At 72.9% G+C, this 57,349-nt stretch carries 43 protein-coding genes and 6 tRNA genes (1 of these 49 only partly in view); 23 read left to right on the top strand and 26 right to left on the bottom strand.

All coding sequences use genetic code 11. The features are described from left to right. From BUE44_RS06765 to BUE44_RS06755, 3 genes are all read left to right on the top strand, one after another. Positions 1–632 carry the 3' end of a M48 family metalloprotease gene (locus BUE44_RS06765; protein WP_073494851.1) on the top strand. It extends 1,144 nt beyond the left edge of the window, so 632 of the gene's 1,776 nt are visible here — the last part of the coding sequence; the start codon falls outside the window, past its left edge; its stop codon occupies positions 630–632. Between the two features lie 428 nt (positions 633–1,060). Further along, positions 1,061–2,548, top strand: a complete 1,488-nt coding sequence (locus tag BUE44_RS06760; RefSeq protein ID WP_073494849.1) for a N,N-dimethylformamidase beta subunit family domain-containing protein — start codon at positions 1,061–1,063, stop codon at positions 2,546–2,548. A 197-nt stretch (positions 2,549–2,745) separates the two neighbouring features. After that, positions 2,746–3,648 carry a phosphoribosylaminoimidazolesuccinocarboxamide synthase gene (locus BUE44_RS06755; protein ID WP_073494847.1) on the top strand — a complete coding sequence of 301 codons (903 nt, stop codon included), beginning with the start codon at positions 2,746–2,748 and terminating at the stop codon, positions 3,646–3,648. 57 nt (positions 3,649–3,705) lie between these two features. Here BUE44_RS06755 and BUE44_RS06750 read toward each other — a convergent pair. The 4 genes from BUE44_RS06750 to BUE44_RS06735 form a co-directional block, all read right to left on the bottom strand. Continuing rightward, positions 3,706–3,781 (bottom strand) — tRNA-Gly (locus tag BUE44_RS06750). A gap of 141 nt (positions 3,782–3,922) precedes the next feature. Next, a tRNA-Gly gene (locus tag BUE44_RS06745) sits at positions 3,923–3,998 on the bottom strand. Positions 3,999–4,055: 57 nt separating this feature from the next. Continuing rightward, positions 4,056–4,127, bottom strand: a tRNA-Gly gene (locus tag BUE44_RS06740). 178 nt (positions 4,128–4,305) lie between these two features. After that, positions 4,306–4,623: a histone-like nucleoid-structuring protein Lsr2 gene (locus BUE44_RS06735; protein WP_073494845.1), complete on the bottom strand. Its 318-nt coding sequence runs from the start codon at positions 4,621–4,623 to the stop codon at positions 4,306–4,308. Between the two features lie 439 nt (positions 4,624–5,062). Here BUE44_RS06735 and purS point away from each other — a divergent pair, with 439 nt between their 5' ends. The 3 genes from purS to purL are packed head-to-tail and all read left to right on the top strand — an operon-like array spanning position 5,063 to position 8,231. Next, entirely contained in the window at positions 5,063–5,308 is a 246-nt protein-coding gene (gene purS / locus BUE44_RS06730; RefSeq protein ID WP_031516589.1) for a phosphoribosylformylglycinamidine synthase subunit PurS, read from the top strand. Next, on the top strand, positions 5,305–5,985 hold the full coding sequence (purQ, locus tag BUE44_RS06725) for a phosphoribosylformylglycinamidine synthase subunit PurQ (protein WP_073494843.1): 681 nt from the start codon (positions 5,305–5,307) through the stop codon (positions 5,983–5,985). The genes purS and purQ overlap by 4 nt, the downstream gene beginning before the upstream one ends. Further along, complete coding sequence (gene purL / locus BUE44_RS06720) at positions 5,982–8,231, top strand: phosphoribosylformylglycinamidine synthase subunit PurL (RefSeq protein ID WP_073494841.1); 2,250 nt, start codon at positions 5,982–5,984, stop codon at positions 8,229–8,231. Before purQ ends, purL begins: the two co-directional genes overlap by 4 nt. Before the next feature lie 52 nt (positions 8,232–8,283). Here the strand turns inward: purL and BUE44_RS06715 are convergent, their stop codons facing one another. Then, complete coding sequence (locus BUE44_RS06715) at positions 8,284–9,087, bottom strand: phosphotransferase (RefSeq protein ID WP_073494839.1); 804 nt, start codon at positions 9,085–9,087, stop codon at positions 8,284–8,286. An 88-nt stretch (positions 9,088–9,175) separates the two neighbouring features. After that, a complete protein-coding gene (locus tag BUE44_RS06710) occupies positions 9,176–9,949 on the bottom strand; it encodes an SDR family oxidoreductase (protein ID WP_073494837.1) in 774 nt (257 codons plus the stop codon). 86 nt (positions 9,950–10,035) lie between these two features. Between BUE44_RS06710 and BUE44_RS06705 the strand changes: the two genes are divergently transcribed. Both BUE44_RS06705 and BUE44_RS06700 read left to right on the top strand, forming a co-directional pair. Beyond that, positions 10,036–10,851: a helix-turn-helix domain-containing protein gene (locus BUE44_RS06705; RefSeq protein WP_073494835.1), complete on the top strand. Its 816-nt coding sequence runs from the start codon at positions 10,036–10,038 to the stop codon at positions 10,849–10,851. Between the two features lie 61 nt (positions 10,852–10,912). Further along, positions 10,913–11,344, top strand: a complete 432-nt coding sequence (locus BUE44_RS06700; protein WP_073494833.1) for a GNAT family N-acetyltransferase — start codon at positions 10,913–10,915, stop codon at positions 11,342–11,344. Positions 11,345–11,387: 43 nt separating this feature from the next. On the opposite strand, the gene BUE44_RS06695 is transcribed toward BUE44_RS06700, so the two are convergent. After that, complete coding sequence (locus BUE44_RS06695) at positions 11,388–11,873, bottom strand: hypothetical protein (RefSeq protein WP_073494831.1); 486 nt, start codon at positions 11,871–11,873, stop codon at positions 11,388–11,390. A gap of 291 nt (positions 11,874–12,164) precedes the next feature. Between BUE44_RS06695 and BUE44_RS06690 the strand changes: the two genes are divergently transcribed. From BUE44_RS06690 to BUE44_RS06665, 6 genes are all read left to right on the top strand, one after another. Beyond that, the gene (locus BUE44_RS06690; protein WP_073495390.1) at positions 12,165–12,671 is read left to right on the top strand and encodes a DinB family protein; all 507 of its coding nucleotides are present in this window, start codon (positions 12,165–12,167) and stop codon (positions 12,669–12,671) included. A gap of 165 nt (positions 12,672–12,836) precedes the next feature. Next, on the top strand, positions 12,837–13,448 hold the full coding sequence (locus tag BUE44_RS06685; protein ID WP_079189539.1) for a Uma2 family endonuclease: 612 nt from the start codon (positions 12,837–12,839) through the stop codon (positions 13,446–13,448). Between the two features lie 54 nt (positions 13,449–13,502). Continuing rightward, positions 13,503–14,024, top strand: a complete 522-nt coding sequence (locus tag BUE44_RS06680) for a GNAT family N-acetyltransferase (RefSeq protein ID WP_073494829.1) — start codon at positions 13,503–13,505, stop codon at positions 14,022–14,024. A gap of 112 nt (positions 14,025–14,136) precedes the next feature. Continuing rightward, a complete protein-coding gene (locus BUE44_RS06675; RefSeq protein ID WP_073494827.1) occupies positions 14,137–14,883 on the top strand; it encodes a D-Ala-D-Ala carboxypeptidase family metallohydrolase in 747 nt (248 codons plus the stop codon). Between the two features lie 616 nt (positions 14,884–15,499). Further along, a complete protein-coding gene (locus tag BUE44_RS06670; RefSeq protein ID WP_235001938.1) occupies positions 15,500–16,777 on the top strand; it encodes an MFS transporter in 1,278 nt (425 codons plus the stop codon). Between the two features lie 125 nt (positions 16,778–16,902). Next, entirely contained in the window at positions 16,903–17,106 is a 204-nt protein-coding gene (locus tag BUE44_RS06665) for a DUF4177 domain-containing protein (RefSeq protein WP_073494825.1), read from the top strand. A 42-nt stretch (positions 17,107–17,148) separates the two neighbouring features. On the opposite strand, the gene BUE44_RS06660 is transcribed toward BUE44_RS06665, so the two are convergent. Together BUE44_RS06660 and BUE44_RS06655 are read right to left on the bottom strand one after the other, a co-directional pair. Further along, positions 17,149–17,469, bottom strand: coding sequence for a hypothetical protein (locus BUE44_RS06660; RefSeq protein ID WP_107415639.1), 321 nt, complete (start codon positions 17,467–17,469; stop codon positions 17,149–17,151). A gap of 76 nt (positions 17,470–17,545) precedes the next feature. Beyond that, on the bottom strand, positions 17,546–18,982 hold the full coding sequence (locus BUE44_RS06655) for an MFS transporter (protein ID WP_073494822.1): 1,437 nt from the start codon (positions 18,980–18,982) through the stop codon (positions 17,546–17,548). A 174-nt stretch (positions 18,983–19,156) separates the two neighbouring features. On the opposite strand from BUE44_RS06655, the gene BUE44_RS06650 reads away from it, so the two are divergent. The 4 genes from BUE44_RS06650 (at position 19,157) to purM (ending at position 24,160) form a co-directional block, all read left to right on the top strand. Further along, positions 19,157–20,137, top strand: a complete 981-nt coding sequence (locus BUE44_RS06650) for a sigma-70 family RNA polymerase sigma factor (RefSeq protein WP_073494820.1) — start codon at positions 19,157–19,159, stop codon at positions 20,135–20,137. A 48-nt stretch (positions 20,138–20,185) separates the two neighbouring features. Further along, a complete protein-coding gene (locus tag BUE44_RS06645; RefSeq protein ID WP_073494818.1) occupies positions 20,186–20,992 on the top strand; it encodes a sterol carrier family protein in 807 nt (268 codons plus the stop codon). 525 nt (positions 20,993–21,517) lie between these two features. Further along, a complete protein-coding gene (gene purF / locus BUE44_RS06640) occupies positions 21,518–23,035 on the top strand; it encodes an amidophosphoribosyltransferase (RefSeq protein ID WP_073494816.1) in 1,518 nt (505 codons plus the stop codon). Positions 23,036–23,083: 48 nt separating this feature from the next. Next, on the top strand, positions 23,084–24,160 hold the full coding sequence (gene purM / locus BUE44_RS06635; RefSeq protein ID WP_073494814.1) for a phosphoribosylformylglycinamidine cyclo-ligase: 1,077 nt from the start codon (positions 23,084–23,086) through the stop codon (positions 24,158–24,160). Between the two features lie 144 nt (positions 24,161–24,304). On the opposite strand, the gene BUE44_RS06630 is transcribed toward purM, so the two are convergent. Both BUE44_RS06630 and BUE44_RS06625 read right to left on the bottom strand, forming a co-directional pair. Then, positions 24,305–24,574, bottom strand: a complete 270-nt coding sequence (locus tag BUE44_RS06630) for a DUF3073 domain-containing protein (RefSeq protein ID WP_073494812.1) — start codon at positions 24,572–24,574, stop codon at positions 24,305–24,307. 257 nt (positions 24,575–24,831) lie between these two features. Beyond that, positions 24,832–25,950, bottom strand: coding sequence for a Leu/Phe/Val dehydrogenase (locus tag BUE44_RS06625; protein WP_200804355.1), 1,119 nt, complete (start codon positions 25,948–25,950; stop codon positions 24,832–24,834). Between the two features lie 185 nt (positions 25,951–26,135). Here BUE44_RS06625 and BUE44_RS06620 point away from each other — a divergent pair, with 185 nt between their 5' ends. Then, the gene (locus BUE44_RS06620) at positions 26,136–26,984 is read left to right on the top strand and encodes a hypothetical protein (RefSeq protein ID WP_073494809.1); all 849 of its coding nucleotides are present in this window, start codon (positions 26,136–26,138) and stop codon (positions 26,982–26,984) included. A gap of 418 nt (positions 26,985–27,402) precedes the next feature. Then, a complete protein-coding gene (bldC, locus tag BUE44_RS06615) occupies positions 27,403–27,609 on the top strand; it encodes a developmental transcriptional regulator BldC (RefSeq protein ID WP_003949541.1) in 207 nt (68 codons plus the stop codon). Positions 27,610–28,356: 747 nt separating this feature from the next. On the opposite strand, the gene BUE44_RS06610 is transcribed toward bldC, so the two are convergent. Beyond that, positions 28,357–28,431: transfer RNA gene (locus BUE44_RS06610), tRNA-Asp, on the bottom strand. An 82-nt stretch (positions 28,432–28,513) separates the two neighbouring features. Then, positions 28,514–32,500, bottom strand: a complete 3,987-nt coding sequence (hrpA, locus tag BUE44_RS06605; protein WP_073494807.1) for an ATP-dependent RNA helicase HrpA — start codon at positions 32,498–32,500, stop codon at positions 28,514–28,516. A gap of 374 nt (positions 32,501–32,874) precedes the next feature. Between hrpA and BUE44_RS06600 the strand changes: the two genes are divergently transcribed. After that, positions 32,875–33,894: a hypothetical protein gene (locus BUE44_RS06600; protein ID WP_073494805.1), complete on the top strand. Its 1,020-nt coding sequence runs from the start codon at positions 32,875–32,877 to the stop codon at positions 33,892–33,894. Between the two features lie 44 nt (positions 33,895–33,938). Here BUE44_RS06600 and BUE44_RS06595 read toward each other — a convergent pair. From BUE44_RS06595 to BUE44_RS06580, 4 genes are all read right to left on the bottom strand, one after another. After that, positions 33,939–34,012 (bottom strand) — tRNA-Phe (locus tag BUE44_RS06595). Between the two features lie 4 nt (positions 34,013–34,016). Further along, positions 34,017–34,091, bottom strand: a tRNA-Asp gene (locus BUE44_RS06590). Between the two features lie 510 nt (positions 34,092–34,601). Next, entirely contained in the window at positions 34,602–35,477 is an 876-nt protein-coding gene (locus BUE44_RS06585; protein ID WP_073494803.1) for an LLM class flavin-dependent oxidoreductase, read from the bottom strand. Positions 35,478–35,600: 123 nt separating this feature from the next. Then, positions 35,601–37,262 carry a penicillin-binding transpeptidase domain-containing protein gene (locus tag BUE44_RS06580; protein WP_073494801.1) on the bottom strand — a complete coding sequence of 554 codons (1,662 nt, stop codon included), beginning with the start codon at positions 37,260–37,262 and terminating at the stop codon, positions 35,601–35,603. A 186-nt stretch (positions 37,263–37,448) separates the two neighbouring features. Between BUE44_RS06580 and BUE44_RS06575 the strand changes: the two genes are divergently transcribed. Continuing rightward, on the top strand, positions 37,449–41,333 hold the full coding sequence (locus tag BUE44_RS06575) for an nSTAND1 domain-containing NTPase (RefSeq protein WP_073494799.1): 3,885 nt from the start codon (positions 37,449–37,451) through the stop codon (positions 41,331–41,333). 25 nt (positions 41,334–41,358) lie between these two features. Here the strand turns inward: BUE44_RS06575 and BUE44_RS06570 are convergent, their stop codons facing one another. The 6 genes from BUE44_RS06570 to BUE44_RS06545 all read right to left on the bottom strand — a co-directional run bounded on the left by BUE44_RS06570 (position 41,359) and on the right by BUE44_RS06545 (position 50,345). After that, positions 41,359–43,395 (bottom strand): beta-galactosidase, encoded by a 2,037-nt coding sequence (locus BUE44_RS06570; protein ID WP_073494797.1) that lies wholly within the window; start codon positions 43,393–43,395, stop codon positions 41,359–41,361. Next, positions 43,392–45,434, bottom strand: coding sequence for a glycoside hydrolase family 31 protein (locus tag BUE44_RS06565; RefSeq protein ID WP_073494795.1), 2,043 nt, complete (start codon positions 45,432–45,434; stop codon positions 43,392–43,394). The genes BUE44_RS06570 and BUE44_RS06565 overlap by 4 nt, the downstream gene beginning before the upstream one ends. Before the next feature lie 93 nt (positions 45,435–45,527). Further along, entirely contained in the window at positions 45,528–46,538 is a 1,011-nt protein-coding gene (locus BUE44_RS06560) for a LacI family DNA-binding transcriptional regulator (RefSeq protein ID WP_073494793.1), read from the bottom strand. A 102-nt stretch (positions 46,539–46,640) separates the two neighbouring features. After that, positions 46,641–47,591: a carbohydrate ABC transporter permease gene (locus BUE44_RS06555; protein WP_073494791.1), complete on the bottom strand. Its 951-nt coding sequence runs from the start codon at positions 47,589–47,591 to the stop codon at positions 46,641–46,643. Next, positions 47,588–48,616, bottom strand: coding sequence for an ABC transporter permease (locus BUE44_RS06550; RefSeq protein WP_079189536.1), 1,029 nt, complete (start codon positions 48,614–48,616; stop codon positions 47,588–47,590). Before BUE44_RS06550 ends, BUE44_RS06555 begins: the two co-directional genes overlap by 4 nt. Positions 48,617–48,647: 31 nt before the next feature. Then, a complete protein-coding gene (locus tag BUE44_RS06545; protein WP_073494789.1) occupies positions 48,648–50,345 on the bottom strand; it encodes an ABC transporter substrate-binding protein in 1,698 nt (565 codons plus the stop codon). Between the two features lie 477 nt (positions 50,346–50,822). Here BUE44_RS06545 and BUE44_RS06540 point away from each other — a divergent pair, with 477 nt between their 5' ends. Then, on the top strand, positions 50,823–53,744 hold the full coding sequence (locus BUE44_RS06540; protein WP_235001937.1) for a glycoside hydrolase family 3 protein: 2,922 nt from the start codon (positions 50,823–50,825) through the stop codon (positions 53,742–53,744). Between the two features lie 144 nt (positions 53,745–53,888). Here BUE44_RS06540 and BUE44_RS06535 read toward each other — a convergent pair whose 3' ends face one another. From BUE44_RS06535 to BUE44_RS06525, 3 genes are all read right to left on the bottom strand, one after another. Further along, positions 53,889–56,183 carry a glycoside hydrolase family 95 protein gene (locus BUE44_RS06535; protein ID WP_073494787.1) on the bottom strand — a complete coding sequence of 765 codons (2,295 nt, stop codon included), beginning with the start codon at positions 56,181–56,183 and terminating at the stop codon, positions 53,889–53,891. A gap of 116 nt (positions 56,184–56,299) precedes the next feature. Next, on the bottom strand, positions 56,300–56,500 hold the full coding sequence (locus BUE44_RS06530) for a hypothetical protein (protein ID WP_073494785.1): 201 nt from the start codon (positions 56,498–56,500) through the stop codon (positions 56,300–56,302). After that, positions 56,497–57,240 (bottom strand): hypothetical protein, encoded by a 744-nt coding sequence (locus BUE44_RS06525; protein WP_073494783.1) that lies wholly within the window; start codon positions 57,238–57,240, stop codon positions 56,497–56,499. The genes BUE44_RS06530 and BUE44_RS06525 overlap by 4 nt, the downstream gene beginning before the upstream one ends. Positions 57,241–57,349 lie beyond the last annotated feature (109 nt).

The following is a 57,349-nucleotide window of genomic DNA, read 5'->3' as shown; positions in this document are numbered from 1 at the left end:
GGCCTGGGGCCCGCGCCCGGGCCGCCGCGGTGGCGGACGACGGTGGGCCGTCGCTGCCCGACCTGTCCGACCTGCCCGACGCCGAGGCCGCGCCGGCGCTGGGCTCGCGGGGGCGCGGGCTGGTGCTCGGCGGGCGCACGGTCCGCCGCACGGCGGTCGACCGAGGCGGGGTCCCGGCGCTGCGGGACGAACCGGGGCGGGCCACGCTGGCCCGGGTGATCGACCGGCTCGCGGCCGGCGGAAGCGAGGAGTTGGCGGCGCGGATCGGGACGCTGGTCGCGCAGGACGAGGCGCCGCCCTCCGGCCCGGGAGCCTGGGTCGAGCCCGCCCCTGGCGGCGGGTCGGCCGCGGACATCCCGACGCCGGTGTATCAACTCCTTCCGCCCCGGACGGGACGCGAGCTGCTCGCCGACCACGTCACCGCGATGGTCTGCTGTGCGGCCGTCGACACGGCCGGCGCCGGGGCCGGGCTCGACTGGCTCGACGGCCCCGCCCTCGTCGTGGACGGCGCCCGCCGAAGTGACCTCTGCTGGCCCGTCCTCCGACTCGTCGAGAACGGGGACGCGGCGCCCTTGCGGGCGTGGCTGTCGGCGATCGGCGTCCGCCCCGAGGCCACGGTCCGCCTGGCCTGAACCGGTCCCCCTGCGGGGGGCTTTGCGGATTTCACGGTGCCAACTCCGTGCCGGGTGCTGCCGCGGATTCCACGGTGCCGCTGCGCCGTGGCTCGGCGCTCCGTTCTCGCCCCCAGGAGCGGGCCGTGGGGGGTGCCCCCACGCCCCCTCAGGGGGTGCCCCTTGGGGGCGTTCCCTGGCTGCGGGTTCTCCTCCGGAGCGTTGCCGGGGGTGCCCCCGGGGGCCGGGTCGGTCTGGGGCTGATCGCGTCACCCGGCGGCCGGGGGGAGTGGGGTGGCTGGAAAGGGCGGGGGCCGCGCAGCGAATCGGTGCATATTTTCACCACGAACCGTGACGGTGGGGCCGCAATCTGTGATGTGCTTGCTTCGTACCGCACTATTGCCCCGCCGTGCGCGGCGGGTGGGGCGGTGGGATGGAGGGGATGGGTGATGGCGGCGGATCAGATCAGGCGGTGGGAGTCCGGGGCGCTCGCGCACGGGGTGTCGGATCCGTTCGGGCAGGGGCCGTTGCCGTGGCTGCGCGGGGAGCCGGAGTATCTGGGGGACGACGGGCAGGTCGTGCCCTGGTACGTGGACCTGGCCGCCAGCAGCGGGGAGACGCCGCGGCGGTCGCATCTGCCGGGGCCGCGGACGGCGGACGACGTGCGGCGGCAGATCAAGGGGTTCGCGTCGGCGGGGGCGGTGTCGCCGGGGGAGCCGATCGACTTCCGGATCACCGTGGACCCGCCGCAGGAGTTCACCGTCGACGTCTACCGCATCGGGCACTACGGCGGTGACGGCGCGTCGCAGGTCAGTGCGAGTCCGCGGCTGTCGGGGATCGCGCAGCCGGCGCCGCTGGCGGCGGGAAGGACGATTTCCTGCCATCACTGGTGGCAGTCCTGGCGGTTGCAGATCCCGCCGCACTGGCGCACCGGCGCCTACGTCGCCGTGCTGACCACCGTCGACGGCTACCGCAGCCATGTGCCGTTCACCGTGCGGGACCCGGCGGCCCGCGCCGACCTGCTCCTGCTGCTGCCCGACGTGACCTGGCAGGCGTACAACCTGTATCCCGAGGACGGCAGGACCGGCGCCAGCCTCTATCACGCGTGGGACGAGGCGGGCCGGCTGCTCGGCGAGGAGGAGGCGGCCGGGACGGTGTCCTTCGACCGGCCCTACGCCGGTGCGGGGCTGCCGCTGCACATCGGGCACGCCTACGACTTCGTGCGGTTCGCCGAGCGCTACGGCTACGACCTGGCGTACGCCGACGCCCGCGACCTGCACGCAGGCCGGGTCGATCCGTCGCTCTACCGCGGCCTGGTCTTCCCCGGGCACGACGAATACTGGTCGGCGCCGATGCGCAGGGCCGCCGAGGGCGCCCGCGACATGGGCACGTCGCTGGTCTTCCTGTCGGCCAACACCATGTACTGGCAGGTCGAGCTGGCGTCCTCGCCGGCCGGCGACCCCGACCGGCTGCTGAGCTGCCGCAAGCCGCGCGGCGACACGCGGGGCCGCGGCAGCCTGTGGCGCGACCTCGGCGAGCCGGAGCAGCTGGTGCTCGGCGTGCAGTACGCGGGCCGGGTCCCCCAGCCGTCGCCGCTGGTGGTGCGCAATGCCGGGCACTGGCTGTGGGAGGCGACGGGCGCGGCCGAGGGCGACAGGGTGGAGGGCCTGGTGGCGGGGGAGGCGGACCGTTACTTCCCGCGCACCGCACTGCCCGAGTCCACCGAGCGCATCCTGCTCGCGCACTCGCCGTACGAGGCGGCGGACGGCCGCCGCTGCCACCAGGAGACCTCGCTGTACCGCTCGCCCAGCGGCGCTTACGTCTTCGCGTCCGGCACCTTCGCGTGGTCGCCCGCGCTGGACCGGCCCGGCCATGTGGACGCGCGCATCCAGCGCGCGACGGCCAATCTGCTGGACCGTATCTGCAAGCACGGCTGACCGGCACCCGCCAGGACGGGCCGGGACGGGACGGGGCGGGCCGGAAAAGGCTGCGACGGCCCACGACGGCCCGGACCAGGCCGCCACCGGCCAGGACGCCCCGGAATCCGGCCGGGACCCGCCGTGCCCCGCGCGCGCCGCAGCCTCCCCGGTGCGCGAGAATCAGGGGCTGAACCACCGATTGGGGAGGACGACCGATGCCCGGATTCGTCGACAAGCCGGAGCCGGTGCAGGTGCCCGGACTGGAGCATCTGCATACCGGGAAGGTGCGCGAGCTGTACCGCAACGCCGCCGGCGACCTGGTGATGGTGGCCAGCGACCGCACCTCGGCGTACGACTGGGTGCTGCCCACCGACATCCCCGACAAGGGCCGGGTGCTCACCCAGCTGTCGCTGTGGTGGTTCGAGCAGTTCGCCGACCTGGTGCCGAACCATGTCCTGTCGACCGAGGTGCCCGAGGGCGCCCCCGCGGACTGGGCGGGCCGGACGATGGTGTGCAAGCCGCTGCGGATGGTGCCGGTGGAGTGCGTGGCCCGCGGCTATCTGACCGGCTCAGGCCTGCTCGAATACAACGAGCACCGCACCGTCTGCGGCCTCGCGCTGCCGGAAGGCCTGGTCGACGGCTCGGAGCTGCCGGCGCCGATCTTCACCCCTGCGACGAAGGCCGACGTCGGCGAGCACGACGAGAACGTGCCGTACGAGGAGGTGGCCCGCCAGGTCGGCGCCGAGACCGCGGCCCTGCTGCGGCAGACGACGCTGGCGGTCTACGGCAGGGGGCGGGACATCGCCAGGGACCGCGGGCTGATCCTGGCGGACACGAAATTCGAGTTCGGGCACGACGAGCAGGGCGCGCTGGTCATCGCCGACGAGGTGCTGACGCCCGACTCGTCCCGCTACTGGCCGGCCGACGAGTGGGAGCCGGGGCACCCGCAGCCGTCGTTCGACAAGCAGTTCATCCGCGACTGGCTCACCTCGGAGGCCTCCGGCTGGGACCGCTCGGGCGACACGCCGCCGCCCGAGCTTCCCGCCGAGATCGTCGAGCAGTCCCGGGCGCGCTACGTCGAGGCGTACGAGCGGCTGACCGGCACCCCCTGGTCGTAGCGCCGGCGGCGGGAGCACGAAGGCCCCGGTTCGGGTGAACCGGGGCCTTCGCCTGACTGGAGCGGACGACGAGATTCGAACTCGCGACCCTCACCTTGGCAAGGTGATGCTCTACCAACTGAGCCACGTCCGCAGGTCGTGCACATACTGTACCCGATCGGCTCAGCGGCCAGGAAACGGGTATCCCGAGCGGGGCCGCCGCCGGGCAGATCCGCCGGTCGGGCGACCGTACGACGAAGGCCCCGGTTCGGGTGAACCGGGGCCTTCATCTGACTGGAGCGGACGACGAGATTCGAACTCGCGACCCTCACCTTGGCAAGGTGATGCTCTACCAACTGAGCCACGTCCGCAGGTCGTGCAGACCACTCTACCCGATGCGCACAAGGCGCTTTCGCGTAGGCGATCGGAGCGGGCGACAGGAATTGCACACTGCGCCTCCCCCCTGGAAGGGGGGCGCTCTACTACTGAGCTACACCCGCATGACATCCGCTGACCTGGCCTTTCGGTCCTGCCCTCGGCGTGCTCCACACACTAGCGGACGGATGGGGGTGGCTGTCCAGTCGACTCCCGCCCGCCGTGTCGCGCCGTGCGCGCCGGGTGCGGCGGGGCGCGGCCGGCCCGGCGGAGGGCCGGCCGCACATCTCAACTGCCCCGTACTCAACCCGCCTTGTTGAACGCCTCGTAGACCTTCTTCGGAATACGGCCGCGAGCGGGCACCTCGAATCCGTTGGACTGCGCCCAGGCCCGCACGGTCGCCGGGGTGGGTGCGATCGGGGTGCGCTTGTAGGCGCGGCCCGAAAGGGTGCGGCGACGGCCGGCTTCGACGTAGGGCGCCAGCTCGAGACGCAGTTTGTCCGCGTTCTCCGACGAGAGGTCGATCTCGTACCACTGCCCGTCGACGCCGAATGCGATCGTTTCCGCGGCCTCGCCGCCGTCGAGATCATCGGCGAGGGTGACCAGTACGCGTTGCGCCATGGGGTTCGGTCCTTTCGTGCGCCGTCGGTCTGCCCGCGCGACGACCGGCCGGTGTCGCCGGGGCCGGTGACCGGGCCGTGCCGCCGGGCCGGTGCGGCCCGGTGCGGTACGGGCCGGCCCGGCTGTGGTGTCGCGGGCACGCCGACGCGCAGGTGTCGACAAATGTGCATTCAGGGCGGTGCTTGTGCGGTGTCACCGAGGTGTCACGGAATGGGATGGCAGATGTTACTGATAATTCCCGGCCGTACGTCATCCCAAGCCTGTACGCCATCGGGACCCTATGATTTTCCGCCGGGTTTCCCCAGGTATTTCGACAGCCGATACATAAACGTGATGCATGATCGGACGCTGATCGGACCTGAACACCATATCTACTCGCGTAGAATTTCACACCGGGTAGGCTGGGGGCACCTCACGCACCACACCACCGGGAGTGCCAGTGGCACGCGTCGTAGTCGACGTCATGCTCAAGCCGGAGATCCTCGACCCCCAGGGCCAGGCGGTACAGCGAGCGCTGCCGCGCCTCGGGTTCGCCGGGATCTCCGACGTCCGCCAGGGAAAGCGCTTTGAACTCGAGGTCGAGGGGCCGGTCGACGACGCCGCCCTCGCCCGCATTCGGGAGATGGCGGAAACCTTTCTCGCCAACACCGTGATCGAAGACTTCGACGTAAAGGTCGAGTCGTGACTGCCCGCATTGGCGTCGTCACATTTCCCGGCACGCTGGACGACCGCGACACGCAGCGGGCGATCAGCATCGCGGGCGCCGAAGCCGTACCGCTGTGGCACCGTGACAACGATCTCAAGCAGGTCGACGCGGTCGTTCTGCCGGGCGGCTTCTCCTACGGCGACTATCTGCGGGCCGGTGCGATCTCCCGCTTCTCGCCGGTGATGGGCACGGTTATCGAACAGGCGCACGCGGGAATGCCGGTGCTCGGCATCTGCAACGGATTCCAGGTGCTGTGCGAAGCGCATCTGCTGCCGGGCGCGATGCTCAGGAACACCGGGCTCCACTTCGTCTGCCGCGACCAGAAGCTCCGGGTCGAGACCGCGGACACCGCCTGGACCTCGGATTACGTCCCCGGCCAGGAGATCTCCATCCCGCTGAAGAACATCGACGGCCGCTACACCGCCGACGAGCGCACCCTGGACGAGCTGGAGGCCGAGGGCCGCGTCGCCTTCCGCTACAGCGACGTGAACCCCAACGGGTCGCTGCGCGACATCGCCGGCATCACCAACGCGGCGGGCAACGTCGTCGGCCTGATGCCGCACCCCGAGCACGCCGTGGAGCCGCTGGTCGGCACCGGGCGCACCGACGGCCTGGCGTTCTTCACCTCGGTCATCAAGAAGTTGGTCAACGCATGAGCCTGGACACGGTCAAGCACTCCGCCGAGACCCCCGACTCGGCGCAGCCCTGGAAGGAACTCGGCCTCAAGGAGGACGAGTACGCGCGGATCAGGGAGATCCTGGGCCGCCGCCCCACCGGCGCCGAGCTGGCGATGTACTCGGTCATGTGGTCCGAGCACTGCTCGTACAAGTCGAGCAAGGTGCACCTCAAGCAGTTCGGCGACAAGGCACCGCAGACCGACGCGCTGCTGGTCGGCATCGGTGAGAACGCCGGTGTGGTGGACGTCGGGCAGGGCTACGCGGTCACCTTCAAGATCGAGTCGCACAACCACCCCTCGTACATCGAGCCCTACCAGGGCGCGGCCACCGGTGTCGGCGGCATCGTGCGCGACATCCTGGCGATGGGCGCCCGGCCGGTCGCGGTCATGGACCCGCTGCGCTTCGGCGCCGCCGACCACCCCGACACCAAGCGCGTGCTGCCCGGCGTCGTCGCCGGCGTCGGCGGCTACGGAAACTGCCTGGGCCTGCCCAACATCGGCGGCGAGGTCGTCTTCGACCCCTGCTACCAGGGCAACCCGCTGGTCAACGCGCTGTGCGTGGGCGTGATGAAGCACGAGGACATCCACCTCGCCAAGGCGTCGGGCGCCGGCAACAAGGTGATCCTCTACGGCGCCAGGACCGGCGGCGACGGCATCGGCGGCGTCTCGGTGCTGGCCAGCGAGACCTTCGACTCGACCGGCCCCTCGCGGCGGCCCGCCGTCCAGGTCGGCGACCCCTTCCAGGAGAAGCTGCTCATCGAGTGCACCCTGGAGATCTTCCGCGAGCAGCTCGTCGCGGGCATCCAGGACCTCGGCGGCGCGGGCCTGTCCTGCGCCACCTCCGAGCTGGCCTCGGCCGGCTCCGGCGGCATGCGCGTCGAGCTGGACACCGTGCCGCTGCGCGACGCGACGCTCTCGCCCGAGGAGATCCTCATGAGCGAGTCGCAGGAGCGGATGTGCGCGATCGTCGAGCCCGACAAGGTCGAGCGCTTCCTGGAGATCTGCGAGAAGTGGGACGTCATCGCCACCGTCATCGGTGAGGTCACCGAGGGCACCCGGCTGGAGATCTACTGGCACGGCGAGCAGATCGTGGACGTGCCGCCGCGGTCCGTCGCCCACGAGGGCCCCACCTACCACCGCCCCTACGCCCGTCCCGACTGGCAGGACGCGCTCCAGGCCGACGACGCCGGCAAGCTGGCGCGGCCGGTGACCGGCGAGGAGCTGCGCGAGCAGGTGCTCGCGCTGGTCGGTTCGCCCAACCAGGCGTCCAAGGCGTGGGTCACCGACCAGTACGACCGCTTCGTGCAGGGCAACACGGTGCTGGCGCAGCCCGAGGACTCCGGCGTCGTCCGCATCGACGCCGACACCGACCTGGGCGTCGCCATCGCCACCGACGGCAACGGGCGCTACACCAAGCTCGACCCCTACGCGGGCGCGCAGCTCGCGCTGGCCGAGGCGTACCGCAACGTCGCCGCGACCGGCGCCAAGCCGCTGGCCGTCTCGGACTGCCTGAACTTCGGGTCGCCCGAGGACCCGGCGGTGATGTGGCAGTTCGCCGAGGCCACCCGCGGCCTCGCCGACGGCTGCCTCGCGCTCGGTACGCCTGTGACCGGCGGCAACGTCTCGCTCTACAACCAGACCGGCGACGCGGCCATCCACCCGACCCCGGTGGTCGCCGTGCTCGGCGTGATCGACGACGTCAACCGTCGTACGCCGATGGCCTTCGCCGAGCAGGGCCAGCTCATCCTGCTGCTCGGTGAGACCCGCGAGGAATTCGGCGGCTCCGCCTGGTCGCAGGTCGTCCACGACCACCTCGGCGGGCTGCCGCCGGCGGTGGACCTGGAGCGCGAGAAGCTGCTCGCGGAGATCCTCATCTCCGGCTCGCGCGACGGCATGATCGACGCCGCGCACGACCTGTCCGACGGCGGCCTGATCCAGGCGGTGACCGAGTCCTGCCTGCGCGGCGGCCACGGTGCCCGGCTGGTCGTCCCCGACGGCCTCGACGCCTTCACCTTCCTCTTCTCCGAGTCCGCGGGCCGCGCCGTCGTCGCCGTCCCGCGCTCCGAGGAGCTGCGCTTCACCGACATGTGCGGTGCGCGCGGTCTGCCGGTCACCCGGATCGGCGTGATCGACGGTGACGCGGTGGAGGTCCAGGGCGAGTTCGCGATCCCGCTGGCCGAGCTGGGCGCGGTGCACGAGGCCACGATCCCGGCGCTGCTGGCCTGACGTCCTGCGGTACGCGGCGGCGCCCTGCCATGGGCGCCGCCGCGTTTCGTGCTCAGTCGCGCAGCGCCGCCGCGTAGGCATCCCGGTGCGTGACCAGCCAGGCCTGCATGCGGTCCCAGCGCGTCCAGCCGCCGTGCCGGGCCACCGCCTCGGTATACGCCGGGTCGCCGTCCGCGAACCGGCGTTCGACGAAGGCCCGTCCCGCCGCGGTGGCCTGCTCGATCACCGCGGGCAGTTCGCGCCGCTCGGCCGGCGTCAGCCCGTAGGCGTCGGCCAGCAGCCGCAGCCGCCGCAGCTGGTCCAGGCCGGCCGGATAGTGGACGGCGGCCGACTCGGGATCGAGCGTCGGCACCCAGTAGCGGGCCGTCATCGCCACGTCCCACAGCGGACGGCCGGGCGCGGCCAGGTCGAAGTCGATCAGCGCGACGGCCTGCCCGTCGCGGAAGACGACGTTCTTCGGGCACACGTCGTTGTGGCACAGCACCGGCCCGCCCGCCGGGTCGGCCAGCACCCGGTCCCAGTCGGCGGCAGGGTCGAAGCCGACGCCCGCCGCCGCGTCGTGCAACCGCCGCAGCAGCCGGCCCACCGAGCGCAGCGCGCCGTCCGCCACCACCCATCCCGGGAAGGGCGGCAGTGCCACGTCCCCCTCGACGTACGTCAGTTGCTCCCGCCCGCCGTCCAAGCCGACCCCGACCGGCGCCCCGTCGAACCCCCGCTCGCGCAGCCCGGCCAGATACGCGTGCACGCCCGCCGCGTTGCGCGACGCCGGGCGGTCCACCACCGCGCCCCGCCGGAAGACCGCGCCGGCGTTGGCCATTCCCCCCGCGAGCCGCTCACCGTCGGGCTGTGTCCCCATGCGCGCTTCCCCCAACTCCTCGCCGGGCACGAACACTACGACGAAGTGGCGATGGGCCGGGGAGTGCGGCGGCGCGGCAGGCCACCGGTCAGCCGAAGCTGCGGACGGCGGTCAGGCCGCCGTCGACGGGGAGGGTCACGCCGGTCACGTACGAGGCGCGGTCGCTGAGCAACCACGCTGCCGCCTCGGCGAATTCGGCCGCCTCCGCCACCCGGCCCAGCGGGGTCGCCCGGCCGACCGCGTCGGCGAAGCCGGGGCCCGGAGCGAAGTAGGCCTCGGTGGCGGACGTGCGGGCCACGCCGGGCGCGATGGCGTTGACGCGGATGCCGTGCGCCGCGTAGTCGGCGGTGGCCGCCTTCACCAGACCGATCGCCCCGTGCTTCGCGGCCTGCTGCGTGCCGTCGCCGAACCCGCCGACCAGCGCGCCGACGCCGGTGTTCACCACGATCGCGCCGCCCTGCCCGCCCGCGACCATCGCGCGCAACTGGGCGCGCAGGCACAGCCAGGTGCCCCGCAGGTTCAGCGCGTGCACCTCGTCCCAGGTGTCCTCGTCGCGGTCGGCCAGCGGGGCGGGCACCGGCCCGGCGCCCGCGTTGTCGAAGGCCGCGTCCAGCCTGCCGTACGCCTCGATCGCCGCCGCCACGGGGCGCTCCGCGCCCTCCGCGGTCGTGATGTCCGCCGTCACGGCCACCGCCTCGGCGCCCGCCGCGCGCAGTTCGGCGGCCAGCGCCGCCACCTCGCTGCCGGTCCGGGACGCCAGCACCAGGCGTGCGCCCTCCGCCGCGAACAACCGGGCCGCGGCCGCCCCGATACCCCGGCCGGCGCCGGTGACGACCGTGACCTTGCCCTCAAGAATTCCCATACCCTCACCCTCCCTGCCGCGCGCGGCCGGCACCATCGGCCGGCCCGGCCCAGGGACGCCCCTTGCGCGGCGGCTACCGTTGGCATATGGCCGACTCGGTGATGGGAGCTTTCCTGCGGGCCCGCCGTGCCCGCCTCACCCCTGCCGACGTGGGGCTGGCGGCGGCCGGGCAGCGCAGGACGCCGGGGCTGCGGCGGGAGGAGGTGGCCGCCCTCGCGGGCATCTCGTCCGACTACTACACGCGGCTGGAGCAGGGGCGCCCCCGCGTCCCGACCCCCGCGGTGCTGGATGCCCTCGCGCGGGCCCTGCTGCTCACCGGCGCCGAACGCGCGTACCTGCACGAGATCGCCGCCCCGCGCCGCAGGGAAGCCCCCGCCCCGCCCCGGCCCGCCACCGCGGCGGCCCGTGCGCTGCTCGACGCGCTGCCGGACACCCCGGCGTTCGTGCTGGGACCCCGCTTCGACCTGCTGGCCTGGAATCCGCTGGGCAGCGCGCTGATGGCGGGCCTGGCCGAACGCCCGCCGCACGAGCGCAACCTGCTCTGGCAGGTCTTCTGCTGCCCTTACGGCGCCGCCGGCAACCGCGAGCCGACGGCCTCGATCGGCGCCCAACTGGTCGCGGCGCTCCGCACGCAGCACGCGGACCGTCCGGGCGACCCGGACCTCACCGGACTGGTGGCCAGGCTCTCCGCGTCGAGCCCGGAATTCGCCGCCGTGTGGGCGATGCACCGGGCCGGTTCCCCGGGCGAGGGCGAACTGCGGGTGCGCCACCCGCAGGTGGCCGCGGACACCCTCCGCTACACCGCCCTGGCCCTCCCGACCCCGGGCCACCATCTCTTCGTCTGCCTCTCCCCGCCCGGGGTCCCTTCCGCCTTCAGGCAGTTGGCCGCCGCGGGGTCGTAAGAGCCTTCCCGCGGGGGAAAACGGCTGGCCGGACCCTCGCCGGGACTGGTTGGGTGCGGGGATGAGCCAAGAACTGCCGGACGGCTACGAGGTATCCACCGACCCCGCGCGACTCGACGCCGCGCTGATCCACCAGTGGCTTTCACTGGACTCCTACTGGGCCCGCGGGGTGACGCGCGACAAGGTCGACGCCTCCCTCGCGGGATCGCTCAACTTCGGGGTCTATGACAGCGTCTCCGGCGCGCAGCTCGCCTATGCGCGGGTCGTCACCGACCGCGCCACCTTCGCGTGGCTCTGCGACGTCTACGTCGCTCCCGCCGCCCGCGGGAAGGGGATCGGGACGGGTCTGGTCGCCGCCGTACGCGATCACCTCGCGCCGTACGAGCTGCGCCGCGTCATGCTGGCCACGGCCGACGCGCACGCGGTCTACGCGAAGGTGGGCTTCGAGCCGGTCGCCGAGCCGGCGAAGTGGATGATCCTCGGCAGGCAGTGAGCGCCGGGCGGCCCACCCGGCGCTGCCGCCACGACGCAGGGGCCTATGTGGCGTTGAGGATGCGCCAGGCGACGATCCCGCGGTTCGCCGCCGCGCCGCCCACGTAGGCGCTGATCGCCCCGGTGTAGGGGAACCCGGTGGCCTTGTCGCCGCAAGTGACCTTCTTGTACGGAGCGTGGGCGGTCATCTGGACGACGATCCCGCCGTTGCCCGAGCACGCGATCTGCAGGAGATGCCGTCCCGGTGCCCTGTCGTCGACACCTGTGGCGGGCGCAGAGGCCCAGAAGTAGCCGGAAGACGTCGGGGCGTCGGTGAAGTCCTCGGGTATCCACTCGCCGACCAGGGCCAGCGCGGGCCGGGCCGCCTCGTGCAGGTCGGGCTCGGCGGGCGCGGTACCGCGCTGGGCCGTGTGCTTCGTGGCCGGTGGCGGCGCGGGCGACGCGTGCGACGCGCCGGAGCACGCGGTGAGTGCGAGCAGTGGTACGGCGGCGAGCAGCAGCGCCGCGCCGCGGTGATACCTGGACGTCATGGTGATCCCCCCTGGGAACAGGCTAACCGGGCAGGCCGCTTTTCGTACGGGGTTCGAAGGACCGGGGAGGCGGACAGCCCTCAGGCGTACGCCTTCCGGTCGGACATGTCCCGCATCGACCGGACCGGCGAGGCCGGCCAGGCCGGCTCCGGCGGCAGCGACGCCCCCGCGAGGAGCAGCAGCGTCGTCGCATCCGGCCGAGCCCAGGGACGGCCGCCGGCCGCACCCGCCGGTTTTCGGCGCCGCTTCGCCGGGACCGGACGGCACGGGGGCGTCGGCCACAATGGGCCGATGACCACAGAACGCCCCTGGCCCCCCTCCATCGCCGGCGAGCGCGAGACGCTGCGCGGCTTCCTCGACCACCACCGGGCGACGCTCGCCATGAAGTGCGAGGGCCTGACGGACGAGGAGTTGCGGCGGCGGTCCGTGCAGCCGTCGACGCTCAGCCTGCTCGGTCTCGTACGGCACATGGCCGAGGTCGAACGCGCCTGGTTCCGCCGGATCGTCGGCGGCGAGGACATCCCGCTCGTCTGGTCCGACGCGATGGACTTCCAGGTCGCCTACGACGCCACCGGGTCCACCCGCGCGGAGGCCTTCCAGGCCTGGCAGTCCGAGATCACCCACGCCCGCCGTATCGAGGCCGCGGCCCCGGACCTCGACGTGGTCGTCCACAACTCCCGCGCCCAGGAGGACGTCTCCCTGCGGACGATCATGGTCCACGTCATCCTCGAGTACGGCCGCCACAACGGCCACGCCGACCTCCTCCGCGAGGCCGTCGACGGCACGGTCGGCGCATAGCCGCGCCGAGCGCGGCGCCGCGACCGGGGCCGCGCGGCGGCTACGCTCGAATTCCACGCGCAGAAGCGCATCACAACGTCGAGTGTGATCATCCGGTCACGGTCGGTTCCATGATCCGATAGGATGACGAACCGAGCGTGAAGAACCGGACACAGGGAGGTACGGGTGACCGCTGTGGACGACCGGCCGCAGTCCCATGTTCACGCGCTGGAGCCGGCGGAGTTCGAGCGCCTGGCGTCCGTCGCGGCACGAGAGAGCGAAGGGCTCCGGCTGGAGCTCATCGGCGGAAAACTGGGGGTCAAGGCTGTGCCGGACGGGCTTCACACGGCAATGACAATGTGGCTGGTCCAGCAGTGCATGCAGCGGAAGCCGCAATGGATCGTCCACGTAGGGCTGGGGCTCAAGGTGGAGACGTATCGTCATGGGCGAGCGATTCCGGACGGGACCCTCGCGCCGATCGGGCATTTTGTCGGTGCCGGCGAGTGGGCCGAGCCCGACGGTGTGCTCATGACCCTGGAGGTCACGTCCTTCGACCGCGACACGACGCAGCGCGACCGTATCGACAAGCCGCGTGCCTACGCCGAGGCCGGCATCCCCGTGTTCCTGCTCATCGACCGCGACACCCGTGAGATCACCGTCCACAGCGAGCCGGGCAACGGCGTCTACGAGAAGAAGGTCACCGTCCCCTTCGGGAAGACCGTCATCCTCCCCGCACCCGTCGACATCGAGCTGGACACCGCCCAACTCCTCACCTGGGCGACCGCCGACAAGGGCTGAGGCGCGCGTCAAACGGCTCGCGCGCGCCGCGAGGCCTTTCCTATATTCGCGGGCATGCCCGAAATCCAGCTGCTCAGGCCCGACCACGCCGCCGCCCTGCTCGCCTTCGAACGGGAGAACCGGGGCTACTTCGCCGTGTCCGTCCCCGACCGCGGGGACGACTTCTTCGCCCGGTTCGACGAGCGGATGCGGGCGCTGCTGGCCGAACAGGAGGCCGGGGTCTGCTACTTCCACGTCGTGGTCGGCGCCGGAGGCGAGGTGCTGGGGCGGATCAACCTCATGGACGCGGCGGAGGGGTCGGCCGAACTCGGGTACCGGATCGCCGAGCGGGCGGCCGGGGCGGGCCTGGCCACCTGGGCCGTACGGGAGTTGTGCGGGATCGCCGCCAACAGCTACGGGCTGACCGAGCTGTGGGCGGGGACCACGCTCGACAACGCGGCGTCGCAGGCGGTGCTGGCGCGTACGGGCTTCCGCCTCGTCGGGGAGCGGCAATTCTCCGGGCGGCCGGGGCTGTTGTTCGCCCGCGGCCTTGCGGAGTTCACCGGGCGGCCAGGTGCGGCGGACGCCGGTCAGTGACGGCCTCCCGCGCCTCTTGAGTACCTCCCGCCCCGACGGCATGCTGGGTCCGCCGCGACCGCGGCAGGCACGGACCAGGCCGGAGACCATCCGGTAACCGAAAGGGACAACGATGACGTCCTCATCCCCGTTCAACCGCCGTACCCTGCTGCGCGGATCGCTGGCCGCAGGCGCCGGCGTGGCCCTCGGACCGGTACTGCTCTCCGGCTCGGCCTACGCCTACTCCTGGTCGCGCACCCTCTCGCAGGGGATGACCGGCGCCGACGTCACCGAACTCCAGATCCGCGTCGCCGGCTGGCCCACCAGCAGCCCCGGCCACACGCGGGTGGCCCTCGACGGGGACTTCGGCGCCGGCACCGCCGCCGCGGTCCGCCTCTTCCAGTCCGCGTACGGCCTGTCGTCCGACGGCGTCGTCGGCCCCGCCACGCAGGCGCAGCTCAACGCCCTCCAGCAGTCCGACGGTTCGACCTCCCACTTCAACTTCAGCGAGTTCACCGACCGCGTGAGCGGTACCTTCGACGGCGGCAAGGTCAGCGCGGCCGCCGCCAAGGAGAACGCCCGCCGCGCGATGTACAAGCTCGAAGCCCTCCGCAAGAAGCTGGGCAACGTGCCCATCACCGTCAACTCCGGCTTCCGCAGCATCGCGCACAACGCCGACATCGGCGGCGCGAGCGACAGCATGCACCTCTACGGCACCGCCGCCGACCTCGACGTCCCCGGCGTCGCCAACAAGACCGTCTACCAGAAGGCCGAGACCTGCGGCTTCTCCGGCCTGGAGACCTACAACACGGACCACCAGCACGTCGACAGCCGGGCGGACCTGGGCCGCGCCTGGTGGTGGGAGAACGGCACGGTGTGACGCCGTCGCTCCCCGGGTGCGCCGCGTCCGCCGGCAGGTACCGGCCGCCGGACGCGGCGCCCCCCCGGGGCGCCCTCCCGTCCGGCAGCCGCCCGCCGCGACCGTGCGACGTGGCCGTGCTCACCCCAGCAGCGCGACGCCCACCAGCATCACCCGTGGCGGGTGGACCGGAGGGAGGCCACCACCCGGGCGCGGGCCTCCTGCGCGGTCGACAGCAGGGCCTTGCGGCGGCTCGCCTCGCGGCGCACTGGGCGACGGCACCCCAGGTCATCAGGGTGGCGACCAGGGCGCCGCTACCGATGGGGGCCCAGCCGATGCCGGTGACGGCGAGGCGGACGACGAGGCCGGTCCAGGCGAGGCAGGCGGCCGTCACCGGGAGGGCCAGTTCGCTCCCGCGGCCGGTGCCGGACACGATGCGGAATTCGTACGGCCGGCCGGCCGGGAAGGGGACGGTGACCGGGCGGCCGGTCCAGGCCGCGTCGAGCGTGCCGTTGCGGTTGCCGGTGGTCGGCAGGCGCAGTTCCTCGCCAGCCGAGACGGCCGGTCGCCGCGGATGGTTGCGCGCGCGGGAAACAGACGTGGACGGCTCCGCACGGCCGGTGCGAGCATCGGGACGGTGGCCGTCAACGCAGCAGAACCGCTCCGCCGTCAGAGGGACTTCCTGCTGCTGTGGGGCGGCCAGACCGTCAGCGAGGTCGGGTCGCAGATCTCCGTGCTGGCGCTGCCGCTGGTGGCCGTCGTGGTGCTGAAGGCCAGTGCCTTCCAGGTGGGGCTGCTGTCGGCGGCGGCGACGAGCGCGTATCTGCTGGTGGCGCTGCCCGCGGGGGCCGTGGTGGACCGGGTCGCGAAGCGGCGGCTGATGATCGGGTGCAATCTCGGGCTGCTCGGCGTCGTCGGCTCGGTGCCGGTCGCGCACGCGGCGGGGGTGCTGAGCCTGGGGCAGCTGTACGGTGTCGCGCTCGCGTCCGGCGTGCTGTCCGTCTTCTTCTCCGTCGCCTACCAGGCCTATCTGCCGACCCTGCTGGACCGCGAGCAGCTGATGGACGGCAACGGAAGGCTCGCCGCCTCGCAGTCGGCCGCGCAGGTCGCCGGCCCGGGGGCGGGGGCGGTGCTGGTGACGCTGGTCGGGGCCGCGGCCGCGATGACCGCGGACGCGCTGTCCTTCGCCCTCTCCGCCGTCTCGCTCGCCGCGATACGCACCCGGGAGCCGCGCAGGGCAAAAGCCGGCCCCAGGACCGGCCTGCGGGCGCAGATCGGCGCGGGCCTGGCCCACGTGGTCAGGGACCCGATCCTGCGCAACGGGGTGGCCTTCAACGGCACCGCCAACTTCTTCGTGGTCATGGTGGAGACCCTCGGCCCGGTCTTCCTCGTCCGCACGCTGCACCTGCGTCCCGGGCTGGTCGGGCTGCTGCTCGCGCTGGGCGCGGTCGGCGGGGTCGCGGGCGGGATGGCGGCCAAGCCGCTGGCCCGGCGGGTGGGTTCGGCGCGGATCAGCTGGGTCGCGATGACCGTGCTGTCGCTGCCCGGGCTGCTGATCCCGCTGGCAGGGCGCGGCTGGTCGGCGCTGCTGTTCGGGGCGGGCTGGATCTCCTGGACCTTCGCCTCGACCGTCACCGGCATCTCGCTGGTCAGCTACCGGCAGGCGACCTGCCCGCCCGACCTGCTCGGCCGGGTGAGCGCCGCGGCCCGCTGGACCACCTGGGGCACCCTGCCGCTCGGCGGCCTCACCGGCGGGGCGCTCGCGTCCGCGCTCGGCGTCCGCACCACCTTGTGGATCGCGGTGTCCGGCGGCTGCTGCGCGGGCCTGTGGCTGTTCTTCTCGCCGCTGCGCCGGATGCGCGACATCCCGCTCGGGCGGCCCGCGGGACCGGCCCCGGCCGCGGGGGCGGCCTGACGGCGTACGGGCGCCCGTGGTTGGCTGTCCGGACGCACGACCGTCCGCGGACCGTCCACGCAGGGCCCGCGGATGCGCAGGGCGGAAGATCGTAGAGGCACAACGGACCCGAGCGAGGACAGCACATGTACGAGTACAAGGTCGTCTCCTTCCGCGAGTCGCTGATCGGCGACGCGCTCGACGGCGACAAGCTGGAGAAGACCCTCAACAAGCACGCGTCCGAGGGCTGGGCCCTGAAGGCCGTCACCGCGGCCGACGTGAAGGGCCGGATAGGCCCCGGCGCCGTCGAGGGCCTGCTGCTGACCTTCGAACGGCCGCGCCAGGGCTGAGCCGAGCAGCCGGGCGCGGCCGTCGCGCAGGCCGTGGACCGGTCAGGGCCGCGGCGCCCCCGGCAGGAAGCCGTACGAGCCGACCGCCGTCGCCGTGTCCCGCGAGCGGGTGCCGGGGACCAGGCGGTCGGCGAAGCCCTGCTGGAAGGCCGCGAAGGCCGCCGACCCGTCGAGCGGGCTGTCCGCGTCGCCGGTGACCGCGACGTGCAGGAAGGTCACCCCGTCGTCCAGCCGGAACGCGGCGTAGCGCAGGCCGCCCGGGTCCTGTTCGTTCAGCTCCGCCATCACCGCCTCGACCAGCCGCTGGTTCTCCGCGGCGGCTCCCGGGCGTGTCTGGTACCGGACGATCGCGACGTTCGACATGGTGCCTTCTTTCTCGGGGACAACCGCGGCCGATCCGCGGGAGTTCGCAGGCAGGGGAACAGCGGGACAGGTGGGGTCACCGGGCGCCGCGGACGGTACGGGCCAGCGAGGCGCCGCCCGCGACTCCGACCACCGACAGCGCCGCCATCCACTCCGACGTGGTGGCGATGGCGTGGCCCGACGGGTGCGAGCCGGCGAGCGACAGGAAGACCGTGCCGAAGGCGGCGACGCCGACGACCTGGCCGAGCTGCATCGTCGTGGTCAGCAGGCCGCCGGCGTCCGGGGCCTGCTCGGGTCGCACCCCGACCAGCGCCAGCGCCAGCAGCGGGCTCAGCGACAGACCCATGCCGACGCCGGCGAGCACCATCGCCGCCCAGAGCAGCGGGCTGTCCTGCGAGCCGTCGTGCAGGCCCGCCGCGATGCCCAGGTAGCCGAGCGCGCACAGCGCGAGGCCGGCGGCGGGCAGCAGGTGGTGGACGCGGCTCGGCAGCTTGCGCCAGAAGAAGCCGACGACGCCGAAGACCGCCGCGAGCGGGAAGAAGGCGAGGCCGGCGCGCAGCGCGCTGTCGCCGAGGCCGAGTTGCAGGTGCAGTGCGAGGGTGAACAGGAAGCCCCCGTAGGCGACCTGCATGCACCCCAGGGTGGCGATGCCGGCGGCCAGGCCGGGCGCGCGCAGCACCGCGAGGTCCAGCAGCGGGTCGCCGCCGCGGTCCGCGACGCGCCGCTCGACCAGGACGAAGACGGTCGCGAGGACGGCGCCCGCCGCCATGCAGGCGTAGGTCCAGGCGGGCCAGCCGGTCTCGTGGCCCAGCACCAGCGGCAGCACCACCAGGATCACCGCGGGGACGGCGAGGGCCAGCCCGGCGAAGTCCAGCCGCCGGGTGCCGCGCGGCTCGTCGGCGGGGACCAGCCGCGGGACCAGTGCCACCAGCAGGGCGCCGAGCGGCACGTTGACCAGGAAGACCGGCCGCCAGGCGGTGCCCAGCAGGTCCGCGCCGACCAAGAAGCCGCCGAGCACCAGGCCCGCGACCGCCCCGACGGACAGCACCGCGCCGTACGCGGACAGTGCCTTCGCGCGCGCCGGGCCGGTGAAGCGCATCTGGATGACGCTCATGATCTGCGGCACCATCACCGCCGCGCCCGCGCCCTGCACCAGCCGGGCGCCGACCAGCACGGCGGTGTCGGGGGCGAGCCCGCACAGCAGCGAGGTGAGCGTGAAGACGCAGGCGCCGACCAGGTACATCCTGCGCCGCCCGTAGAGGTCCCCGAGCCGGGCGCCGGTGATCAGCAGCATCGCGTACGCGACGGTGTAGCCGCCGACCACCATCTGCAGAGCCGCCCCCGAGGAGTGCAGGCCGGCGCCGATGGCGGGTGTCGCCACGTTGACGATCGTGACGTCGAGCAGGCCCATGAACTGCCCGAGCAGCAGTACGGCCAGCATCAGCCACGGCCGCTGCTCCTGTGTCGCGGCGGCGGGGCCTGCGGGCCGGGCGGTGAGCTCCGGACTGGCCATGTGTCGTTTCCTTCCCTGCGGTGTCGGGTCGTGCCGTCACCCGGTACCGATACGGCCGGCCGGCCGATGTCATCGGTGGGGCGGCCGGGAGGGTGACCGATGAGGTCGCGGTGCCGCCGGGGTCTTCACTGGGGGAGGGCACGCGATGTGCCCGCAAGCCGGCAGGGAGCGGCCTTGGATACCGATGGATCGGTCACTGACGAAGCGGAGTTCGGTCGGCTCACCGGCCCGTACCGCGGCGAGCTGCAGGCGTACTGCTACCGGATGCTCGGCTCCGCGCACGACGCCGAGGACCTGGTGCAGGACACGCTGCTGCGCGCCTGGCGGGCCTACGGCGGCTTCGAGGGGCGGTCGTCGCTGCGCACCTGGCTGTACCGGATCGCGACCAACGTCTGCCTGCGGGCGCTGGAGAGCCGCAGCCGCCGCCCAATGCCGTCCGGGCTCGGCGCCCCGGCGGACGACCCGGACGCACCCGTGCTCGCGGCGGCCCCCGAGGTGCCCTGGCTCGAACCCTTCCCCGACGCGCCCGGCGACGCCGACGACCCGGGCGCGATCGTGGCGTCCAGGGCCGGGATGCGGCTGGCGCTGATCGCGGCCCTGCAGTACCTGCCGCCACGGCAGCGGGCCGCGCTGATCCTGCGGGACGTGCTGGACTGGCCGGGTCCGCAGGCCGCGGACCTGCTGGGGGTGTCCCTCGCCGCGCTCAACAGCCTGCTCCAGCGGGCCCGTACGCAGTTGCGGCAGGCCGCGCCCGCGGAGGACGACCTCGTTGAGCCGACCGACCCGGACCGCCTCGCCCTGCTGGACCGCTACGCGACCGCCTTCCAGAACGCCGACATCGCCGCGCTGACCCGGCTGCTCACCGACGACGCGGTCTACGAGATGCCGCCCGTCCCCACCTGGTTCGCCGGCGGCGCCGCGGTCGCCGCCTTCGCCGCGTCCCGGGCGCCCGCGGACCCGTCGGCCCTGCGGATCGTCCGTACCGCGGCGAACGCTGGGCCGGCGCTTGCCACCTACCGCCGCGGTCCCGACGGCGTCCACCGCGCGCACTCCCTCCAGGTCCCGGCCTTCGACGGCCCCCGCATCGCCCGCCTGACCTCCTTCCAGGACCCCGCCCTCTTCCCGCTGTTCGGCCTGCCGGCCGCTCTCGGCTGACCCCCGGCCGGTCCGCCCGCCCCGGGGCCGGGGCCCTACCCTGGCCGTATGCCTCCTGCCAGCCGCCGCCGCGCGCGGACGTACGACCCCGACCGGACCTGGGACGCGCTGGTCGCGCAGGCGGGGCATGTGCGGGACGCCGTACGGGGGCTGCCCGCGGAGGCGTACGGCGGGGCGGCCGGGCTGCCCGGATGGGACGTGCGGCTGCTGGTCGCGCACATCGTGCGGCAGGTGGACGTGCTCGGGGTGCTGCTGGGCGAGCCCGAGCCGGTGCCCGGCGGGAAGCTGACCGGGCTGGACGCGTGGACGCAGGAGACCGGGCCGATCGCCGACCGGCTGGACGCCTCGACGCGGGCGGCCGAGCAGGCGATGGACGACCCGGTGGCCGCGATCGAGGCGGCGGTGGACGGGCTCGGCGCGCTGCGGAAGGAGGCGCTGCGGCCCGGCAGGCTGCTCGCGGAGCCCTTCGGCGGGATGCGGGCGCTGGACTTCACGGTGACGCGGCTGGTGGAACTGGTCGTGCACAGCGACGACCTGGCCCGCGCGACGGGCCGCGAGGTGGCGCTGGACCGGCAGGCGGTGGCCGCGGTGGTGCGGGTGCTGGCGGACGCGCTCGCCGCGAAGGCGCCGGGCAACGCGGTGGAGGTGCGGGTGCCGCCCTACGCGGCGGTGCAGTGCGTCGAGGGCCCGCGGCACACCCGCGGCACCCCGCCGAACGTGGTGGAGACCGACCCGCTGACCTGGATCCGGCTCGCCACCGGGCGTACGGGCTGGGCCGAGGCGCTGGAGACCGCCGCCGTCGCGGCCAGCGGGGAACGCGCGGACCTGGGTCCGTACCTGCCGGTCATGCGCTGACACCGGGGGCATACGGCGACGTGATCGTCACTCACTTCGCGGCCATTGTGCCCGAATATGCCCGGTAATGGGTATGGCGTATTTGCGCCGGAAATCCCCGTCGGTATATGCCGCGCCTGTCGGCTTTTCTAGGATTATGACGACGGGCTCAGCCGGAATGTCGCATTTCGGCGTGCTGTTCCGTCCGGGATACGCGCCCGCCGGAACCCCCGTACCGGCGGGCGTTTCCGTGCCCCGGCGGCCCCGCGTGACCCCCGGTGCCCTCCGGCGGCTCTCCGCAGCGGCGGTTTCCGGCCATCCGCCGCCGCTGCCGCGCGGCGCGCGGCGCGGTCGACCTAAGATGCGGGCGCAGACCGTCGGCCGGGTGCACGCACATCCCCTTACCGGCCGGCCCGCCCGTACCTTGGGGGGCACGTCACACCCCCGTGTCCCCCAAGGCGCTACGCGCATAGAAACAGTGATCGGGCACGTCCGGGGCACGTCCCTCGTTCGGACGACGGGCGAACCTGCCCTAGACTCGGTGTTGTGCCTCGTGGTGACGGACGACTCAGCCACGACCTGCTCCCCGGTGAGAAAGGCCCCCAGGACGCGTGTGGCGTCTTCGGTGTCTGGGCCCCCGGCGAAGAGGTCGCCAAGCTCACCTATTTCGGGCTGTACGCCCTGCAGCACCGCGGACAGGAGTCCGCGGGCATCGCAGTGAGCAACGGCTCCCAGATTCTGGTCTTCAAGGACATGGGACTGGTGTCCCAGGTCTTCGACGAGACCTCACTCGGCTCGCTGACCGGCCATATCGCCGTCGGCCACGCCCGCTACTCGACCACCGGCGCCTCGGTGTGGGAGAACGCGCAGCCGACCTTCCGCGCGACCGCCCACGGCTCCATCGCCCTCGGGCACAACGGCAACCTGGTCAACACGGCCGAGCTGGCCGGGATGGTCGCCGACATGCCGCAGACCCCGGGCCGTACCACCCGGGTCGCCGCGACCAACGACACCGACCTGATCACCGCACTGCTCGCCGGGCAGACCGGTCCCGACGGCACCCCGCTGTCGGTCGAGCAGGCCGCGCCCCAGGTTCTGCCGAAGATCAAGGGCGCCTTCAGCCTCGTCTACATGGACGAGCACACCCTCTACGCGGCCCGCGACCCGCAGGGCATCCGCCCGCTGGTGCTCGGCCGGCTGGAGCGCGGCTGGGTCGTCGCCTCCGAGAGCGCCGCCCTCGACATCTGCGGCGCCAGCTTCGTCCGGGAGATCGAGCCCGGCGAGCTGATCGCGATCGACGAGCAGGGGCTGCGGTCCTCCCGCTTCGCCGAGGCCCGCCCCAAGGGCTGCGTGTTCGAATACGTCTACCTGGCGCGCCCCGACACCGACATCGCGGGCCGCAACGTCTACCTCTCCCGGGTGGAGATGGGCCGCCGCCTCGCCAAGGAGGCGCCGGTCGAAGCCGACCTGGTCATACCGACCCCGGAGTCCGGCACCCCGGCCGCGGTGGGTTACGCCGAGGCCAGCGGTATCCCGTACGGCTCCGGACTGGTCAAGAACAGCTACGTGGGCCGGACCTTCATCCAGCCGTCGCAGACCATCAGGCAGCTCGGCATCAGGCTCAAGCTCAACCCGCTCAAGGAAGTCATCCGCGGCAAGCGGCTGGTCGTCGTCGACGACTCGATCGTCCGCGGCAACACCCAGCGCGCCCTGGTGCGGATGCTGCGCGAGGCGGGCGCCGCCGAGGTCCACGTACGGATCTCCTCACCGCCGGTGAAGTGGCCCTGCTTCTTCGGCATCGACTTCGCCACCCGCGCCGAGCTGATCGCCAACGGCATGACCGTCGAGGAGATCGGCACCTCGCTGGGCGCCGACTCGCTCGCGTACATCTCGCTCGACGCCATGGTCGAGGCGACCACGATCGCCAAGCCCAACCTGTGCCGCGCCTGCTTCGACGGCGAGTACCCCATGGACCTGCCCGACCCCGAGCTGCTGGGCAAGCAGCTGCTCGAAGTCGAGCTGGCGGGCGGCCCGGACGCCGCCGACGCCCTGCGCAGGCCGTGACCCCCCGCCGCCCCGCATCCCGACACGCCCGACACGAAAGTGCCAGCAATGCCTGAGACAACCGGAACGACCGGTGCCAGCTACGCCGCAGCGGGCGTCGACATCGAGGCCGGCGACCGTGCCGTGACCCTGATGAAGGAGTGGGTGCGCAAGGCCACCCGCCCCGAGGTCGTCGGCGGGATCGGCGGCTTCGCGGGCCTCTTCGACGCCTCGGCGCTCAAGCGCTACGAGCGGCCGCTGCTGGCCTCCGCGACCGACGGCGTCGGCACCAAGGTCGACATCGCCCGCCGGATGGGCGTCTACGACACCATCGGCCACGACCTGGTCGGCATGGTCGTGGACGACCTGGTCGTGTGCGGGGCCGAGCCGCTGTTCATGACCGACTACATCTGCGTCGGCAAGGTCCACCCCGAGCGGGTCGCCGCCATCGTCAAGGGCATCGCCGAGGGCTGCGTGCTGGCCGGCTGCGCCCTGGTCGGCGGCGAGACCGCCGAGCACCCCGGGCTGCTGGGTCCCGACGACTTCGACGTCGCGGGCGCGGGCACCGGCGTGGTCGAGGCCGACCGGCTGCTGGGCGCCGAGCGCATCCGTACGGGTGACGCGGTGATCGCCATCGAGTCCTCCGGACTTCACTCGAACGGGTACAGCCTGGTCCGCCATGTGCTCTTCGACCGGGCCGGCTGGGGGCTGGAGCGGGAGGTTCCCGAGCTGGGCAGGACGCTCGGCGAGGAGCTGCTGGAGCCCACCAGGATCTACTCGCTGGACTGCCTGGCCCTGACCCGTACCGCCGAGGTGCACGCCTTCTCGCACATCACCGGCGGCGGCCTGGCCAACAACCTGGCCCGGGTCGTCCCGGACGGCCTGCGCGCCACCGTCGACCGTGCGACCTGGACGCCGGCCCCGATCTTCGGCCTGGTCGGCGCGGCCGGGCAGGTGGAGCGGGCCGAGCTGGAGAAGACGCTGAACATGGGCGTCGGCATGATCGCCGTGGTGCCGCAGGAGTCCGTCGAGGTGGCGCTGGCCACGCTGGCCGACCGGGGCGTGGGCGCGTGGGTCGCGGGCGAGGTCACGGCACGCGAAAGCGGCGCGGCCGCCGTGGAGCTGGTCGGTGACTACGCCGGCTGACCCGGTGGGTGCGCGGTTCCCCGGGCGTACGGACGGCCTGCCGGCCGGAACCGTACGCCGGACCGCCCGCTCCGGAGCACGACGAAACCCGGTCCGGGGCTGGTCGCCCCCGGCCGGGTCAGCGTGTGTGGTGTCCTCGCTGCGTCAAGCGCGACGACGCTGCGACGAGGACGGTGAGTCGGACGACTGCTCGTCCTCGTCCTCGCCGTCGTCGTTGTACAGATCCGCGTACTGAGCGTACGGGTCGTCGTCGTCCAACTCGTCGTCATCGTCCTCGACAGGCTCCGGATTAACCGGCCTCGACGGCGATGCGCCCAGCTCGTCGGCCAGACGTGAGAGATCCGTACCGCCGCTGTTGTACTTCAGCTGGCGGGCGACCTTCGTCTGCTTGGCCTTGGCCCGGCCGCGCCCCATGGCTCGACCCCCTTAACGGCGGGGCTCAACGGCCCCGAGTCTTGACACGCGTTCATGATGCGGAGCGGTCTCTCCGGAGAGAGACCGGTCCGTAGGGCCCCAACGGTACCTGCTTCCGACGCCGCACGGTACGTCGCCCGCACGACGCGCGTCGGATCAGGGGTGCTTCACGACCCTGTCCTGCCTGGTCAGGCCCGATTTTACCTTCTTCTAGCGCGAACTTGCTATCGGGCCGTGCGTTCGGTCACGTGCGTCACTCAAGGACGCAGCCATTCCGCCGCCGGGGTGCGCTCCGCCATCCGGAGTTCGGCGAGCCGGTCGGCGGCGACCGCGGGCGGCACGCCGTCGGCCTTCGCGCGATCGAAAATGGCCAGTGTCGTGTCGTAGATCTTCGTCGCCTTGGCCTTGGCGCGGTCGAAATCGAAACCGTGCAGTTCGTCCGCGACCTGGATCACCCCGCCGGCGTTCACGACGTAGTCGGGCGCGTAGAGGATGCCGCGGTCGGCGAGGTCCTTCTCGACGCCGGGGTGGGCGAGCTGGTTGTTGGCCGCGCCGCACACCACGGTCGCGGTCAGCGCCGCCACCGTCGCGTCGTCCAGGGCGTGGCCGAGCGCGCACGGGGCGTAGACGTCCAACGGGGTGCGCACCAGCACGTCCGCGTCGCTGACCGCGCCGACCTGCGGGTGGCGCGCGAGGATCGCGTCCACCGCGTCGGTCCGCACGTCCGTGACGACGACCTCGGCCCCGTCGTCGAGCAGGTGCTGCACCAGGTGCTTGCCGACCTTGCCGACGCCGGCGACGCCGACCCGGCGGCCGCGCAGCGACGGCTCGCCCCACTGGACGCGGGCGGCGGCGCGCATGCCCTGGAAGACACCGAAGGCGGTGAGCACCGAGGAGTCGCCCGCGCCGCCGTTCTCCGGCGAGCGGCCGGTGGTCCAGCGGTTCTCGCGGGCGACGACGTCCATGTCGGCCACGTAGGTGCCGACGTCGCACGCGGTCACGTAGCGGCCGCCGAGCGAGGCCACGAAGCGGCCGTAGGCGAGCAGCAGCCGCTCGGACTTGTCGGTGTCGGGGTCGCCGATGATCACGGCCTTGCCGCCGCCGTGGTCGAGACCGGCCAGCGCGTTCTTGTACGACATGCCGCGGGCGAGGTTGAGCGCGTCCTCGACGGCCTCGTCGTCCGAGGCGTACGGGAAGAAGCGGGTACCGCCCAGGGCGGGGCCCAGGGCGGTGGAGTGGAGCGCGATCACGGCCTTCAGGCCCGAGTCGCGGTCCTGGCAGAGAACGACCTGCTCGTGTCCGCCCTGCTCCGATCGGAACAGCTTGGCGACGACGCTTTCGGTCTGTCGTACGTCAGTCACGGTGGTGACTCCCATAGTCCAGTGGTCCCAGTGCTTTCTGGATTGTCGCGCCCCCCGTGCGGGTGGCGGAGGGGTTGATGGCGACAGCGTAGGCCCTGTGCGCCCGCGCGGGGGTCAGCGCGGGTGGCCGGGATCACGTCCGGGCGGGGGCGCCTCGTGGGACGATCAGGACGACGGCACGGTGGCGCGAGGGAGCGGGTGTGGGCGGTTCACCGGTAGTGGTCCCCTACGCGGCGTATTTGCGGGTCTACGAGCCGCTGGCGGCCTTTCCCGAGCCCGAACGCAGCCACTGGTACCGCTACGCGGCCGAGGGCCCCGGGCGGACCGCACAGGACGAGCTGCGGCAGTCGCTGGCCGGCCTGGTCCCGGTGCCGCCGATCGCCGTCCCGGTGCACGAGAGCGCCGACGCCTTCGTCGCCGTCGTCGGCGGCGTCACCCACGTCTGCCCCTGGCGCACCCGGCTGCGCGGCTGGCTGGCCCTGGAGCAGGCCGGCGAGCTGCTGCCCGAGCCGGTGCTGGACGCGATGCTGCCGCCGGTCGTCCGCCGGCAGGCCGCCGCCGACCACGACGCCTGGCGCGAGCGCAATCCCGACGCGCGGCCCTGGATCCGCACCGCCACCTGGCACGTGCCGGTGCGCTGGTTCGTCCTGGTGGGCGACGACGAGCGGGAGTACGAGCCGGCGGGTGCCGGCGAGTCCAAGGAGCCGCTGCTGCGCTACCGCACGCCCATGGTGCAGGCCAGGCGCCGGGTGGCGCGCGGCCTGCGGGTGCTCAAGGACTCGCTGGACGACGGCGGCCCGCTGGTCGACGGGCTGGTCGACGTCGGCCGCTGGCTGGAGGAATTCCACCCGCGCTCGCTGGTGGAGCTGGACTACGGCGGCCTGGTCCATGTGATGGGCCCGGACCTGCTGGCCGACGACCGCTCGGCTGCCGACGTCGCCGAGGGACTCGCGGCGCTGCGAGCCGGCGACTCGGGCGCGGCGGGGGTGGCGTACGAACGCCTGACCGACCGGTGGCGGGCGGTACGGGAACGCCAGTTCTCCAGCTGAGCCCTGGCCACCGGCGGGCGGCCTTTCCAGACCTTTGGCCCAAGGGTGACGGAGAGCACGTACCCGGAGTCTTGCCTGCATCACCATGTGTCATGCCAAAATGGGACAACGGGTCCGCCTCGGACACGTGTCGAAGGTGGGGATGTTGCAGATGATCGTACTGTGACTGATCGTCACGCTCGGGTGACTGTCCGTTATGCCACGGTCCATCGGCTTCCGTCGAGCTTGAACACCTGAGAGGGCAAATCCATCGGTTTGGCCGACGCGGCTGGACGGATGGTGTAGTTGTAGTGCCGAGGACAAGCCGTTCGTCCTATTACCGACTCGGCCCGCGCCTGCCATTTCGGGCAACGTGGGTCAAGGTGCAGAATTTAGAGGAAAGAACCGCGTTGGTTCGGTTCTCTCAAGGAGGCCGCTCATGACCGCTCGCACCCCTGATGCCGAGCCGTTGCTAACCCCTGCCGAGGTCGCGACCATGTTCCGCGTCGACCCCAAGACGGTCACGCGCTGGGCCAAGGCAGGCAAGCTCACGTCCATCCGCACGCTGGGCGGGCACCGCCGCTACCGCGAAGCGGAGGTCCGTGCGCTGCTCGCGGGTATTCCGCAGCAGCGCAGCGAGGCCTGACAGCCCGTTTGGGCGCCGTCCCCCCTTATCGGCGCCCGGCCGCACGGCTCACCTGCCCCCATCAGGGACAGCCCGAGGCCCCTCGCACCACGGATCCACCGGTTTCACCCGCAGTACCCCGCACCACCTCGTACGACCTGTACCACCCCCGTACCACCTGTACGACCCGGATCCCGCCGGATCCGCCCGTAACACCACAGCACCACCGCAGCGTCACAGGATCGCATCGGACTCCGCCGGGTCCGATGCGGTCCTTTTTCGTGCCTTGGGTGCATGTCCCGGACGGGGTGCCATTGCACATATTAAATCGACAGCCCTCCGGAGGGCGTCGGGTTCCGCGATTCCGAATCGACTTTGCGTGACTCCCGTCACACGCAGGGGACTTGTGGATCTTGCGGGCGGTGCGGTAGTGAACTCCCGCGTCAGGAAGGGTCTGAGGGGGGCCGTGCGCGGCGACGGGCGTGCGAACGGCCCCGTCGTCCGGGGGACGACGGGGCCGGGCGGGGGGCGTGCGGGCCGGACGCGGCCTGCGCGGGCCTGGGTACGCCGACGGCCGTGTCCGGGAGGGACGACGGCCTGGGTGTGCGAACGGCCCGTGTCCGGGGGACGACGGGCCGGGCGGTGGGGAAGACGTGCGGTCCTGACGGGATTTGCTGTGCCTGTTTGCGGCTGGCGCCGCGGGCGTGGCCTGGGTGTGCGAACGGCCCGTGTCCGGGGGACGACGGGCCGGGCGGTGGGGAAGACCTGCGGTCCTGACGGGATTTGAACCCGCGGCCTCCACCTTGACAGGGTGGCGAGCACTCCAAACTGCTCCACAGGACCTTGCTGCGAGACAGACTGTACAGCAGGTCAGGGGGTGCGGTCGAACTCGATCGCGAGGCGGGGCGGGGGGCGGGGGAGGGGGTCAGCCCCAGGCCTCGTCCAGGGCCTTGAAGATCCGCTTGTCCGAGACCGGGTAGGCCGTGCCCAGCGCGTGGGCGAAGTAGCTGACCCGCAGCTCCTCGATCATCCAGCGGATCTCGCGCACCGCGGCGGGGACGGGCCGGCCGGCCGGCCGGGAGGCCAGCAGCTGCGCGTACTCGGCCTGGATCTCGCGGACCTTCTCCATGCGCGTGGTGTCCCGCTGCGCCGCCGTCGGCATCTGCTGGAGGCGGCGGTCGGCGGCGACCAGGTAGCGCATCAGGTCCGGCAGGCGCTTGAGGCCCGCCTCCGTCACGAAACCGGGGTGGACGAGGGCGGCCAGCTGCTCCTTGACGTCCTGCAGGTTCGCCACCAGCACCAGCGACGTCGTGTCCTTCAGTCGCCGCTCGCAGGAGTGCCAGGCGGCAAGCACCTGCTGGACCCGCTGGACGCTGCGGCCGGTCAGCTCGACCAGGTCGGCCCGCACCGCGTCGTAGAGCTTGCGGTAGGCCTCCTCGTCCCACGCGGGGCCGCCGTGCTCGGCGATCAGCCGGTCGGCCGCGGCGGTGGCGCAGTCCTCGAACAGCGCCTGCACGCTGCCGTGCGGGTTGCGCGACAGGGCCAGCTTCTGCTGGTTGGACATCTGGTCGGCGACGAATTTGGCCGGGTTCACCGGCACGTTCAGCAGGATCAGCCGGCGGGTGCCGCGCCACATCGCCTCGGCCTGCTCGGCCTCGGTGTCGAAGAGCCGCACCGCCACCGACGCGCCCTCGTCGACCAGCGCCGGATAGGCCTTGACCGGCTGCCCGGCCCATGGGGTATCCCCGCGGCGAAGCCTGCGGGGAGGGGTCTCGAACGTCCGCGGCAGCGCACCGATCGTCCAGTCCTTCAGGCCGGTGCGCTGCTCCACGCCGGCCAGCGCGGGGTCCGAGACGCGCTCGAAGGCCTTCGTGATGGCCTCCCGCGTCTTCGGCTTGAGCCGCAGCTTCAGCGCGTCGAGGTCCTTGTCCTCGGCGACGGTCCGCCGCCGCTCGTCGGTCACCCGGAAGGTGACCTTCAGGTGGTCGGGCACCCTGGCCAGGTCGAAGTCCTCCGCGGTGACGGGGACCCCGACCATCCGCTGCAACTCCCGTGCCAGTACGAGCGGCAGGGGGTCGGGGCCGGCCACGGCCCGGTCCAGGAAGGCCCTGGCGTAGTTCGGCGCGGGCACGTAGTGCCGCCGGATCGGCTTCGGCAGCGAGCGGATCAGCTCGGTGACGACCTGCTCGCGCAGGCCCGGGATCTGCCAGTCGAAGCCGTCGGGCACCGCCTGGTTGAGCACCTGGAGCGGGATGTGCACGGTCACGCCGTCCGCGTCGGCGCCCGGCTCGAACTGGTACGTGACGCGGAATTTCAGCGCGCCCTGCCGCCAGGAGTCGGGGTAGTCGGCCTTGGTGACCGCCTCCGCGCCCTCGTTGATCAGCATGGAGTGCTCGAAGTTGAGCATCTCCGGTTCCTCGCGCCGCTTCTGCTTCCACCAGGAGTCGAAGTGCGCCCCGGAGACGATCTCTTCCGGCAGCTTGCGGTCGTAGAAGTCGTACAGCGTCTCGTCGTCGACCAGGATGTCCCGCCGCCTGGCGCGGTGCTCCAACTCCTCGACCTCGCCGAGCAGTTTGCGGTTGTCGTGGAAGAACTGGTGGTGGGTGCGCCAGTCGCCCTCGACCAGGGCGTTGCGGATGAACAGCTCGCGGGAGACCTCGGGGTCGATCCGCCCGTAGGTGACCTTGCGCTGGGCGACCAGCGGGACACCGTAGAGGGTCACCTTCTCGTACGCCATCACCGCGGCCTGGTCCTTCTCCCAGTGCGGCTCGCTGTAGGTGCGCTTGACCAGGTGCTGGGCCAGCGGCTCGACCCACTCCGGCTCGATCTTCGCGTTGACCCGCGCCCACAGCCGGGAGGTCTCCACCAGCTCGGCCGACATGATCCAGCGCGGCGGCTTCTTGAACAGTGCCGAGCCCGGGAAGATCGCGAATTTGGCGCTGCGGGCACCCAGGTACTCGTTCTTGTCGGTGTCCTTGAGGCCGAGGTGGGACAGCAGGCCCGCCAGCAGCGACTGGTGGACCCGTACCGGATCGGCCGCGTCGTCCTGGGACGCCGGCTCGTCGACGGTGATCCCCAGCGACTTCGCGACCGACCGCAACTGGCTGTAGATGTCCTGCCACTCGCGGATGCGCAGGTAGTTCAGGAACTCGGCCCGGCACATCCGGCGGAAGGCCGAGGACGACAACTCCTTCTGGCGGCCCCTGACATACGTCCACAGGTGCAGGAAGGCCAGGAAGTCGCTGCTCTCGTCCCGGAAGCGGGCATGCTGCTGGTCGGCCTGCTGCTGCTTGTCCGAGGGCCGCTCGCGCGGGTCCTGGATGGACAGCGCCGCCGCGATGACCATCACCTCGCGCACACAGCCGTTGCGCTCCGCCTCCAGCACCATGCGGGCCAGCCGCGGGTCGACCGGGAGCTGCGCGAGCTTGCGGCCGGTCTGCGTCAGCCGCTTGCGCGCGTCCTTCTCCTTCGGGTCCAGCGCGCCCAGCTCTTCGAGGAGTTGGACACCGTCCTTGATGTTGCGGCTGTCCGGCGGGTCGATGAAGGGGAAGCGCGCGATGTCGCCGAGCCCGGCCGCCGTCATCTGCAGGATGACCGACGCCAGGTTCGTCCGCAGGATCTCCGCGTCGGTGAACTCCGGCCGGGACAGGAAGTCGTCCTCGTCGTAGAGCCGGATGCAGATGCCGTCCGACGTACGCCCGCAGCGCCCCTTGCGCTGGTTCGCACTGGCCTGGCTGACCGGCTCGATCGGCAGCCGCTGCACCTTCGTCCGGTGGCTGTAGCGGGAGATGCGGGCGGTGCCCGGGTCGATGACGTACCGGATGCCCGGAACGGTCAGCGAGGTCTCCGCCACGTTGGTGGCCAGCACGATCCGGCGCCCCGCGTGCTGCTGGAAGACCCGGTGCTGCTCGGCCGACGACAACCGGGCGTACAGCGGCAGCACTTCGGTGTGCCGGAGGTTCTTCTTCACCAGCGCGTCCGCGGTGTCGCGGATCTCCCGCTCGCCGGACAGGAACACCAGGATGTCGCCGGGACCCGCCGCCTGCAGCTCGTCCACGGCGTCGCAGATCGCGGTGATCTGGTCCCGGTCGCCGGAGAGGTCGGATTCGGCCTCGCCGCCCTCCTCCAGCAGCGGCCGGTAGCGCACCTCGACCGGATACGTACGCCCGCTGACCTCCACGATCGGCGCGTCGCCGAAGTGCCGTGAGAAGCGCTGCGGGTCGATCGTCGCCGAGGTGATGATCACCTTCAGGTCGGGGCGGCGCGGCAGCAGCTGGGCCAGATAGCCCAGGATGAAGTCGATGTTCAGGCTGCGCTCGTGCGCCTCGTCGATGATGATCGTGTCGTACGCGCGCAGCTCGCGGTCCGTCTGGATCTCCGCGAGCATGATGCCGTCGGTCATCAGCTTGACCAGTGTCGAGTCCCCGACCTGGTCGGTGAACCGCACCTTCCAGCCGACCGCCTCGCCCAGCGGCGTCCGCAGCTCCTCCGCGACGCGCTCGGCGACCGTACGGGCCGCGATGCGGCGCGGCTGCGTGTGCCCGATCAGGCCGCGCACCCCGCGCCCCAGCTCCAGGCAGATCTTCGGGATCTGGGTCGTCTTGCCCGAGCCGGTCTCACCCGCGACGATCACGACCTGGTGGTCGCGGATGGCCGCCAGGATGTCGTCCTTCTTCTGGCTGACCGGCAGCGCCTCCGGATAGGTGATCCGCGGCACGGCGGCTCTGCGGGCCGCCATGCGCTGCTCGCCCTTGCCGATCTCGGCGTCGATCTCCGCGAGCACCGTCGCGCGTGCCTCCGGCTTCCTGATGCGCCGGGCACCGTCGAGCCGCCGCCCGAGGCGCTGCTCGTCGCGCAGGGTGAGAGCGGGGAGGCGTTGGGCCAGTTCAGCGGTGGTCGCGTAAGTAGACATACGCGACCCATGCTCGCACCTGGCGCCCGCGCGCGGCGACCCCATTTCCCGGGGGCGGCCCCTGCCCGGGGCCCGGGGGTGCGCGGCTGCCGCCGCCGGCGCTTTCGGGGGTGCGGGGCGTCACCGGCCCGGTGGGGTGGTTCGGTCGGTGCCGGACCCGCGGCCGGTGGCCGGTTGCGCGCGCAGTTCCCCGCGCCCCCTGTAGGGCGCCGTCTGGCGAGGGGGCGCAGGTCGCCGCGTCCCCTGTAGGGCGCCGTCTGGCGAGGGGGCGCAGGTCGCCGCGTCCCCTGTAGGGCGCCGTCTTGCGAAGGGGCGCCCCCCTGAAGGAGGTGCAGGGGGGGCGGGGTAGGGGGGTGGGGGCCTAGCGTCGGGGTATGGAGGTGCGGGCGTGGTGGGCGGCGTTCCGGGCCTCGCCGTTCCTGCCGGCGTGCGTCCTGGTGGTCATCGTCGCGGCGGCCGCGGGACTGTTCGCCGGGTCGTACACGTACGCCATGGCGAATCCCACCCCGCGGCACATCCCGACGGCCGTCACCGGCGTGCCGACCTCCGAGGTCAAGCGGGAGGAATTCGTCGCCGGGATGGAGCAGGCGCTCGGCGCCTCGCTCCAGCTGCACCACTACGACAGCTTCGCCGCGGCGAAGAACGCGGTCGAGGCGCAGAAGGTCTTCGCGATCCTGCGGGAGCCGGCCCCCGCCATGGTGGGCGCCGCGACCGGCGCCCCGCACCTGTACGTGTCGTCGGCGTCCGGCGCGAGCGTCGCGCAGCTGCTGGCGGAGACCGCACCCGCGGTGGGCGGGGCGATCGGCGAACCCGTCACGGTCAGCGACATCAATCCGCTGCAGAAGGGCGACCCGCGCGGCCTGGCGATCTTCTACATCTCGCTGGCCGCGGTGATCCTCGGCTTCGTCGGGGCCATCCAGCTCAGCGTGCACGCCCGCCCCCTCAACCCCGCCGAGCGGATCGCCTTCATCGTCGCCTACTCGATGCTCGGCGGGTTCGCGATCGCCGCGGTGGTCGACTGGGGACTGGGGGCGGTCGACCTGCCGTTCGCGGAGTCCTGGCTGATCCTGGCGTTCACGATGTTCACCTCCGGCATGGTCTTCACGATGTTCAACACGCTGGTCGGCCGGTGGGCGATGCTGCCGACGTGGGGCCTGATGGTGCTGCTCGGCAATCCGTCGTCGGGCGGCGCCGTGTCGTGGCCGCTGCTGCCGTCGCTGCTCGGGTGGATCGGCCGCTGGCTGCCGCCGGGCGCCTCGGTGAACGCCCAGCACACCGCCGTCTACTTCGGCGGCCACCAGCACGTCTTCCCCTTCGCGGTGCTGGCCGCGTGGGCGGCGGTGGCGACCACCGTCTTCGTCGTCTGGCGGCACCGGCACCCTGGGGGGCGCTGAAAACGGCGTAGGCCCCGTCCGAGGACGGGGCCTACGCCGTGCGGTGGCTGGGGCCGGGGTCGAACCGGCGACCTACCGCTTTTCAGGCGGTCGCTCGTACCAACTGAGCTACCCAGCCGCAGCGGTCCTGACGGGATTTGAACCCGCGGCCTCCACCTTGACAGGGTGGCGAGCACTCCAAACTGCTCCACAGGACCTTGCTGTACTGCGTGTACTGCTTTGTGCGGGACAAGTCTGACACATACTGCGCCATGCTCTCGCACTGGTTTTTGCGACGCTCCCGGTGACTTGCCCTCCGTGACCGGTTGAGCACTGCCTGACAGGCCGTTGTCGCTGGATCAGCGTATCAGACCCCGGGACCCCCTCCCGGCGCCTGCCGTCGCACCGGTGACCGGAGGGGGCGCGGCCCGGTGCCGCCCCCGGAGCAGGACCCGCGCTACGCGTACCCGCAGGCCGCGTAGCGGTATGACGGCCGCCGCCGCCCTGCTCCGAGCGGCGCCCCGACGCCCACGACCTGTACGGCCGGCCCGGCGCCGCCCGCCGGTACGGGCAGCTGCTTCGACGGCAGCTGCGAGATCACCGTGACGCAGCCCACGAACGATCCCGGTCGACGCCGACCGCTTCGGCTTCCCCTCCCCCACGATCACCCGTGTGGCGCCGGCCGCGTACGGTCGCTCATCGGCGTGGCGCGGCCGCCACCGGCGCCGTCAGCCGGCGCGCAGCGCCTCCAGGACGGTTCCGAGCTGCGTCGCCGGCTCGGGGCCGAAGAAGCGCAGGACCACCGTGTCCGCACCCGACGCGGCCAGCTCGCGGATGCGGGCGGCGGCCGTCGTGGGCGGGCCGGAGACGGTGAAGACGTCCTCCGGGGCGCGGCCGAGCCAGGCGCCCTGGTCCTCGGTCAGGGGGCCGAGGGTCGCCGCGACGTGGGCGGGGTCGTCGCTCACGCAGGCGTAGGCGTAGACGGTCAGGGTGTGGCCGGGGGCGGGGGCGCCCTTGCGGATCAGGGCCAGGGCCCTGTGCAGGTCGTCGGGGCCGTTGCCCTCGGCGAGCAGGGTGCCGTCGGCGACCCGGCCGGACAGCTCCAGCGAGCGGGGGCGCACCACGCCCGCGACCACGGGCGGCGGTTCGGTGGCCGGGTGAACCAACCGGACGCCGTCCAGGTGCACTTCGCGACCGTCGACCTCGACCTTCTCGCCGCGCAACAGCGCGCGGACCGACGTGACGGTCTCCTCCAGCAGTGCGAGCGGCGAGCGGGCCGCGACGCCGACCGAGGCCATCCACTCGGGCACCCCGTGGCCGATCCCGGCGACCAGCCGACCGGGGAACACCCGGGCCAGCGTGGCCAGTTCCATCGCGAGCAGGGCCGGGCTGCGCAGGGGCGCGGGCGTGATCCCGATCCCCACCCGCAGCCGCTGCGTCGCTCCCAGCGCCACGGCGGCCGCCGAGATCCCGCCGTTCCACCCGAGGTCCTCGACCACCCACAGGTCGTCGGCCCCGAGCGCCTCGACCTCCCGCGCGAACCCCGGCAGACCCTCGGGAGCCCAGTCGCGGTCGTACATCACGCCGATCCGTACGTTCGTCATGCCCCGGAACCTACGTCCCGCCCGCCGGGCGATCAACGCTCAGGGACCGGCCGTTCCAGGGCCGGGGGGAGGCGGGGCCCCCGCGCCGCCCCGGACCCGTACCCGGGCCGTATGCCCCCCGCCTCAGCCCGCGCGCAGCACCGCCGCCACGATCGGCCCCGCCGACGTGTTGCCGTGGCCCGCGTCGTGGACGACGGCTGCCGCCGCGACGTGGCCGGCGTAGGCGGTGAACCAGCCGTTGGTGGTGTCCTGGCCCGACACCTCGGCGGAGCCGGTCTTCGCGCCCGAGTCCGGGCCGAAGCCGCGCATCACCGCGCTCGCCGTGCCGGTCGTGACGGCGCTGCGCATCATCTGGCGCAGGGCGGCGGAGGTCCGGCCGGAGAGGCCGGACGCCTTGGCGATCGGCTCGTGGACCAGGCTCTTGTCCACGATCAGCGGCTGGTGGAAGTCGCCGCTCGTGGCGGTCGCGGCGACGGAGGCCATGACGAGCGGGCTCATCCGCAACTCCCCCTGGCCGATCATCTCCGACGTCAGCTCGTCGGGAACGCTGGTGTCCGGCATGCTCGGCTGGCCCTCGGCGGTCGGCGTGCCGACGTTCCACTCCTGGGTGAGGCCGAACTTCGCCGCGGTGTCGCGCAGTCCGTGGGGGCCGAGTGCGTCGGCGTGGTGGATGAAGCCGGTGTTGCAGGACTGCGCGAAGTCCCATTCGAGGGTGGCGTCGGCCTTGTGCAGGGTGGGCGTGTCGTTGTGGTACACCCGGCCGTTGGCGATGTTGTCCTGGCTTAGGCAGCGCGCGGGGGAGGCGGGCGTCATGCCGGAGTTCAGCAGCGCGGCCGCGGTGACGATCTTGAAGGTCGAGCCGGGCGCGGAGGCCTCCATCAGCGCCGTGTCCTCGCCGTCCGCCGGGCTGTAGGCGATGGCGAGGATCGCGCCGCTGCGGGTGTCGAGCGCGGTGACGCCCGCGCCGCTCTTCCCGGCCACGGCCTTCTCCGCCGCCGTCTGGAGCGTGGCGTCCAGCGTCGTCCTCAGCCGCACGCCGCTGCCTTTGCGCAGGACGTGCAGCGGCTGCCCGGTCGACCCGTCGGCCTTGCGGATCCACGTCCCGACCGAGGGTGTGCCGCCGCTGAGCTGCTTGCCGTAGCGCTCTCCCAGGTCGGCGATGATGCGGGTGAGCGACGGGTAGGCGGCCCCGGTCAGCACGGTGTTCCGGCGGTCGGTGACCTCCAGGTCGGGCGCGTCCGCGGTGCTGGTCAGGAGGGTGTCGCCGTCGGCGAGCCCCGGGTGGAGCACGGACGGCGACCAGGCGACCGCCGGGTCCCCCGCGGTGTTGCGGGTGACGGTGAGCGAGGAGCCGTACGTCCAGGTGGACGTCAGCGCCTGGTAGGTGATGTGCGCGGCGATCGTGAAGTGCTCGCCGCCCGCCGTCGCGGCGCCCGGTGTGATCCGCACCGAGTCGATGTGCGCGCCGGTGGCGTAACTCGTCAGCGCGGTGGACGCGGTGGAAGGCGAGTCGGTCAGCGCGCCGGCCGCCGCGGTGTCGCCCGACGACCACGCGGCCAGGAAATCGGACGCGGCGGCGCTGATCTCCTTGCGGGTCAGGGGCTTGGCGGCGTCCTGGTCGCCGCGCCCGGCTGCGGCCGCCCGGGTGCCCGCGCCGGGCGTGCTGCCGCCCTCCTCACTGTCGAGGGCCGTGTAGATGTTGTACGCGCCGACAGCGGCGACGGCCACCATCGCGGTGAACACCCCGCCGACAACGCCGACTTTGACTCCCCTGGCGACGGGCATGACCCAACTCCCCCTTGATGTGCCGACCTCGCCAGTCCAGCAGCGCCGGAATTGAATGACCGCCCCCTGCGCCAGGCGGATCTACGCGATCCGCCTGGAAGGGGGCGCACTTGCTGCACGCAACCGCCGGCCGTAGCGTGCGGGTCGGTGGCCGTCGGGGGGCGGGTTGACAGGGCGGGGGAGCACATGGCGGGGCGTCCGGAGGGTCTGCTGGACCCCGAGACCGGGCCGGTCCAGCAACTGGCATACGAGTTGCGGAAGTTGCGGGTGGAGGCGGGCAGTCCCACCTATCGGGAGATGGCCCGGCTCACCGGTGCGGGCGCGAGCACGCTGTCGCAGGCGGCGGGCGGCATACGGCTGCCGTCGCTGCCGACACTGCGGGCGTATGTACAGGCCTGTGGCGGGGACGCCGAGCAGGTCGAGCGGTGGGAGCGGCGCTGGCGCGACGTCGCGAGCGGGGAGGCGATGGGAGCGTGGCCGCCGGACCGCGAGGCGGACTCCGCCGCGCCTTACCGCGGCCTGCGGCGGTTCGAGGCGCAGGACAGGGAACTCTTCTTCGGGCGCGACGAATTGGTCGCCCGGCTGGTGGAAAAGCTGGGCGAGGAACGGCTCGTCGCGGTGGTGGGTGCTTCGGGCAGCGGCAAGTCCTCGCTGCTGCGCGCCGGGTTGATACCCGCGCTGCGGTCCGGAGACGGCGCCGGGGCGCGTCCTTCCGCCATTCGCATCCTCACGCCGGGCCCTCGCCCGGCGGCGCCGGCCGGCGCCCTGGCCGCGCTGCCGGCGCCCGAGCGGGAGGAGGACGGCGACGCGGTCGTCATCGTCGACCAGTTCGAGGAGGTGTTCACCCTCACCGCCGACGCGGAGGAACGCGCCGCGTTCCTCGACCTGCTGCTCGCCGCGGCCCGGCCCGGCGGGCGGCTGCGGGTGGTGATCGCGGTGCGGGCCGACTTCTTCGGCCGCTGCGCCGAACACCCGGCACTGGTCGAGGCCTTGCGGGACGCGGTGCTGCTGGTCGCACCGATGGGCCCCGCGGCGCTGCGCGAGGCCATCGTGAAGCCGGCCGCGGCCGCCGGGCTGATCGTGGAGCGGTCGCTGACGGCGCGGATCGTCCGCGAGGCCGAGAAGGAGCCGGGCAGCCTGCCGCTGGTCTCCCACGCGCTCCTGGAGACCTGGCGCCGTCGCCGCGGCCGGGCGCTGACCGAGACGATGTACGAGGCCGCCGGCGGCATCCACGGGGCGATCGCCGCCACCGCGGAAAGCCTCTACGGCCGCCTCTCCCCCTCCCAGGCCGCCACCGCCCGCCGCATCTTCCTCCGCCTGGTCACCCCGGGCGACGGCGCCCAGGACACCCGCCGCCCCACCGACCGCGCCGAACTCGAACCGGCCTCGGGCGCGGGGGCCGCACCCGCGCCCGCGTCCGGCGGTGACCCCGGCGGGCCCGGGTCGAGCGAGACCGCCGTCGTGTTGGAGTTGCTCGTGCAAGCGCGGCTGTTGACCGCGGACGGGGACACCGTCGACCTCGCGCACGAAGCCGTGATCTCCGCCTGGCCGCGTTACCGGGCGTGGGTCGAGGAGGATCGGGAGCGGTTGCGGGTGCATCGGCGGCTCACCGAGGCCGCCCGGGCGTGGCGGGCGCTCGAACGGGATCCCGGGGCCCTCTACCGGGGGAGCCGGCTCGCCGCCGCTCAGGACGCCTTCGGGCCTGAAGGACGGGACGGGCCGGACGGGCGGGACGGGCTCACCGCGCTGGAAGCGGCCTTCCTCGACGCCAGTGTCGCGGCGCGCGAGCAGGAGATCCGGCTCGCCGCCCGGGCCAGCCGGAGCCTGCGGGCGCTCACCGTGACCCTGTCGGTGCTGCTCGTGCTGGCGGTCACCGCCGGGATGGTCGCGTGGCGGCAGAGCCGGGTCAGTGACGCCGCGCGGCGGGAGGCGGTCGCCACGCAGCGGGTGACCCTGTCGCGCCAACTCGCCGCCCAGTCCGCGTCGGTGATGAGTACGGACACCGAACTTGGCATGCTGCTCGCGGTGCAGGCCTACCGCGTCAGCCCGACCGCCGAGGCGACCGCCGGCCTCTACCGTGCCGCCGACGCGCCGCTGCGGCAGCGGCTCAGCGGGGACGCCGGGGCGGTCCAGAGCCTTGCCTTCAGCCATGACGGCCGCTCCCTGGCCTGGAGCGGGGAAGGGGGCACGGCCTTCAGCGCCGACCTCGCCACCGGCCGGACCAGGGACGTCCTCACCGACCGCGACCTGCCCGCGGGCATGGGAACGCCGACGACGGTCGCGATGGCCTTCAGCCGCGACGACCGCACCCTCGTCAGCAGTTACGCCAACGCGCGGGTCGTCACGACGGATCTCGCGAGCGGCCGTGCGCGTACGGCTGTCCCGGGCTTCACGCAGGACAGCAGGTCGTTCGGCGACGGCACCCGGCTGGACGCCGACGGGCGCACGATGATCTCCTATGCTCCCGACGAGCGGGACGGCATCGAGTCCTGGGACACCGGCACCGGCCGCTCCCGTACGGCCGTCCCCGGCTGGCGCAACCTGGACGCCGTGAGCCCGGACGGGCACATCGTTGCCGCCTCGGGCACCCGCGGCATCGGCCTGTTCGACACCGTCACGGGGCGGCGGCTCGCGACGACGACGCTGCCCTGGGGATCGCTGGCCTTCAGCGGTGACGGCCGCACCGTGGCCATCGGCACCACCGACGGCGGCGTCTGGATCTGGCGCTGGGCCGGCGGCGGGCCCCCGACGGCCCTCGTCGCCGCCACCAGGACCGCGGACGCCGCGGGTGCCGTCGCGAGGATCGTCGCGATGAGCCCGGACGGCAGGCTCGTGGCCACCGGCTCGGGCGACGGGACCGTGCAGCTGCTGGACGCCGCCACCGGCCGCAGCCAGACGGCCTTCAACGACTACAGCGGTGCGATCAGCGCGCTGGCCTTCAGCGACGACGACGGCACGCTGGCGGCCGGGGCCGCGGACGGCACGGTCCGGCTCTTCACCACCGAGGGCATGGCCGCCACCGTCCTGGAGGGCGCGGGCCCCCGGAGGGGCCGGGCGGCCGGCGCGGTCTTCGCCCAGAGGGGCCGCCTACTGGCCACCGGGCAGGCCGACGGCACCGTGGGCCTGTGGGCGACCGATTCGTGGCGGCGGGCGGCGACCCTCGGCAAGCCGGGCGGCAGGGCCCCGGTGCACCGGGTGGGGGCCGACGCGGACGGCCGCAGCATCGTGGGGATGGGGGAGCACGGCGCGACGCTCTGGGACGCCGCCACCCGCAGCAGCCGCGTCATCGACAGCACAGCGGACGCGACGGCGATCAGCGCGGACGGGCGCACCGTGGTCACCTCCGTCGTCGAGCAGAACCGGCCGGCCGGCGATATCTCCCGTTCGGTGCGGGTGTGGGACGCGGCCGCCCGCGATTCCCACCCCGCGAAGTGGAAGGCCGCAGGCGATGTCGCGTTCACCGGCTACGTGCTCAGCCCGGACGGCCGGACCCTGGCGGAACGCGACGACGCGAGGGTCCTGTTGGTGGACACGGCCACCGGTCGCACCGTGCGGAGCTTCGCCCTGCCCGCCAAGGCGAAGGAGAGCCGGCTTCCGCAGGAAGCCGCCCCCGCGTCGGTGGCCTTCAGCCCCGACGGGCGGCTCGTGGCCGCGGGCGGTGACGACGGAACCACCTCGCTGTGGGACGTACGCTCCGGCCGCCGGTCCGCGGTCCTGACCGCGAGTACATCGCAGGCGACAGCCGTCGCCTTCAGCGCCGACGGCCGCACGCTGGCGGTCGGTGACGCCAACGGGACCGTCCGCCTGTGGGACGTCGCCACCGGACAGGTCCGTACGACGCTGAACACCGGCTCGGGCGTGGTGGCCTCCGTGGCGCTCAGCCCCGACGGCACGCGGCTGGCGACCGTCTCCTCCGACGGCACCGTCCTCGGCTGGACCGTGGCGCTGCCCGGCCCGGCCGCGGCGATCACGGCCGTGTGCAAGGCGGTCGACCGCGACCCGACGCGGCAGGAGACCGCGCGCTACCTCCCGCAGCAGACACTCCCCGCGGCCTGCCCGGCGCGGCGCTGACTCAGCCCTGGACTCAGCCCTGGGCTCAGCCCTGGCGGAGGACCGCCGCGCCGCCCGGCGGGAGGGTGAGGCCCGCGGCGGGCACGGGGCGGGCGGTCAGGAGGTCGTGGCCGTCGGCCTGGACGGTGGCCGGGGCGGCGGTGTGGTTGAGGAGGAAGAGCCAGCTCGGGCCGCCGGACGGGGAGTGGCGGCGGATCGCCTCGACGCCCGGGGGCAGCGGGATCTCGGGGCGGATGCCGGCTTCGGCCAGCAGACGGGCGACCAGGGCGTCGTACGCGGCCGCGTCCAGCCGGGTGGAGGCGTACCAGGCGGTGCCGCTGCCGTAGGGGTGGCGGGTCACGGCGGGCCGGTCGGCGAGCATGCCCCCGGTGTAGGACGCGACCGCCTCGGCCGGGGCGGTCAGCCGCAGCGACTCGCTCCACGCCGTGGACGTCGAGCCGTCGGACAGGCGCAGGACCGCACCGGCGGCGAGCGGCCGGAATTCCTCGACCCGTACGCCGAGGGCTTCGCGCAACGGCTCCGCGGGGTAGCCGCCGAGCCGGGCGTGGTGGCGCTCGTCGACGACGCCCGCGAAGTGCTGGACCAGCAGGGTGCCGCCGGCGTGGACCCAGGCGCGCAGCGACTCGGCGGCGGCGTCGGACAGCAGGGGCAGGGCGGGGGCGACGAGCAGCCGGTAGCGGGACAGGTCGGGGCCGGCGGGGTGGGCGAAGTCGGTGGTGACGCCGGCGTCCCACAACGCCCGGTGCGCGCGGCGCAGTTCGCCGTGGTAGTCGAGGGATGCCGACGGCAGGCCCTGGCCGTCCAGCGCCCACCAGCAGTCGGAGTCGTGCAGCACGGCTGCCCGCGCCCGGACGAGGGAGCCGGCGACCTCCCAGAGCCGGTCCAACGCCGCCCCGGTGTCCGCCACTTCGCGGAAGATCCGCGAGTCGGGTCCGGCGTGCGGGACCATCGCCGAGTGCCACAGCTCGGCGCCGGCCTTCGACTGGCGCCACTGGAAGAACAGCGCGCCGTCCGAGCCGTGGGCGATGTGCGCCAGCGAGTGGCGCAGGATGTCGCCCGGTTCCTTGGGCAGCGTGCGGTCGCCGGTGTAGACGGTGTTGGCGCCCTGCTCGATCAGCAGCCAGGGCTTGCCGCCGCCGAAGGAGCGGGCCCGGTCGGCGCCGAAAGCGGTGTCGGCGGCGGCGTCCCGGCCCGGCGCGCACGGATAGTGGTCGATGCCGACGACGTCGACCTCGCGGCCGAAGGACCACAGGTCGAGCACCTGGTAGCCGGGCAGCATCAGGTTGGTGGTGATCGGCCGGTCCGCGGTGGTGCGGGCGCGGATCGCGTCGCGCTGCTCGCGGTAGGCGGCCAGCGCCTCGTCGGACCAGAACCGCCGGTAGTCCAGGGCGAGCCCGGGGTTGCGGTGCCACTGGGTGGCGCGCGGCGGCAGGATCTCCTCCCAGGAGAGGTAGCGCTGGCTCCAGAAAGCCGTGCCCCAGGCCTCGTTGAGCGCGTCGAGGGTGCCGTGGCGGGCGCGGAGCCACGTCCGGAAGGCCGCCGCCGCGTGGTCGCACCAGCAGACGGTGGCGTATTCGTTGTGGACGTGCCACATCGCGACCGCCGGGTGGCGGCCGTAGCGCTCGGCCAGCGCGGTGGCGATCCGCAGCGCCGCCTGCCGGTAGGCGGGCGCGGCCAGGCAGTACGTGTCCCGGCTGCCGTGCGTGAGGCGTACGCCCTCGGCGGTGACCGGCATCGCGTCGGGGTGGGCGAAGGTGAACCACGGGGGCGGTGACGCGGTGGGCGTCGCCAGGTCGACGGCGACACCGGCGGCGTGCAGCCGGTCCAGGTGCGCGTCGAGCCAGCCGAAGTCGTAGCGGCCCTCCTCGGGTTCGAGCAGCGCCCAGGAGAAGACGCCGACCGTGGCGAGGTTGACGTGCGCCCAGCGCATCAACAGGTCGTCCTCCTTCCAGACGGCCTCGTCCCACTGCTCGGGGTTGTAGTCGCCGCCGAAGGCGAGGCGGTCGCCGAGCCGTTGGGTAAGCCGCCCGGTGGGCTGCCGCTCGTCGGGCTGCCCGGTCACGACGCCTCCACCGTGACGGGCAGCGCCGCGCCGTCCCGCAGGAACAGCGGAATACGGTCGAGGGGCGCCGCCACCAGGACCGTAGTGCCGCCGTCGTACGCCTCGCCGGTCCACGCGTCGGTCCAGCGCGCGCCCGCCGGCAGGTGGACCTCGCGCTCCCGGGCGCCGGCCACGACGACGGGGGCGACCAGCAGGTCCGGTCCGCACAGAAAGGAGTCGGCGGCCGTCCAACTTCCGTCGTCCTCGGGGAAGTCCACGAACAGCGGCCGCATCGGCGGCAGTCCGGTCCCGGCGGCGGTCCGCATCTGCTCCATCAGGTACGGGCGCAGCCGCTCGCGCAGCAGCAGGAAGCCGCGCAGGATCTCGTAGGCCTCCTCGCCGTACGACCACACCTCGTTGGCCAGGCCCGTCATCGACGGCTCCAGCACCTGCTCGGGGCCGCGGAAGCCGTGGAGCCGGAAGAGCGGGCAGAAGGCGCCGTATTGGAACCAGCGCACCAGCAACTCGCGGTAGGCGGGGTCGTCGGGGTCGCCGCCGTGGAAGCCGCCGATGTCGGTGGTCCACCAGGGGATGCCGGACATCATCACGTTCAGGCCCGCCGCTATCTGGGTGCGCAGCGACGCGAAGGTTGTGGCGATGTCGCCGGACCACAGCGCGGCACCGTAGCGCTGGGCGCCCGCCCAGGAGGACCGGTTGAGCGAGACGATCTCGGTCTCGCCGGCCGCGCGCAGCCCGTCCCAGACCATCCGGGCGTTCTCCCGCGGGTAGAGGTTGCCGACCTCGAGGCCGGGACCGGCGTGGTAGCGCAGGTTGGCCGGGTGGCCGGGCTTCAGCTCCGGCTCGCACGCGTCGAGCCAGAAGACCTTCACGCCGTGCGCCAGGTAGTTGTCCCGCAGCCGGTCCCAGACGTACGCGCGCGCCTCGGGGCTGGTGGCGTCGTAGAAGGCGACCTGCGCCGAGTACGCACCGAGGCCCTTGTCCGGCCAGTCGGCGTGCGCCAGCGGGCCGTACTCGGTGCCGATCAGCAGGCCGCCGTCGCCCATCGGGTGGTAGTTCTCGCTGGCCGGGCTGACCGACGGCCACACCGAGACCATCAACCGCACGCCCATCGAGGTGAGTTCGTCGACCATCGCCTGCGGGTCGGGCCATTCCGCGGGGTCGAAGCGCCAGTCGCCCAGGTGCGTCCAGTGGAAGAAGTCGCAGACGATGACGTCGAGCGGCAGGCCGCGCCTGCGGTATTCGCGGGCCACTTCCAGGAGTTCGTCCTGGGTGCGGTAGCGCAGCTTGCACTGCCAGAAGCCGGCCGCCCACTCGGGCAGGACGGGGGAGTGGCCGGTGGCGTCGGCGTAGCGCCGCAGGACGTCGGCGGGCCGGCCTGCGGTGACCCAGTAGTCGATCTGCCGGGCGCTGTCGGCGACCCACCGGGTGCCGGTCGCGGCCAGCTCCACACGGCCGATGGCGGGCGAATTCCACAGCAGGCCGTAGCCGCGGCTGGAGACCAGGAAGGGGATGGTGACCTCGGCGTTGCGCTGCACCAGGTCGATGACGGCGCCCTTCTGGTCCAGCATGCCGTGGGTGTGCTGGCCCAGGCCGAAGAAGCGCTCGTCGTCGTAGGCGCGGAAGCGCTGTTCGAGGCGGTGGTAGCCGTTGCCGGTCGCGGTGTGCAGGCGCGGTCCCGGCCACCAGAAGTGGTGCGGCTCCTCGGCCAGCAGCTCGCTGCCGTCCGCGGTCCGCAGGTACGTCAACCGGCCCGCGGCGGCGGGCAGGTCGGGGGTGAGCCGGCCCTCGGTGCCGGCGTCCACGCGCACGGTGAGGGCGCCGTTGACGAGGGTCGCGGTGTGGTCGCCGATGGTGATCAGCGGCCCGCTGTCGAGCGGCGGGGCGTCCGGCAGCAGCGCGCCGGGCAGGCCGTCGAGCAGGTCGCCGCCGCTGATGGCGCGGACCCGCACGGCGTCGGGACCCCACGCCTCGACGCGCAGGGTCTCGCCCTTGGCCCGCCACTCCAGGGCGTGGCCGAGATCGCGGAAGAAGGTGGGCATGCGGAGGCTCCCGGTGCGGCTCGGTGAGGTGCGGTGCGAAGGGGTTCGGTGCGAAGGGGATCGATGCGAAGGGGGATCGGTGGGCGGGCCGGGTCAGCGGACCGGCGCCGGGCCGCTGCTCTCGCGCGGGGTGAGGACCGGGGTGAGCAGGCTGACCTCGGCGGTGGGCCGGTCGTCGAGCCGGTTCATCACCAACTCCACCGCCTGCCGCCCGAGTTCGTGCGCCGGGCCGGTCACGGCGGTGAGCCGCGGCGAATACTGCTCGGCCAGCGGGTCGGGGCACAGCGCCACGACCGAGGCGTCCTCGGGCACGACCCGGCCGCTGGTGCGCAGCAGGCTCAGCAGCGGGCCGATCGCGCCCTCGTTCTGCACCACGAAGCCGGTGGTGTCCGGGCGGTCGGCGAGGATGCGGGACAGCGCGCCGGCAGTGCTCTCGTAACTGCCCTCGCAGGGCCGGTGCAGCACCCGCAGCCCGCGCTGGGCGGCCCGCTCGCGGAAGCCGCTCAGCGTCCGTTCGGCATAGCCGGCGTGCCGCTGGTAGACGCCGGGTGCGTAGCCGATGAAGGCGATGTCCTGGTGGCCGAGGTCGGCGAGGTGCTCGGCGCACAGCGCGCCCGCCCCGGCGAAGTCGTGGTCCACGCAGGCCAGTCCGCGGGAGTCGGCGGGCAGGCCGATCAGCGCCGCGTGCGTACCGGTCTCGCGCAGCACCGGGATGCGGGCGTCGTCGAGCTCGACGTCCATCAGGATCACCCCGTCGGCCAGGCCGCTCGCCGCGACCCGGCGCAGGCCCTCGGGGCCCTCGTCGTTGGTGATGAGCAGCACGTCGTAACCGTGGCTGCGGGCCGCGACGGTCACGGAGATGGCGATCTCCATCATGATCGGCACGTAGACGTCCGTCCTGAGCGGGACGACCAGCGCGATGATGTGCGACCGCTTCCCGGCCAGCGCCCGGGCGCCGGCGTTTGGGTGGTAGCCGAGTTCGCTGATCGCCTTCTCGACCCGCTCCCTCGTCGGGGTCGAGATCGAGCGCTTGCCGCTGAGGACGTAGCTCACGGTGCTCGCGGAGACGCCCGCGTGCTTGGCCACCTCAGCCAGTGTCACCATGCTGGTGAACCCTTCGTTCGTGCTGCTGGTTCGGTTCTGTGGGGCCGGTCCCGTCACGCAGCGGGGGATGGGCGTGCGGGACCGGCCCTGCCTTGTGGGGGTTCAGCCCTTGATCGCCCCGGTAAGCATGCCCTTCGCGAAGTGCTTCTGCATGAAGGGGAAGACGAGCATGATCGGCAGCAGGGTGAGCACCACGACCGCCATCTGGAGCGACAGCGGCGCCGTCTGCGAGTGGCCTGACACGCCGAAGCCCGAATTCACCTGGCCCGGCATGTTCATACCCAGGTTGACGTATTCGTACAGCACGTACTGGAGCGGCCATTTCTGGCTGTCGGCCGGCATGTAGAGCATCACGTTGAAGAAGGTGTTCCAGTAGCCGACCGCGTAGAAGAGGGTGATGACCGCGGTGACCGCGCGCGAGGTCGGCAGCACCACCGACCACAGGATGCGCCACTCGCTCGCGCCGTCCATCCGTGCCGCGTCGATGAGTTCGGCGGCGGTGCTCGAATAGAAGCTGCGCAGCACCAGGATGTTGAAGACGCTCACCGCGCTCGGCAGGATCAGCGACCAGTACTTGCCGTAGCCGCCCAGCTCGCTGACCACCAGGAAGGTCGGGATCAGGCCGCCGCTGACGAACATCGTGAGGACCAGCAGCATCAGCAGGAAGCGGTGGCCGAGCGACCGGGAGCGCGACAGGCCGTAGGCGCACAGCACCGAGACGACCATGGAGATGGCCGTGCCGACCACGGTGATGGCGAGCGTGACCACCAGCGCGCGGCGCACCGGTCCGCCGCTGAGCATCGTCGTGTACGGGTCGAAGGTGATGCCGTCGGGGACCAGGACCAGGCCGCCGGCCCGGTTGATCGCGCCCGGCGTGGAGACGCTGGTCAGCACCACGCAGTAGACGGGGACGATGATCAGCAGCACCACGGTGCCGAGCGTGAGGCCCTTGGCGGTCTGGCCGGCCGCGGTGGGCGGCTCTTCCCAGACGGGCCGGTGGGGGTTGCGCGGACGGCTGCGCCCGCGGACGGGAGGTGCGGTGAGGGTGGTCATTTCCGGTACAGTCCGTCCTCGCCGAAGCGGTGGGCCAGCTTGTTGGCACCCCAGATGAGCAGCAGCGAGATCACGCTCTTGAAGATGCCCGCGGCGGCGCCGTAGCTGTAGTTCTGGGTGCCGATGCCGTAGTAGAAGGAGAAGGTGTCCAGGACGTCGGCGGCGTCGTGGCCGACCGCGAAGCGCTGGATCAGCAGCTGCTCGAAGCCGACGGACAGCGCGTTGCCCAGCCGCAGCACCAGCATCAGCACGATGACGCTGCGCATGCCGGGCAGCGTGATGTGCCACAGCCGCCGCCAGCGACCGGCGCCGTCGGACGCGGCCGCCTCGTAGAGGTTCTGGTCGATCGCGGACAGCGCGGCGAGGAAGACGATGATCCCCCAGCCGGCGTCCTTCCACACCACCTGCGAGGTGACCAGCAGCGAGAAGGTGTGCGGGTTGGTCATGAAGTCCCAGGTGCCGGCGTTGTGCTGGCGCAGGAACTGGTTGAGCAGGCCCGCGCCGCCGATCATCTGCTGGAAGAGGGTGACGACCAGCACCCAGGAGTAGAAGTGCGGCAGGAAGGTGATCGCCTGGACCACCGACCTGATGCGGGAGTTGAGCACCGAGTTGAGCAGCAGCGCCAGCAGGATGGGTATCGGGAAGAACAGCACCAGCTGGACGGCGCTGATGTAGAGGGTGTTCTCCATCGCGTGCCAGAACAGCGGGTCGCCGAACAGCTGGCGGAAGTTGGCCAGGCCCGCCCACTGGCTGTTGCGGATGCCGTCCAGCGGGTCGTAGTACTGGAAGGCGGTGATGGTGCCGACCATCGGCAGGTAGTTGAAGACCAGCAGCAGGCCCACGGCGGGCAGCGTCATCAGGATCAGCGACTTGTCGCGGCGCAGCCGGACCCGCCAGTTGAGCCGGTCGACCTGTGGGGCGGTGCCCGCGCTGCTCGCGGTCGTACGGCCGGCACCCCCGTCGCCGGCCGGGCGGTCGCTGCTGTCCTGCTCGTCCTCGCCCTGTTCGGCGACGGTCGACACCATCGTTCCTCCTCGGTGATGCGTCCGGCCTGACCTACTGGCCGGTGCCGAGCTTGTCCATGACGGTGGTCTGGTACCACTGGACGAGGGCGTCGCCGCCGCCGCTGCCCTTCCAGGTGCTGAGCGCGTCCTGGAAGGCCGAGACTGGCTTGATGCCGTGGTAGACGTCCTTGATGGTGTCCTCGACGGCCTGCGCGGCGTCGGCGGTGGCGTACCGCTGCGGCACGGTGATGTTCATGTTCCAGAACACCGGCTTGTACGCGTACGTCGCCGCGAGCGAGTTCCAGGTGCAGTGGTCCTTGGTCACGTCCGGGTAGTCGGGGTTGGAGATGACGTTGCCCGGGGTGGCGAGGAAGGGGAAGGTCTGCGCCTGGACGTCTGCCATGCCCGACTTGGTGGGCGTCGGGCCGTGGGCGCCCATGGTGTAGTCGGTGCCCTCCACGCCGAAGTTGACCAGGGTGTATTCCGCGCTGCCGAAGGGCGCCGCCAGGTAGTTGGCGATCCGCAGGCACTCCTGGATCTGGGCCGGCTTGAGGTTGGCGTTGAGGTAGCTGAACTCGCCCGCGGAGGGGTTGAGGAAGAGCCGCGGCGGCTTCGTGCCGTCGGCGGAGAAGGGCTTGAAGGACTCCCGGCGGTAGCTCTTGTTCGCCGCGATGCCGGCCAGCGCGTCCGCCTCGTTCCAGGCGCCGGTGCCGTCGGCGGTGATCAGTACCTTGCCCGCGTAGAAGCGGGTCTTGGCGTCGTTGTTGTTGCCCGCCAGCGCGTCGGGGTGGACGTAACCGGACTTGGCGACCTTGTGGCACCAGTTGAGCGCCTCGATGAACTCGGGCTGCTCGTACTTGTGCACCAGCTTGCCGTTGGTGACGGTGAACTTGTACGAGAAGTCGAACATCTGGAAGATGTACGGCCACAGGTCGTCGAAGGCCCACACGCCGCCCTTGGCGTCGGTCAGCTCCTTGCCCAGGTTCAGCAGGTCGTCGCAGGACTTGACGTCGTCGGCGTTGATGCCCTTCGAGCGGAAGACGTCACCGCGGTAGAAATACTGGCCCGGCAGGCCGAATCCGCTGGCGAAGCTCGGTATGCCGTAGAGCTTGTCCTGCCACATGCCGGCCGTCCAGGCGCCGGTGGGCAGGGCGGCCAGGTTCGGGTACTGCTTGACCTTGTCGCCGGCCAGGTAGGGGGTGAGGTCGGCGAGCTGGGTGCCGCACAGCTCGCCGACCTTGAACTGCGCGTTCCACCAGCCGGGCAGCTGCACCCAGTCGGGCAGCTTGCGGGCCGCGGTCAGCGTCGGGATCGTGTTGGCGTAGGTGACGCCGTTGGCCGGCTTCATGGTCAACGTGGCGCCCAGGGCCTTGTTCATGGCCTGGTAGAACGAGTTGCCCGCCGCCGGGATGGTGCCCCACAGCGGGGTCAGCGCGGTGTAGTGGCCTCCCGCGCCCGGCACTTCGGCGACCGACTTCACCGGGCTGGCCGGGTACTTCAGGATGCCGGGGTCGGTGACCGCGCTGCCGGAACCGGTGGTCGAGGGGATGTCCGCCTGCACGGCGGTGCTCGCGACGTACGTCGGCAGTGCGGCGGCCGCGCCCTTCTTGCTGTTCGTACCGCCCTTGCGCCGGGTCGCGCTGTTGCCGCCGCCACCGCCGCACGCGGACAGCAGCGGTGACATGGCGGCGGCGCCGGCGACGGCGACCGCGCCGTTCACCAAGGATCTGCGGTTCAACTCGATGCTCATGATGGGGCGGCCCTTCGCCTGAGAGGTTCCGTGACGAGCGTCGTGCAGGTGGGAGAAGTCCTGGCGTCGCAGCGACGGGATGCCGTCCGCATCAATCGAAGCGCTTCGACGTAGCGGCGAGACTAGCCACGGCCTATCCGTTCGACAAGGGGTCGCGCAGGACCAGTTCGTGGACGGGGCAGTTGCGCTGGTCGAGCCATACGAGCTGGTCAGGGAGGGGAGTTGGGGCACGTAATCGTTTTCGGGCGGTGTAACGATCAGTCGCGGTGACATGGTTGACACGGCCGCGATGCACATGTCAGCGTCGAAGCGTTTCACCTGGCGGTGCGGGTACGGGATTCGCGGCCCGCACCGGCCGCGTACCGCAACGTCCGTGTTCCGCACCGGCCGCGTACCGCCGCGTACCCGGCTCCGCACGTCCCGCTCTCCGGTGCCCGGCACCGGCCCAACGCCGCACTCTGCAAGGGGTTCCCCGCTGTGAGTACCGTCTCCGTGCCCGCCGAGCTGCCCGCCGAGCCGCCCGTGGACCAGCTGCCTTTCCGCGACCCGGCCCGCCCGCTGGCCGAGCGCGTCGAGGACCTGCTGTCCCGGCTCACGCCCGACGAGCGGATCGCGATGCTGCACCAGTACGGTCCCGCGATCCCGCGGCTCGGCGTGGAGCCCTTCCGCACCGGCACCGAGGCGCTGCACGGCGTCGGCTGGCTCGGCCCCGCCACCACCTTCCCGCAGGCCGTCGGCCTCGGCGCGACGTGGGACGACGAGCTGCTGCGGGCCGTCGGCACCGCCACCTCGACCGAACTGCGGGCCTTCCACCAGCACAGGAAGCCCGCCCACGGCACCGGGCGGCACAGCCTCCAGGCCTGGGCCCCGGTGGTCAACCTGCTGCGCGACCCGCGCTGGGGCCGCAACGAGGAGGGCTATTCAGAGGACGCCCTGCTGTCCGCGAGCCTCGGCGACGCCTTCTGCCGCGGCATGTCCGGCGACGACCCCGAGCGGCTGCGCACCGCCCCGATCCTCAAGCACTTCCTCGCCTACAACAACGAGGACGAGCGCTACACGACGTCGTCCAGCGTACGCCCGCGCGTGCTGCACGAATACGATCTCGCCGCCTTCCGGCAGGCCGTCGCCACCGGGTCGGCGACCGGCGTGATGGCCGCGTACAACCTGGTCAACGGCCGCCCCTGCCACGTCAGTCCGCTGCTGGAGACAGAACTGCGGCGCTGGGCGCTCCCCACCGGCCACGAGCTCTTCGTCGTCAGCGACGCCGAGGCGCCGTCCAACCTGGTCGACCTGGAGCACTACTTCGACGACCACGCCACCTCGCACGCCGCCGCCCTCAAGGCCGGCATCGACTCCTTCACCGACCACGGCGAGGACACCCGGACGACCTTCGGCCGGATCAGCGAGGCCGTCGCCCGCGGCCTGCTCACCGAGGCCGACATCGACCGGGCCGTCCGGCGGCAGCTGTCGATCCGCTTCCGGCTCGGCGAATTCGACCCGGGCCGCGGGCCGTTCGGCGACACCCCGTGGGAGGTGGTCGACTCGCCCGAACACCGGGCGCTGGCGCTGCGGGCGGCGACGGAGTCGATCGTGCTGCTCAAGAACGCGGCGGCCGCGCCTGCGGCCGGGGCCGCGGACGGCGGCGCGTTGCTGCCGCTCGCCGTCGAGGGGCGGCGGGTCGCGGTCGTCGGGCCGCTCGCCGACAGCCTCTTCGAGGACTGGTACAGCGGCACGATGCCCTACCGGGTCACCGCCGCGGACGGCCTGCGCGCGGCCGTCGACGCCCGCGGCGGGGAGACCGTCGTGGTCGAGGGCGTCGACCGCGTCGTGCTGCGCGCCGCCTCCACCGGCGGGCTGCTCACCGCGGCCGGCGCCGACGCGCGCCTCGTGGTGGCCGACACCCGACTCGACGACGAGGCGGCCCAGTTCGACCTCTTCGACTGGGACCTCGGCGTCCTCACCCTGCGCAACGCGCGCACCGGCCGCTACGCCGGCCTCGTCGATGCCGACCAGTCGCTCGCCGCCGACCGCGTACAGCCCGCCGGCTGGGACGTCCACGAGACCTTCGGGCTGGAGCCGGTCGGCGACGGCACGGAGGCGCTGCGGTGCGTCTGCACGGGTCGCTACGCCGTGGTCGACCCGACCAGTGGCGAGGTGACCGTCACCGCACAACGGGTCGAGGACGCCGAGCACTTCACGCGTACGGTCGTACGCGACGGCGTCGCCGAGGCCGTCACCGCGGCCGCCGGGGCCGACGCCGTCGTGCTGGTCGTCGGCAACGACCCGCACATCAACGGGCGCGAGACGCAGGACCGGGCCGGCATCGCCCTCGCGCCCGCGCACGAAACGCTGGTGCGGGAAGTCGCCGCCGCGCGGCCCGAGACGGTGCTCGTCGTCATGAGCAGTTACCCCTACGCCGTCGACTGGGCCGACGCCCACGTCCCCGCCGTGCTGTGGACCTCCCACGGCGGCCAGGAGACCGGCCGCGCCCTGGCCTCGGTGATCCTCGGCGAGGCCGACCCCGCGGGCCGGCTCCCCCAGACCTGGTACCGCGGCGACGACGAGCTGCCCGCGCGGCTCGACTACGACATCATCAAGGCCGGCTGGACCTACCAGTACCACCGCGCCGCCCCGCTCTACGCCTTCGGACACGGCCTGTCCTACACCGACTTCACCCTCACCGACCTCGCGCTGTCCGACTCCCCGACCCCGCAGGACGGCACGGTGACGGCGACCGTCACCATCACCAACCGCGGTCCGCGCAGCGGCGTCGAGACGGTCCAGCTCTACGTACGGGCGGTCGCCGCGGCCGCTTACGAGGCGCCGCTCCTGCGGCTGGCCGGCTACCGCAAGGTGCGCCTCGCGGCGGGCGCGTCCACCTCCGTCAGCTTCCCGCTGGCGGTGGCCGACGCGCTGGCGCACTGGTCGGTGGCGTCGGGCGGCTTCGCCGTCGAGTCCGGTGCGTACGAGGTCCTGGCGGGACGTTCCGCGGCGGACCTCCCGCTGTCGGCGGCCCTGACGGTCGACGGGCCCGCGCCCGCGCCGCGCGGCCTCGGCGCCGTGGTCCGGGCGGTCGACTTCGACGACTACGCCGACATCGAACTGGTCGACGGCGACGCCGTCGCCCCCTGCGCCGACTCGGCGACCCTGCGCTACCGCGCCCTCTCCCTCACGGGCGCGCGGTCGTTCACCGCGGAGGTCTCCCGCACCTCCGCGGCCCCCTCCCACCTGACGCTGTGGGCGGGCCCGACCCTCCTGTGCACGCTGCCCATCCCCTCCACCACCAACGACGCCTGGACCACGGTCGCCACCGAACTCGCCGCCCCGGCGGGCGTCCACGAGGTCCGCCTCGTGCTCCACGGCGAGCAGCGCGTACGAAGCTTCCGCTTCGAGGGGTAACCGCCCCGGGGCGCCGGCACTCGTGGACGGGCTGGGCGTCGGTCGCCGACCGGGAGGGGGGTTCGGTCTGTCCGAACCCCCCTCCCGGTGGTGAGTCGGGCGGGCGGTGGTTCGCGCGTCCGGTGGGGCCCGTCCGGGCTCGGTTCAGGGGACGAGGCAGTACGGGACGCCGGCCGGGAGGGCGAGGTGGCGGGTGGCGGACGGCCAGCGGACGGTGAGGGTGGTGGGGTGGGCGGCGCGCAACACCGCGGAGTGGAGGGCGCCGTGGGACCAGGTGAGGCGGTCGACGGTGACGGCGCCGCGGGCTCGCAGGCCGGTGGCCTCGCCGGAGGGCCACGACGGGGGGAGGGCGGGGAGGAGGTCGAGGACGTCGGTGTGGGACTGGACGAGGAGTTCCGCGAGGGCCGCCGTCGCCCCGAAGTTGCCGTCGATCTGGAAGGGCGGGTGCGCGCAGAGCAGGGACGGGTAGACGCCGCCGCCGTCCGCGTCGGTCTCGACCGGGCGGAGCATCACGCCGAGCATGCGGTGGGCCGCGGCCCCGTCGCCGAGGCGGGCCCACAGGGCGATCTTCCACGCCGTGGACCAGCCCGTGCCCTCGTCGCCGCGCAGCTCAAGGCTGCGGCGGGCCGCCGCCCGCAGGGCCGGGTCGGTGAGGGCGGCGCCGGGGAAGAGGCCGACCAGGTGCGAGAGATGGCGGTGGTGGGGCTCGGTCTCGGGCCGCTCGATGTGCCATTCGAGGAGTTCGCCGCGGCTGCCGACGGCGAGCGGCCGCAGTCGCGGCAGTGCGGCGGCGATGTCGGCGAGCAGCGCGGGATCGGCCGCGGGACCTGCCGCCGTCGCGGACTCCACCAGGAAGCCGAGGAGTTCACGTGCCAGCGTGAGGTCCATGGCCGTGGACAGGTCCACGGACGCCGGCCCGTCCGCCGTCGCGAAACGGTTCTCGGGTGACGTGGCGGGGCCCGTCACGAGGTAGCCCTCGGCGTCCTCGGTGAGCACGCCGAGCAGGAAGCGGGCGGCGCCCGCGGCGACGGGCCATGCGCGTTCGCGCAGGAAGCGGGTGTCGAGGCCGTACCGCCAGTGCTCGGCCAGGTGCAGGGAGAGCCAGGCGCCGGCGAGCGGCCAGTGCGACCACACGGGGTCGTCGTTGCCGTCCCCGACGGGCCACGTCGCCCGCCACAGGTCGGTGTTGTGGTGGCAGGTCCAGCCGCCGGCGCCGTAGAGGGTCCGGGCGACACCGGTGCCGGCGTCGGCGAGTTCGGTGACGAGGTCGATGAGCGGCAGGTGGCATTCGGGCAGTGCGGTGCTCTCCGCGGGCCAGTAGTTCATCTGCGTGTTGATGTTGACGGTGTAGTCGCAGTGCCAGGGCGGGGTCACGGAGTCGTTCCACAGGCCCTGGAGGTGGGCGGCCTGGGTGCCGGGGCGCGAGCAGGCGAGCAGCAGGTAGCGGCCGAAGTCGAAGAGCAGCGGGGCGAGGTGCTCGTCGCGCGGCCCGTCACCCGACGCCGAGGCGCGCAGCCGTACGTCGACGGGCGCGGCGGCCGGCTCCGGCACGTCGTGCAGCCGCAGCCGTACGCGGTCCATGTGCCCGGCGTGCTCGGCGGTGTGCGCGCCGAGCAGCGCGGGCCAGTCGCGGTGCCAGGCCGCCTGGATCGCGCCGGCGGCCCGCCGCAGGCATGCCTCGCGGTCACCGCCGGTGAAGCCGGTGCGTACGTCGACGAGCACGGTGCACGTACGCACCCCGGTCAGCCGCAACCGGTCGCCGTCCACGGCGACTTCGCCGTCCGCTCTGCGCACGCGGACCAGGGCGGCCGCGGGAGTCGCCGGGTCGCCGTGCTCGATCACCGGCCGCCGGTCGGCGTCGTCGCCGACGTGCGAGGGCGCGGTCAGCAGCAGCGCGAGGCCGTCGTCGCCCGAGGGGCGTACGCGGCTGCGCCGCTGGGGGGTGTGCCAGGACAACTCGGCGTCGAAGCCGGCGGGGTCGTCGGTGCGCAGGTGGATCAGCAGGAGGCCGGTCGCGGTGTCCGCGAACGCCTCCTGCGTGAGGTGGCGGGTGACCTGGCGGGCCACGCCCGCGCGCAGATCCAGCTCGCGCCGCAGGGGCTCGACGTCCGTCCCGCCGCCGGTCCGCAGGACCAGGTCGCCCACCGGCTGCGGGGCTTCCGCGCTCCGCCCCTGCGCCGCCTTCAGCCGCTCTCCGGCGGCGACATGCCTTCCCGCGCGGAGGTCGGCGCGCACGTCGGCGAGCAGGCCCGGCGGCACGGTGGGGACCTCGGCGGTCGGCGGGCCCGACCAGAAGGTGTCCTCGTTGAGCGAGAACCGCTGCTCGTGCGGGGCGCCCCACACCATGGCGCCCAGGCGCCCGTTGCCGAGGGGGATACCGTCGGCCCAGCGCAGGGCGGGGCGGTCGTACCAGAAGGGGGAAACTGCGTCCGGCGCCATGCGTCACACCTGTCCACGTCAGCTCCCCAGCTGCCCCCGACCCTACCGCCCGCCCCAACGGCCGCCGAGAGGCGGTCGAGAGGCGGTCGAGGAGGTCGGGCGCGACAGGCGGCGGCTCAGCGCCGGGTCGCGCCCCGCAGCGACAGGGCGAGCAGCGCGACGACCACCACCGGCGGCAGCCACCACGCGTTGACGCCCGCCGCCACCAACCCCGCGGTGGCGCCCAGTGCGAGGACGACGCCGAGCGCGATGCGCCAGTCGTCGCCGACCACGAAGTCGTACCAGAAGGCGCAGAAGGCGCGCAGCCGCCGCTTCATGCCGCCGCTCCCGTCGCGCCGTGGCGCCGCAGCAGCGCGGCGCAGCCCGCCGCCAGTATCGCGACGGCGGGGACGATGACCAGCAGGGCCGCGTCCGCGCCCGGCCAGTCCGCGCCCGTGCCCTCGGTCGACCAGAACAGGCCGAAGGCGGTGAGCATCGTGCCGACGGCGAACTTCATCGTGTTCTCCGGCACCTTGGCGAGCGGTGCCCGCACCGCGACGCCAACGCCCGCGACGACCGCCACCGCGGCGACCGCGCCCAGCACCGCGACCGGCACGTCGTGCTGGTTGGTGCCGAACGTGACGACGATGAAGGCGACTTCGAGTCCTTCGAGGAAGACCCCTTTGAAGGACAGCGTGAAGGCGTACCAGTCACGTACGGCCCCGCGCCCGCCCGCCTCGGCAGCCTCCGCCGCGGCGACCTGCTTGGCGTAGCGGACCTCCTCGTCGTGCAGCGCCTTGTGCCCCGACGCGCGCAGCACCGCCTTGCGCAGCCACTGCAACCCGAAGACCAGCAGCAGGCCGCCGACCACCAACCTCAGCCCGCCCAGCGGGATCAGCCCGATGGCCGGCCCCAGCGCCCCGACGGTGGCCGCCAGCGCGACGAGCGCCGCGCCCGTGCCCTGCAAGGCCGACCCCCAGTGCCGGCTGGTCCCGGCGGCCAGCACGATGGTCAGCGCCTCGACGGCCTCCACCGCACACGCCACGAACACCGTCGCGAACAGCACCCAGGCACTCACCCGCGCCCCCGTCCCGTCCCGGCACCGCTGCCGGAGCACCGTCTACAGTTCTGTAGTACGTCGGCCCCGAGTCTGCCATGCCGAGGGCCGTAGGTGGTCACCGTCCCGA

Source organism: Actinacidiphila paucisporea, assembly GCF_900142575.1.
GTDB lineage: Bacteria > Actinomycetota > Actinomycetes > Streptomycetales > Streptomycetaceae > Actinacidiphila > Actinacidiphila paucisporea.
Note: the sequence above shows the minus strand (reverse complement) of the source record. Positions and strands in the feature narration are given on the sequence as shown.

What these genes read in the sequence shown, in the direction of transcription:
- BUE44_RS06545 (WP_073494789.1), bottom strand. Translation starts at nt 50,345, where the DNA reads ATGAGCATCGAGTTGAACCGCAGATCCTTGGTGAACGGCGCGGTCGCC.
- BUE44_RS06560 (WP_073494793.1), bottom strand. Translation starts at nt 46,538, where the DNA reads ATGGTGACACTGGCTGAGGTGGCCAAGCACGCGGGCGTCTCCGCGAGC.
- BUE44_RS06655 (WP_073494822.1), bottom strand. Translation starts at nt 18,982, where the DNA reads ATGGCCAGTCCGGAGCTCACCGCCCGGCCCGCAGGCCCCGCCGCCGCG.
- BUE44_RS06530 (WP_073494785.1), bottom strand. Translation starts at nt 56,500, where the DNA reads ATGAAGCGGCGGCTGCGCGCCTTCTGCGCCTTCTGGTACGACTTCGTG.
- BUE44_RS06680 (WP_073494829.1), top strand. Translation starts at nt 13,503, where the DNA reads ATGCCCGAAATCCAGCTGCTCAGGCCCGACCACGCCGCCGCCCTGCTC.
- BUE44_RS06735 (WP_073494845.1), bottom strand. Translation starts at nt 4,623, where the DNA reads ATGGCGCAACGCGTACTGGTCACCCTCGCCGATGATCTCGACGGCGGC.
- BUE44_RS06645 (WP_073494818.1), top strand. Translation starts at nt 20,186, where the DNA reads ATGCCTCCTGCCAGCCGCCGCCGCGCGCGGACGTACGACCCCGACCGG.
- BUE44_RS06760 (WP_073494849.1), top strand. Translation starts at nt 1,061, where the DNA reads ATGGCGGCGGATCAGATCAGGCGGTGGGAGTCCGGGGCGCTCGCGCAC.
- BUE44_RS06630 (WP_073494812.1), bottom strand. Translation starts at nt 24,574, where the DNA reads ATGGGGCGCGGCCGGGCCAAGGCCAAGCAGACGAAGGTCGCCCGCCAG.
- hrpA (WP_073494807.1), bottom strand. Translation starts at nt 32,500, where the DNA reads ATGTCTACTTACGCGACCACCGCTGAACTGGCCCAACGCCTCCCCGCT.
- BUE44_RS06665 (WP_073494825.1), top strand. Translation starts at nt 16,903, where the DNA reads ATGTACGAGTACAAGGTCGTCTCCTTCCGCGAGTCGCTGATCGGCGAC.
- BUE44_RS06550 (WP_079189536.1), bottom strand. Translation starts at nt 48,616, where the DNA reads ATGGTGTCGACCGTCGCCGAACAGGGCGAGGACGAGCAGGACAGCAGC.
- BUE44_RS06700 (WP_073494833.1), top strand. Translation starts at nt 10,913, where the DNA reads ATGAGCCAAGAACTGCCGGACGGCTACGAGGTATCCACCGACCCCGCG.
- BUE44_RS06535 (WP_073494787.1), bottom strand. Translation starts at nt 56,183, where the DNA reads ATGGCGCCGGACGCAGTTTCCCCCTTCTGGTACGACCGCCCCGCCCTG.
- BUE44_RS06715 (WP_073494839.1), bottom strand. Translation starts at nt 9,087, where the DNA reads ATGGGGACACAGCCCGACGGTGAGCGGCTCGCGGGGGGAATGGCCAAC.
- BUE44_RS06710 (WP_073494837.1), bottom strand. Translation starts at nt 9,949, where the DNA reads ATGGGAATTCTTGAGGGCAAGGTCACGGTCGTCACCGGCGCCGGCCGG.
- BUE44_RS06575 (WP_073494799.1), top strand. Translation starts at nt 37,449, where the DNA reads ATGGCGGGGCGTCCGGAGGGTCTGCTGGACCCCGAGACCGGGCCGGTC.
- BUE44_RS06675 (WP_073494827.1), top strand. Translation starts at nt 14,137, where the DNA reads ATGACGTCCTCATCCCCGTTCAACCGCCGTACCCTGCTGCGCGGATCG.
- BUE44_RS06705 (WP_073494835.1), top strand. Translation starts at nt 10,036, where the DNA reads ATGGCCGACTCGGTGATGGGAGCTTTCCTGCGGGCCCGCCGTGCCCGC.
- BUE44_RS06565 (WP_073494795.1), bottom strand. Translation starts at nt 45,434, where the DNA reads ATGCCCACCTTCTTCCGCGATCTCGGCCACGCCCTGGAGTGGCGGGCC.
- BUE44_RS06660 (WP_107415639.1), bottom strand. Translation starts at nt 17,469, where the DNA reads ATGTCGAACGTCGCGATCGTCCGGTACCAGACACGCCCGGGAGCCGCC.
- BUE44_RS06695 (WP_073494831.1), bottom strand. Translation starts at nt 11,873, where the DNA reads ATGACGTCCAGGTATCACCGCGGCGCGGCGCTGCTGCTCGCCGCCGTA.
- BUE44_RS06600 (WP_073494805.1), top strand. Translation starts at nt 32,875, where the DNA reads ATGGAGGTGCGGGCGTGGTGGGCGGCGTTCCGGGCCTCGCCGTTCCTG.
- purL (WP_073494841.1), top strand. Translation starts at nt 5,982, where the DNA reads ATGAGCCTGGACACGGTCAAGCACTCCGCCGAGACCCCCGACTCGGCG.
- BUE44_RS06585 (WP_073494803.1), bottom strand. Translation starts at nt 35,477, where the DNA reads ATGACGAACGTACGGATCGGCGTGATGTACGACCGCGACTGGGCTCCC.
- BUE44_RS06625 (WP_200804355.1), bottom strand. Translation starts at nt 25,950, where the DNA reads ATGGGAGTCACCACCGTGACTGACGTACGACAGACCGAAAGCGTCGTC.
- BUE44_RS06690 (WP_073495390.1), top strand. Translation starts at nt 12,165, where the DNA reads ATGACCACAGAACGCCCCTGGCCCCCCTCCATCGCCGGCGAGCGCGAG.
- BUE44_RS06580 (WP_073494801.1), bottom strand. Translation starts at nt 37,262, where the DNA reads ATGCCCGTCGCCAGGGGAGTCAAAGTCGGCGTTGTCGGCGGGGTGTTC.
- bldC (WP_003949541.1), top strand. Translation starts at nt 27,403, where the DNA reads ATGACCGCTCGCACCCCTGATGCCGAGCCGTTGCTAACCCCTGCCGAG.
- BUE44_RS06555 (WP_073494791.1), bottom strand. Translation starts at nt 47,591, where the DNA reads ATGACCACCCTCACCGCACCTCCCGTCCGCGGGCGCAGCCGTCCGCGC.
- purM (WP_073494814.1), top strand. Translation starts at nt 23,084, where the DNA reads ATGCCTGAGACAACCGGAACGACCGGTGCCAGCTACGCCGCAGCGGGC.
- BUE44_RS06755 (WP_073494847.1), top strand. Translation starts at nt 2,746, where the DNA reads ATGCCCGGATTCGTCGACAAGCCGGAGCCGGTGCAGGTGCCCGGACTG.